This window comes from Pseudomonas sp. EA_15y_Pfl1_P101 (assembly GCF_963970835.1).
In the GTDB taxonomy this organism is placed as follows: Bacteria; Pseudomonadota; Gammaproteobacteria; order Pseudomonadales; family Pseudomonadaceae; genus Aquipseudomonas; species Aquipseudomonas tritici.
In genome coordinates, this window is sequence record NZ_CAXAPA010000008.1 from 230,687 (window position 1) to 286,781 (window position 56,095).

General features: G+C 60.8%; 57 protein-coding genes and 3 pseudogenes (2 of these 60 cut by a window edge). 32 read left to right on the top strand and 28 right to left on the bottom strand.

Annotated elements, in window-relative coordinates; translation table 11 throughout:
- Both ppa and AACY36_RS14980 read left to right on the top strand, forming a co-directional pair.
- Positions 1-383, top strand: partial view of an inorganic diphosphatase gene (gene ppa, locus AACY36_RS14975; RefSeq protein ID WP_049711351.1) — the 3' portion only. The gene continues 145 nt to the left of window position 1, outside the view; 383 of the gene's 528 nt are visible here — the last part of the coding sequence; its start codon lies beyond the left edge, outside the window; its stop codon occupies positions 381-383.
- 214 nt (positions 384-597) lie between these two features.
- Positions 598-1,374, top strand: coding sequence for a LexA family transcriptional regulator (locus AACY36_RS14980; RefSeq protein WP_339416946.1), 777 nt, complete (start codon positions 598-600; stop codon positions 1,372-1,374).
- A gap of 302 nt (positions 1,375-1,676) precedes the next feature.
- Here AACY36_RS14980 and AACY36_RS14985 read toward each other — a convergent pair.
- Positions 1,677-1,906: pseudogene (locus AACY36_RS14985) on the bottom strand (hypothetical protein).
- A gap of 32 nt (positions 1,907-1,938) precedes the next feature.
- On the opposite strand from AACY36_RS14985, the gene darT reads away from it, so the two are divergent.
- Positions 1,939-2,550 (top strand): type II toxin-antitoxin system toxin DNA ADP-ribosyl transferase DarT, encoded by a 612-nt coding sequence (gene darT, locus AACY36_RS14990; RefSeq protein ID WP_339437002.1) that lies wholly within the window; start codon positions 1,939-1,941, stop codon positions 2,548-2,550.
- Positions 2,547-3,635: a type II toxin-antitoxin system antitoxin DNA ADP-ribosyl glycohydrolase DarG gene (darG, locus tag AACY36_RS14995; protein ID WP_339497268.1), complete on the top strand. Its 1,089-nt coding sequence runs from the start codon at positions 2,547-2,549 to the stop codon at positions 3,633-3,635. The genes darT and darG overlap by 4 nt, the downstream gene beginning before the upstream one ends.
- Positions 3,636-3,742: 107 nt before the next feature.
- On the opposite strand, the gene AACY36_RS15000 is transcribed toward darG, so the two are convergent.
- The 8 genes from AACY36_RS15000 to AACY36_RS15035 all read right to left on the bottom strand — a co-directional run bounded on the left by AACY36_RS15000 (position 3,743) and on the right by AACY36_RS15035 (position 9,770).
- Positions 3,743-4,900, bottom strand: coding sequence for a glutathionylspermidine synthase family protein (locus tag AACY36_RS15000; protein WP_339416959.1), 1,158 nt, complete (start codon positions 4,898-4,900; stop codon positions 3,743-3,745).
- Positions 4,901-4,912: 12 nt separating this feature from the next.
- On the bottom strand, positions 4,913-5,623 hold the full coding sequence (locus AACY36_RS15005; RefSeq protein ID WP_339471656.1) for a DUF1190 domain-containing protein: 711 nt from the start codon (positions 5,621-5,623) through the stop codon (positions 4,913-4,915).
- An 18-nt stretch (positions 5,624-5,641) separates the two neighbouring features.
- Complete coding sequence (locus tag AACY36_RS15010) at positions 5,642-6,070, bottom strand: DUF350 domain-containing protein (protein WP_065873700.1); 429 nt, start codon at positions 6,068-6,070, stop codon at positions 5,642-5,644.
- A gap of 16 nt (positions 6,071-6,086) precedes the next feature.
- Positions 6,087-6,761, bottom strand: coding sequence for a DUF2491 family protein (locus AACY36_RS15015; RefSeq protein WP_339416962.1), 675 nt, complete (start codon positions 6,759-6,761; stop codon positions 6,087-6,089).
- Complete coding sequence (locus AACY36_RS15020) at positions 6,748-7,782, bottom strand: ion channel (RefSeq protein ID WP_339416963.1); 1,035 nt, start codon at positions 7,780-7,782, stop codon at positions 6,748-6,750. The genes AACY36_RS15015 and AACY36_RS15020 overlap by 14 nt, the downstream gene beginning before the upstream one ends.
- 72 nt (positions 7,783-7,854) lie before the next feature.
- Positions 7,855-8,415: a rhomboid family intramembrane serine protease gene (locus AACY36_RS15025; RefSeq protein WP_339416965.1), complete on the bottom strand. Its 561-nt coding sequence runs from the start codon at positions 8,413-8,415 to the stop codon at positions 7,855-7,857.
- A gap of 57 nt (positions 8,416-8,472) precedes the next feature.
- On the bottom strand, positions 8,473-9,171 hold the full coding sequence (locus AACY36_RS15030; RefSeq protein WP_339416966.1) for a PspA/IM30 family protein: 699 nt from the start codon (positions 9,169-9,171) through the stop codon (positions 8,473-8,475).
- Between the two features lie 17 nt (positions 9,172-9,188).
- Positions 9,189-9,770: a YjfI family protein gene (locus AACY36_RS15035; protein WP_339417052.1), complete on the bottom strand. Its 582-nt coding sequence runs from the start codon at positions 9,768-9,770 to the stop codon at positions 9,189-9,191.
- Between the two features lie 614 nt (positions 9,771-10,384).
- Here AACY36_RS15035 and AACY36_RS15040 point away from each other — a divergent pair.
- The 7 genes from AACY36_RS15040 (at position 10,385) to ycaC (ending at position 18,192) form a co-directional block, all read left to right on the top strand.
- Positions 10,385-11,716, top strand: coding sequence for an amino acid permease (locus tag AACY36_RS15040; RefSeq protein WP_339416968.1), 1,332 nt, complete (start codon positions 10,385-10,387; stop codon positions 11,714-11,716).
- Positions 11,700-12,971, top strand: coding sequence for an aspartate aminotransferase family protein (locus AACY36_RS15045; RefSeq protein WP_339436983.1), 1,272 nt, complete (start codon positions 11,700-11,702; stop codon positions 12,969-12,971). The genes AACY36_RS15040 and AACY36_RS15045 overlap by 17 nt, the downstream gene beginning before the upstream one ends.
- Positions 12,972-13,046: 75 nt before the next feature.
- Positions 13,047-13,775: a TetR/AcrR family transcriptional regulator C-terminal domain-containing protein gene (locus tag AACY36_RS15050; protein WP_339416972.1), complete on the top strand. Its 729-nt coding sequence runs from the start codon at positions 13,047-13,049 to the stop codon at positions 13,773-13,775.
- A 119-nt stretch (positions 13,776-13,894) separates the two neighbouring features.
- Positions 13,895-15,892, top strand: coding sequence for an acetoacetate--CoA ligase (locus AACY36_RS15055; protein ID WP_339416973.1), 1,998 nt, complete (start codon positions 13,895-13,897; stop codon positions 15,890-15,892).
- Positions 15,889-17,067: a thiolase domain-containing protein gene (locus tag AACY36_RS15060; RefSeq protein WP_339416974.1), complete on the top strand. Its 1,179-nt coding sequence runs from the start codon at positions 15,889-15,891 to the stop codon at positions 17,065-17,067. The genes AACY36_RS15055 and AACY36_RS15060 overlap by 4 nt, the downstream gene beginning before the upstream one ends.
- Before the next feature lies 1 nt (position 17,068).
- On the top strand, positions 17,069-17,455 hold the full coding sequence (locus tag AACY36_RS15065; protein WP_339416976.1) for a Zn-ribbon domain-containing OB-fold protein: 387 nt from the start codon (positions 17,069-17,071) through the stop codon (positions 17,453-17,455).
- 104 nt (positions 17,456-17,559) lie between these two features.
- Positions 17,560-18,192 (top strand): isochorismate family cysteine hydrolase YcaC, encoded by a 633-nt coding sequence (ycaC, locus tag AACY36_RS15070; protein ID WP_049711340.1) that lies wholly within the window; start codon positions 17,560-17,562, stop codon positions 18,190-18,192.
- Between the two features lie 96 nt (positions 18,193-18,288).
- Here ycaC and AACY36_RS15075 read toward each other — a convergent pair whose 3' ends face one another.
- The gene (locus AACY36_RS15075; protein ID WP_339416977.1) at positions 18,289-19,320 is read right to left on the bottom strand and encodes a PDDEXK nuclease domain-containing protein; all 1,032 of its coding nucleotides are present in this window, start codon (positions 19,318-19,320) and stop codon (positions 18,289-18,291) included.
- Between the two features lie 120 nt (positions 19,321-19,440).
- Here AACY36_RS15075 and AACY36_RS15080 point away from each other — a divergent pair.
- The 6 genes and pseudogenes from AACY36_RS15080 to AACY36_RS15105 form a co-directional block, all read left to right on the top strand.
- Positions 19,441-19,578: pseudogene (locus AACY36_RS15080) on the top strand (NAD(P)H-dependent oxidoreductase); the annotation flags it as partial.
- Positions 19,517-19,894: a MerR family transcriptional regulator gene (locus AACY36_RS15085; RefSeq protein ID WP_339416978.1), complete on the top strand. Its 378-nt coding sequence runs from the start codon at positions 19,517-19,519 to the stop codon at positions 19,892-19,894. The pseudogene AACY36_RS15080 and the gene AACY36_RS15085, both read left to right, overlap by 62 nt.
- 125 nt (positions 19,895-20,019) lie before the next feature.
- Positions 20,020-20,262: an exodeoxyribonuclease VII small subunit gene (locus AACY36_RS15090; RefSeq protein ID WP_003176346.1), complete on the top strand. Its 243-nt coding sequence runs from the start codon at positions 20,020-20,022 to the stop codon at positions 20,260-20,262.
- Entirely contained in the window at positions 20,259-21,146 is an 888-nt protein-coding gene (gene ispA / locus AACY36_RS15095) for a (2E,6E)-farnesyl diphosphate synthase (RefSeq protein WP_339416980.1), read from the top strand. The genes AACY36_RS15090 and ispA overlap by 4 nt, the downstream gene beginning before the upstream one ends.
- Positions 21,147-21,257: 111 nt before the next feature.
- Complete coding sequence (gene dxs, locus AACY36_RS15100) at positions 21,258-23,156, top strand: 1-deoxy-D-xylulose-5-phosphate synthase (RefSeq protein ID WP_339416981.1); 1,899 nt, start codon at positions 21,258-21,260, stop codon at positions 23,154-23,156.
- Between the two features lie 95 nt (positions 23,157-23,251).
- On the top strand, positions 23,252-25,147 hold the full coding sequence (locus AACY36_RS15105) for a TonB-dependent receptor domain-containing protein (protein WP_339427967.1): 1,896 nt from the start codon (positions 23,252-23,254) through the stop codon (positions 25,145-25,147).
- 11 nt (positions 25,148-25,158) lie between these two features.
- Here AACY36_RS15105 and AACY36_RS15110 read toward each other — a convergent pair.
- The 10 genes and pseudogenes from AACY36_RS15110 to nrdR all read right to left on the bottom strand — a co-directional run.
- Positions 25,159-25,944: pseudogene (locus tag AACY36_RS15110) on the bottom strand (cobalamin-binding protein); the annotation flags it as partial.
- Positions 25,941-26,360, bottom strand: a complete 420-nt coding sequence (locus AACY36_RS15115) for an MFS transporter (RefSeq protein WP_339416984.1) — start codon at positions 26,358-26,360, stop codon at positions 25,941-25,943. The pseudogene AACY36_RS15110 and the gene AACY36_RS15115, both read right to left, overlap by 4 nt.
- A complete protein-coding gene (gene ribA, locus AACY36_RS15120; protein WP_339416985.1) occupies positions 26,357-26,974 on the bottom strand; it encodes a GTP cyclohydrolase II in 618 nt (205 codons plus the stop codon). The genes AACY36_RS15115 and ribA overlap by 4 nt, the downstream gene beginning before the upstream one ends.
- Positions 26,975-27,122: 148 nt before the next feature.
- Positions 27,123-28,085: a thiamine-phosphate kinase gene (gene thiL, locus AACY36_RS15125; RefSeq protein ID WP_339497271.1), complete on the bottom strand. Its 963-nt coding sequence runs from the start codon at positions 28,083-28,085 to the stop codon at positions 27,123-27,125.
- A gap of 18 nt (positions 28,086-28,103) precedes the next feature.
- Positions 28,104-28,604: a transcription antitermination factor NusB gene (gene nusB / locus AACY36_RS15130; RefSeq protein ID WP_065873720.1), complete on the bottom strand. Its 501-nt coding sequence runs from the start codon at positions 28,602-28,604 to the stop codon at positions 28,104-28,106.
- Positions 28,601-29,077: a 6,7-dimethyl-8-ribityllumazine synthase gene (gene ribH, locus AACY36_RS15135; RefSeq protein WP_003194576.1), complete on the bottom strand. Its 477-nt coding sequence runs from the start codon at positions 29,075-29,077 to the stop codon at positions 28,601-28,603. The genes nusB and ribH overlap by 4 nt, the downstream gene beginning before the upstream one ends.
- A gap of 90 nt (positions 29,078-29,167) precedes the next feature.
- On the bottom strand, positions 29,168-30,259 hold the full coding sequence (ribBA, locus tag AACY36_RS15140; RefSeq protein ID WP_339427966.1) for a bifunctional 3,4-dihydroxy-2-butanone-4-phosphate synthase/GTP cyclohydrolase II: 1,092 nt from the start codon (positions 30,257-30,259) through the stop codon (positions 29,168-29,170).
- Between the two features lie 15 nt (positions 30,260-30,274).
- Positions 30,275-30,937: a riboflavin synthase gene (locus AACY36_RS15145; protein ID WP_339416990.1), complete on the bottom strand. Its 663-nt coding sequence runs from the start codon at positions 30,935-30,937 to the stop codon at positions 30,275-30,277.
- A gap of 46 nt (positions 30,938-30,983) precedes the next feature.
- A complete protein-coding gene (gene ribD, locus AACY36_RS15150) occupies positions 30,984-32,120 on the bottom strand; it encodes a bifunctional diaminohydroxyphosphoribosylaminopyrimidine deaminase/5-amino-6-(5-phosphoribosylamino)uracil reductase RibD (protein WP_339416991.1) in 1,137 nt (378 codons plus the stop codon).
- Complete coding sequence (gene nrdR, locus AACY36_RS15155) at positions 32,117-32,587, bottom strand: transcriptional regulator NrdR (RefSeq protein WP_049713467.1); 471 nt, start codon at positions 32,585-32,587, stop codon at positions 32,117-32,119. The genes ribD and nrdR overlap by 4 nt, the downstream gene beginning before the upstream one ends.
- 140 nt (positions 32,588-32,727) lie before the next feature.
- Here nrdR and AACY36_RS15160 point away from each other — a divergent pair, with 140 nt between their 5' ends.
- Genes AACY36_RS15160 through trxA form a run of 3 tightly spaced genes read left to right on the top strand, consistent with a single transcriptional unit; the run spans position 32,728 to position 34,766 of the window.
- Positions 32,728-33,183: a YbaY family lipoprotein gene (locus tag AACY36_RS15160; protein ID WP_339436991.1), complete on the top strand. Its 456-nt coding sequence runs from the start codon at positions 32,728-32,730 to the stop codon at positions 33,181-33,183.
- Positions 33,180-33,836, top strand: coding sequence for a class I SAM-dependent methyltransferase (locus tag AACY36_RS15165; RefSeq protein WP_339497273.1), 657 nt, complete (start codon positions 33,180-33,182; stop codon positions 33,834-33,836). The genes AACY36_RS15160 and AACY36_RS15165 overlap by 4 nt, the downstream gene beginning before the upstream one ends.
- A gap of 57 nt (positions 33,837-33,893) precedes the next feature.
- On the top strand, positions 33,894-34,766 hold the full coding sequence (trxA, locus tag AACY36_RS15170; protein WP_339416994.1) for a thioredoxin: 873 nt from the start codon (positions 33,894-33,896) through the stop codon (positions 34,764-34,766).
- Here the strand turns inward: trxA and AACY36_RS15175 are convergent.
- The gene (locus AACY36_RS15175) at positions 34,763-35,104 is read right to left on the bottom strand and encodes a hypothetical protein (protein WP_339416995.1); all 342 of its coding nucleotides are present in this window, start codon (positions 35,102-35,104) and stop codon (positions 34,763-34,765) included. The two genes, trxA and AACY36_RS15175, sit on opposite strands and share 4 nt — an antisense overlap.
- Before the next feature lie 136 nt (positions 35,105-35,240).
- On the opposite strand from AACY36_RS15175, the gene AACY36_RS15180 reads away from it, so the two are divergent.
- The 5 genes from AACY36_RS15180 to AACY36_RS15200 all read left to right on the top strand — a co-directional run bounded on the left by AACY36_RS15180 (position 35,241) and on the right by AACY36_RS15200 (position 39,351).
- Positions 35,241-35,828, top strand: coding sequence for a DUF2796 domain-containing protein (locus AACY36_RS15180; RefSeq protein WP_339416996.1), 588 nt, complete (start codon positions 35,241-35,243; stop codon positions 35,826-35,828).
- Positions 35,829-35,976: 148 nt separating this feature from the next.
- Complete coding sequence (locus AACY36_RS15185) at positions 35,977-36,687, top strand: ABC transporter ATP-binding protein (RefSeq protein ID WP_339416997.1); 711 nt, start codon at positions 35,977-35,979, stop codon at positions 36,685-36,687.
- A 1-nt stretch (position 36,688) separates the two neighbouring features.
- Entirely contained in the window at positions 36,689-37,954 is a 1,266-nt protein-coding gene (locus AACY36_RS15190) for an ABC transporter permease (RefSeq protein WP_339416998.1), read from the top strand.
- Between the two features lie 91 nt (positions 37,955-38,045).
- Entirely contained in the window at positions 38,046-38,558 is a 513-nt protein-coding gene (locus AACY36_RS15195; protein ID WP_339416999.1) for a DUF3299 domain-containing protein, read from the top strand.
- Positions 38,559-38,652: 94 nt separating this feature from the next.
- The gene (locus AACY36_RS15200; protein ID WP_339497274.1) at positions 38,653-39,351 is read left to right on the top strand and encodes an OmpW/AlkL family protein; all 699 of its coding nucleotides are present in this window, start codon (positions 38,653-38,655) and stop codon (positions 39,349-39,351) included.
- Positions 39,352-39,428: 77 nt separating this feature from the next.
- On the opposite strand, the gene AACY36_RS15205 is transcribed toward AACY36_RS15200, so the two are convergent.
- Entirely contained in the window at positions 39,429-40,313 is an 885-nt protein-coding gene (locus tag AACY36_RS15205; RefSeq protein WP_339417053.1) for a sugar nucleotide-binding protein, read from the bottom strand.
- A gap of 142 nt (positions 40,314-40,455) precedes the next feature.
- Here AACY36_RS15205 and AACY36_RS15210 point away from each other — a divergent pair, with 142 nt between their 5' ends.
- Positions 40,456-44,706, top strand: a complete 4,251-nt coding sequence (locus AACY36_RS15210) for a DEAD/DEAH box helicase (protein ID WP_339417001.1) — start codon at positions 40,456-40,458, stop codon at positions 44,704-44,706.
- 41 nt (positions 44,707-44,747) lie between these two features.
- On the opposite strand, the gene AACY36_RS15215 is transcribed toward AACY36_RS15210, so the two are convergent.
- Entirely contained in the window at positions 44,748-46,853 is a 2,106-nt protein-coding gene (locus AACY36_RS15215; RefSeq protein WP_339417002.1) for a mechanosensitive ion channel family protein, read from the bottom strand.
- 177 nt (positions 46,854-47,030) lie between these two features.
- Here AACY36_RS15215 and AACY36_RS15220 point away from each other — a divergent pair, with 177 nt between their 5' ends.
- The 4 genes from AACY36_RS15220 to AACY36_RS15235 are packed head-to-tail and all read left to right on the top strand — an operon-like array spanning position 47,031 to position 50,413.
- Entirely contained in the window at positions 47,031-47,435 is a 405-nt protein-coding gene (locus AACY36_RS15220) for a DUF72 domain-containing protein (RefSeq protein WP_339436993.1), read from the top strand.
- Entirely contained in the window at positions 47,432-48,208 is a 777-nt protein-coding gene (locus AACY36_RS15225) for an endonuclease/exonuclease/phosphatase family protein (protein WP_339417004.1), read from the top strand. Before AACY36_RS15220 ends, AACY36_RS15225 begins: the two co-directional genes overlap by 4 nt.
- Positions 48,205-49,467: a cardiolipin synthase ClsB gene (clsB, locus tag AACY36_RS15230; RefSeq protein WP_339417007.1), complete on the top strand. Its 1,263-nt coding sequence runs from the start codon at positions 48,205-48,207 to the stop codon at positions 49,465-49,467. Before AACY36_RS15225 ends, clsB begins: the two co-directional genes overlap by 4 nt.
- The gene (locus AACY36_RS15235; protein WP_339417009.1) at positions 49,457-50,413 is read left to right on the top strand and encodes a lysylphosphatidylglycerol synthase domain-containing protein; all 957 of its coding nucleotides are present in this window, start codon (positions 49,457-49,459) and stop codon (positions 50,411-50,413) included. The genes clsB and AACY36_RS15235 overlap by 11 nt, the downstream gene beginning before the upstream one ends.
- Positions 50,414-50,540: 127 nt before the next feature.
- On the opposite strand, the gene AACY36_RS15240 is transcribed toward AACY36_RS15235, so the two are convergent.
- From AACY36_RS15240 to AACY36_RS15250, 3 genes are all read right to left on the bottom strand, one after another.
- Positions 50,541-51,296, bottom strand: coding sequence for an alpha/beta hydrolase family protein (locus AACY36_RS15240; protein ID WP_339417011.1), 756 nt, complete (start codon positions 51,294-51,296; stop codon positions 50,541-50,543).
- Entirely contained in the window at positions 51,286-52,395 is a 1,110-nt protein-coding gene (locus tag AACY36_RS15245; protein ID WP_339417013.1) for a DUF3182 family protein, read from the bottom strand. The genes AACY36_RS15240 and AACY36_RS15245 overlap by 11 nt, the downstream gene beginning before the upstream one ends.
- A gap of 171 nt (positions 52,396-52,566) precedes the next feature.
- Positions 52,567-53,526 carry a GlxA family transcriptional regulator gene (locus tag AACY36_RS15250; RefSeq protein WP_339417014.1) on the bottom strand — a complete coding sequence of 320 codons (960 nt, stop codon included), beginning with the start codon at positions 53,524-53,526 and terminating at the stop codon, positions 52,567-52,569.
- 96 nt (positions 53,527-53,622) lie between these two features.
- On the opposite strand from AACY36_RS15250, the gene AACY36_RS15255 reads away from it, so the two are divergent.
- Positions 53,623-54,186: a cysteine hydrolase family protein gene (locus AACY36_RS15255; protein ID WP_339417016.1), complete on the top strand. Its 564-nt coding sequence runs from the start codon at positions 53,623-53,625 to the stop codon at positions 54,184-54,186.
- Between the two features lie 21 nt (positions 54,187-54,207).
- Here the strand turns inward: AACY36_RS15255 and tam are convergent, their stop codons facing one another.
- Positions 54,208-54,969 (bottom strand): trans-aconitate 2-methyltransferase, encoded by a 762-nt coding sequence (gene tam, locus AACY36_RS15260; RefSeq protein ID WP_339417017.1) that lies wholly within the window; start codon positions 54,967-54,969, stop codon positions 54,208-54,210.
- Between the two features lie 100 nt (positions 54,970-55,069).
- On the opposite strand from tam, the gene AACY36_RS15265 reads away from it, so the two are divergent.
- Positions 55,070-55,978 (top strand): LysR family transcriptional regulator, encoded by a 909-nt coding sequence (locus tag AACY36_RS15265; RefSeq protein ID WP_339417019.1) that lies wholly within the window; start codon positions 55,070-55,072, stop codon positions 55,976-55,978.
- A gap of 19 nt (positions 55,979-55,997) precedes the next feature.
- On the opposite strand, the gene AACY36_RS15270 is transcribed toward AACY36_RS15265, so the two are convergent.
- On the bottom strand, positions 55,998-56,095 hold the final stretch of the coding sequence (locus AACY36_RS15270; RefSeq protein WP_339417021.1) for a hypothetical protein. It continues 727 nt past the right edge of the window; the window shows 98 of its 825 coding nt (coding positions 728-825); the start codon falls outside the window, past its right edge — the gene reads right to left on this strand; it ends in the stop codon at positions 55,998-56,000.

The following is a 56,095-nucleotide window of genomic DNA, read 5'->3' on the forward strand; positions in this document are numbered from 1 at the left end:
CGATGTTCTACCCGGCCAACTACGGTTTCATCCCGAACACCCTGGCTGACGACGGTGACCCCCTCGACGTGCTGGTTGTAACCCCTTACCCGGTTACCCCAGGCTCGGTTATCCGCGCACGCCCAGTCGGCATCCTGAACATGACCGACGACGGCGGCGGCGACGCCAAAGTAATCGCAGTGCCACACGACAAGCTGTCCCAGCTGTACGTGGACGTGAAGGAATACACCGACCTGCCGCCCCTGTTGCTGGAGCAGATCAAACACTTCTTCGAGAACTACAAAGACCTCGAAAAAGGCAAATGGGTGAAGATCGACGGTTGGGGCGACGCAGAAGCCGCTCGTGCCGAAATCATGAAGTCGGTCGCGGCCTACAAAGGCTGACACCTGCTCCTCATTGCCTCGGCAATTGAAAAAGCCCCGATCATTCGGGGCTTTTTTTGTGGGAAAAATTAAACGACAAGTTCAACTCTTTATAAGTAATGTTTAACTAGCGAGCGAATCCGAAGTATTGAGCTACAACTAAGCAAAAACCTACAGGCGCAACTCAACGCATGGTTTATTTGATCTGTAAATCCCGCCAGTAAACTCTGCGTTTATGAATACATCAGGTGATCGTTTAAAAGCGCTACTGCGGGAAGTTCATCTTTCCGCCTCCGACTTCGCCAAGAACCGTGGTGTCACGCCTCAACACGTGAACAACTGGTTCAAGCGCGGTGTACCCATGGGCCGACTCAACGAGATCGCAGAACTGCTGTGCATCTCCAGCCGTTGGTTGCGCACCGGCGAGGGCCCCAAACACCCACCGGCCAACTTCCTGCTGGAAGGCCCGGACACCCGAAAAGGACTGCCCTCGACCCGCGAAGGAAGCGGCAAATACCTCACAGGCCCCGCCTGCCCTCCAGAAAAAATCGACGTGGAGATCGACCTCCACCCCTCATTCACCTCCACCGAACGCATCCGCGTCTCCCTGCACACCCTCCAAACCCTCACCGTAAACCCCGACCGCGCCCTGGGCGCCTACATGGTCGACAACAGCATGATCGACATCATCCAACAAGGCGCCACCCTCGCCATCGACCGAGGCCGCACGCAACTCATCGACGGCGAAATCTACGCCGTTGAACACGACGGCATGCTGCGCATCAAATACCTCTACAACCGACCTGGCGGTGGTTTGCGCATGCGTAGCCACAATGCCAGTGAACACCCGGACGAATACCTCACGCACGAGCAACGCTTTGAACAGAACTTCCAGATTCTGGGGTGGGTGTTCTGGTGGTCCACTCTGAACAACCGCCGGCCCCCAGTGCCGCTGGATGAACACCTCTTGGGCTGGGAAGGCTCTAAATCGGAGCCGGAGGTGGGCATTTGAAATGAATGTGGGTATCATGCGCCGCACATTTGGCAGGGGGTGGCTTTGCGCTATCCACCCTGCTCGGCGATGCGGAGGATTTCCCGCGGATGCCCCTACTATTCAGCCTGACGCAATGTGGGCTGAGCGATTTGAAGGCTGGTGAGGTTTGTCAAAAACAAGCTGAAGCAGTCCCCGAGAAGCCGGCCACAAGCCGGCTTTTTAATGCCTGTAAAAATCACAAACCAATTGTCCAACAGCTGTTGGACAACTGGATAAGCAAAGGCGGGCCTCCTAGCGACCTGACCGATTATCAAGCCGCATCAGTTGGGCTGCATACACTCCACCGCCCGATCCGCCACCATCTTCGCCATCTCCACCAAGTGCATCACCGCTCTATGCGGCGCACCCAGCGGTTCACCAAGCGCCTGCGACGTGGCCACTGCAGTAACTCAGCCACACGCACCCAGGCATCCTCAAAGCTCAGTTCTTCATTAACGGTAAATGGGTGAGTCGCGCCCGATGATGGCGAATCTGAAACAACGTTATCCATAGCAAAACTCCAATCGATAATTTGGAGCTGCACTGATCTGGCGGATCGTTCATCGCGACAATCTGCCCTGGATTCTGGACAACGGCCTGCACTGCGCCAGCGCCGAGTTGCAGGCACCGCAGTACGTGAACATCGGCAACGTTGACTTAATCGACAAGCGCCGCACGCGCTGCGTACCCATTGCACCTGCAGGTGTCTTGTCCGACTACGTACCCTTCTATTTCACCCCCTTCTCTGTGATGATGAAAAACATTCACTCCGGGTGGAGCGTTCAGCAGCGCAACAACGAAGAGATCGTAATTCTGGTCTCAAGCCTGCACCGCGTGGCCGAGCTTGGCTTACCGTTCGTCTTCACAAACGCACATGCGTACCCGGATTGGACAGACTATTACAGCGATCTGGCGAGTCTCCATGAGATCGATTGGTCTATCCTTCAAAGACGCGACTTCAAACGCGATCCAGATGACCCTCGAAAGATGGAGCGCTATCAGGCAGAAGCGCTGATTCACCACCACCTACCGATTACAGGACTCCTTGGCATCATGTGTTACACCGATGCAACGAAAAAACGTATAGAGCAGGACGTTGCCGCTAGAGGTCTGACGTTGTCTGTTCATGCGCGTCCGGGATGGTATTTCCAATGATCAGACTCACCCAGGGCAACCTTCTGGAAGCCAACACCGAAGCCCTCGTCAACACGGTGAATACCGTAGGTGTGATGGGTAAAGGTATTGCGCTGATGTTCAAAGAGCGGTTTGCGGAGAACTATCGCTTGTACGCGGCCGCCTGCAAGGCTGGTGAGGTGGAGACCGGTAAAGTTCACGTAACCGCTGTCAACGAATTGGAAGGTCCAAAATGGATCGTTAACTTTCCGACCAAACGTCACTGGCGATCACCGTCGCAGATGGCATGGATAACCGAAGGCCTGCACGACTTACGTCGTTTTTTGATCGAAAACCATGTGAAATCTGTAGCGGTTCCGCCGCTGGGTGCAGGTAACGGAGGTCTCAAATGGCCGGAAGTACGTGAGCAGATTATTGACGTCTTAAGCGATCTGGATGTTGATGTGTTGGTATTCGAGCCTTCCAATCAATACCTGAATGTCGCGAAGCGCACCGGCGTGGAGAAACTCACGCCGGCCCGCGCACTCATTGCGGAACTGGTTCGGCGTTACTGGGTTTTAGGTATGGAATGTAGCCTGCTTGAGATTCAGAAACTGGCCTGGTTTCTGGAACGCGCTATCGAGAAGCGGCCAGATCTTAAGAACCCACTGGACCTTCAGTTTGTTGCTCATAAATACGGGCCGTATGCCAATCGATTAGAGCATCTGCTTAACAACCTGGATGGTAGTTATCTGCATTGCGATAAGCGCATCGGTGATGCGGAAAACAGTGATGTGATCTGGTTCGACCAAGACCGCAAAGCCTTTCTACAAACCTATCTTAAAACAGAAGCCAAGGAATACTCCGAAGCCCTGGAGTGCACTGCCGAATTGATTGACGGCTTTGAGTCCCCGTTTGGTATGGAACTGCTGGCGACAGTCGATTGGTTGCTGAGTCGGAAAAATATCCCCCCTACCATCTCTGCTGTGCGCGAGGCATTGAAAAATTGGGAGGGTGGAGTCGGTGCTGGTGCTCGTAAAAACAAGCTGTTCGACGATCAAGCGCTTGAGATCGCACTGAAACGGCTTACGCACAACCACTCCAATGCTCAGATGGCTACCTGCTGAGCCGCGCAATCTTCGAGATGCTCAGAATCCTGCCCGCTGGCGCGGGCATTTACCCAATTATTGAGTCGTGTCCAGTCAATACTGACTGAGGAGCTCGGCGGATTTTCTCAATCCAATATCAAATGCGGCAAAAACCGACTCGAATCCTTGGTAATCAAACTATTATCCTCGCGCACCCCAATCCCCGCCGCCTGATCACCAATCACCCAAGACCCAATCAACGTATAGCTGTCCCCAAACTTCGGCAGCGGCGCAAACTCTTGAAGAATGAACGGCGCATCCGTATAGGGGCCATCCTCCTTCACAATCAGCCCGTCCGCCGTTTGCAGCTCGATGTTGGCCCCTTCCCGCGAGAAGAACGGCTTGCGCACCCAGCCCTTTGGCACGGCTTTACCCGGGTCGGTATCCAGGTGGGACGCCAGCAAATTCGGATGCCCTTTATTGAATTCCCACAACAGCGGCAGGATGCCTTTGTTGGAAATAATGGACTTCCAGGCCGGCTCGAAAAACTGCGTATCACTCTGGGCAATCGCCGAGCCGAAGGGCTCGTGGAAGATGAATTCCCAGGCGTGCAGTTTGAACAGGTGGGGGATCCAGCGGTCCTCGAGGTCGACGAAGCGGCCTTCGGCTGTCAGGCCGATGTCTTCGATGTCGATGTGGCGTGATTCGATGCCGACTTTTTCCGCGACGAGGCGCAGGTAGTCGGTGGTGCCTTTGTCTTCGATCGAGTCTTTCATCGAGGCGAAGTAGAAAGGTTGGTTGATCTGCAATTGGGCGAAGGCCTGGTGCAGTTTGGTGTCGATGCTGTTGAACTGATCGGCGTGCTTGGGCAGCAGGCCGCGTTCGATGCATTGTTCCAGCCAGCCCCACTGGAACGCCGCCGCTTCGTACAGGCTGGTGGGGGTGTCGTAGTTGAGTTCAAGCAGCTTGGCGGGCCCAGTGCCGTTGTAGGAGAAGTCCATGCGCCCGTACAGGTGCGGGTGACCTTCGAGCCATGAGGTTCGAATCATGTCGTAGAACGGCGCGGGGATGCTCAGGCGGTCCAGCAGTTCCTCGCTGTGGACCACGCGGGCCACGAGGTCCATGCACATGTCATGGATCTCGGTGGTCGGGTCTTCGAGGTCTTGCTCGATTTGCTTGAGCGTGAACTGGTAGTACGCGCGCTCGTCCCAGTAGGGTTCGTCGTCGATGGTGTGGAACAGGAAGCCGAGGCTGTCGGCGGTCTGTTTCCAGTCATGACGCTCTGCGCAATGGATCTTCTTCATGGCCCGGTTTCCTTAACTGCTCGACCCGCCGCCGCCCCAGCCGCTGCGTGCGCTGGCCTTGCTGCCGAAGCCGCCACGGGAGGTGGCCGACGATACGGCACTGGACGCGCTGGAGGAGCGCAGCGTGTTCGAGTAATTGCTGCTGCCGTACCGTGCCTGATTCGAGCGGCCGAATGTCGCCCCGCTGGAGGCTCGCTGACTCAGCGTCGAGGAACCATAACTGCCGCGATCGTCGCGGTAGCGATACACCGGCTCAGAGCGGTAGCTGTTGCGGTTGTTGCTCAGCATGTTGCCGATCAGCAACCCCGTCAGCAGGCTGCTGGTGGAGAAGCCTGAGCCGCCGCTCGCTTGCGATTCGCCCGCTTGCGCCTTGGCCGCGTCAACCTGGGATTGCGTGACCTGGCCTTCGGCGGTCAGTTCGAAACCGCCCAGCTTGGGGATGAACTTGCCGGTGGAGTCTTGCTGGCACCAGTCGGCGACAAAGTCGGCGTCGCAGTCGGCCTGGCTGTCGTACACCGGAGCAATGCGGCGGTGCTCGACCATGGCCTTCATGTAGGCGTCCGAGCAGACGTCCACCGGTAGCTTTTCATCGGCGCACTGCTGAACAGACTGGAAGTTGTACTTCTTCTGCAACTCGTAGGTTTTTTCCGTCGGCCCACAGCCGGATATCGCCATGGCGACCGACGCTGCCAGCGAAAGCTGGACGTACTTGCTTCGTTTCATCGGGAGCTCCGTGCGCAATCAGTTCTGGGAAGGCGTCATGCAGGCGGCATTCAACATGCCGACGCTGATGGCCACGGCTGCCACGTAGATACCGGCCGCGAGTTCACCTTTTTTGATGCGTTCGGAAGTGCCTTTGAGTACCAGGCTGGTCACCAGAAACGCCAACAGTTGGACGAGGGCGGCGATCACGGCCCAAACGACAAAGTCGAGGAGGCTGATCGAGAAGGCAATCACATTGCTGGCCGGAATCGCGAAACCGATGATGGCACCGCCCAGCGCGACCGCAGCCGACACGTTGCCCGCACGGATCAGTTCGAATTCCTTGTGCGGGGTGACGCGGGTGTAGATGAACTGGAACAGCGCGAACAGCACGGCGGCACCCAGGATGTAGGTGACAAACCCGAACACGGCGGGTTTATTCAGCGAGATGGACAGAGCTTCTAGCATGGATTTCTTCCTTTTTTCAGAGCGTATTCAGGTCGGTTGTGTACAGTGAAATGCCCAGCGAGGTGCTCAGGCTGACGGTGCCTTCAGCGTCTTCTTCAACGGAAAACAGCAGGAACTCCCGGCGATCGGTCAGGCCGGTATCGCGGGCGTACAACATCGAACGGTGCTCGACGGTGTAGGCACTCTCCGGATTGATCACCTGCTCGCTCATTGCCACTAATTCTGTCTGGCCCTCTTCGCTGCCCCACACGCGGCTGTATTCGACGCCGTTGTGCGTGTAGGTCGCCAGCCCGATCAGGCTCTGTGGACCTGCCAGCCGACGCAGTTCCGCCTCACTGCTGAGGGTGACGTAACTCAGGTAGTTGAACAGGATCACCGACTCGACCTGCCCGGCGATGTCACCCGTGGTGTGCACCTGCAGCCAGTAATCGTCGTCGTTCATGTAATAGCGCGACAGCCAGGTCGACTGCCCGAGGTCCACGGTGCCGTTGCTCCAGATTTCCTGGGAACCGGGGATGACCACGCTGGTTTTATCATCGAGCAACAATCGCAGGGTTGCGTCGAAGATCACGCCTTTACCCGGCGCCAGGCCCAGCGGGCCAGTGGTCGGCAGGGCTACGCTGGCTGTGCGGTTCGACGCGGTATTCGCGTTCGGGGCCTCAAGCCCCATCAACTGTTTAAGCCATCCCATTGGAGATTTCCTTGAGGCGTGTAGAGGCGATGTAAAAAAGTTCGCCGCCTTCAACGCGCGTGGCGCTGGGCGGGTTGATCGACGGTTGTTGGGCACCTTTGGCGCGGTAGCCGATGAGGGTGGCGTTGTGGTGTTCCTTCATCTGCGTGTACAGGTCGCCAAACGTTGCTTCAAAGGCCTCGGGCAATTTCATCAGGTATTGGGTGGCGCCTTGGCCCACGCACAGCAGCTCATTAATGACCACTGACGAGCCCGGGTCCTGAGAGGCGCGCACCAACATCTCGATCGCCATACTGGAGGTGCATTCCAGGCTCGGGGCGTAGGAGCTGGCAAGTGCGGCAATTTCACTTTCGTTGAAGTGCGCGACCACATGCCCCACAGGATTCAATTGATTCACCGCCAGCACAGTGGCCAGCGTCAAGTCGTCAGACGAAGTTCGCACCAGCACACGCTCGGCACCGGGCACGCCTGCACGCAGCAGTAACGCGGTGGAGGACAGGCTTTCGCCGCGGATGAATGCCGCTTTGCCGGGCATCGGGTTTTCTTCGAGGGTGCAATCGCAGATGACGATCAGGTTGTCGCTCGAGGTTTCGTCTTGCAGCAACAACTCAATGACCCGCTCGCTGGATGCGCCTTCCCAGCCAATAAGCACCGTATGGTCGACCTTGCCCGTGAAATCGCCTTTACCCTTCATGCCTTTTCTCCATGCATCGATGACACTGCTGGTGGTTTTGCCGATGGCTGCCGTCAACAGCGCAATGCCCCCGAGCATGACCCAGGAGGCCACGAAAATTCGTCCCGCCGAGGTCTGCGGCGCGAGATCGCCGTAGCCGACGGTGAGTGTGGTGGTGAGATAGAAGTAAATGAACGTGGCGGGAGCGGTGAGGTGCTGTTCGCCCAGAAACACCAGGCCCAGATAAGCCGTGCTCAGGTGGACGCCCAGGGCAATGACCAGACCTGCCCAGCCGAAGCGGTGAAAGAGGGAGGACGCGTACAGGCGCAGCAATAAAAAAATCGACATGTTGTCCCTGATTCCCTGGGTACTTGATTCCGGATGAGATCAGCGCCTGGGCGTCTGGAGGCTCAAGTGCGTTCACCGCGCATTAAACCTGCTGCGCGGCGCAGAGAGAAGTACTTTGGCTGCAATAAATCCAGCGAACGCACCAAACAGGTGACCTTCGAAGGACACACCCTGACGCGGCAGGAAGCCAAAGATCAGCCCGCCATACAGCAGAGCGACAACGCCGGCGGTTATCAGGTTGCTCCAGCTCCGATGAAACCAGGCGCGAGACAGGAGGTAGGCCCACAACCCGAATACCCAGCCGCTGGCACCCACGTGGACGCCTGCAAAACCGAACAGCCAGACCAACAAGCCGCCCAGCAGGATAATGATCGCGCTGACGCTGATGAACCGATTGAACCCTTCGAGGATGACCAGGGTGCCCAGTATCAAAAAGGCGATCAGGTTCGCACTCAGGTGAGCAAAGGACGCGTGCAAAAAGGGTGAGGTGAGAATGCCCGGCAGCCCGTACAGCGTTCTTGGGACCAGGCCGTATGCCATCAGGCTGTAACCGGTGGCTGCATTGAGTAGTTGCAGCGCGACCATCAAGAGGGCGAGGCCTGCGATTGTCTTGAAACCCTTCAGGGCATCCATCCTGACCTCGATATAAAAAAGGAAGGGCAGACCATGCCCTTCCTGTTACCGCGTTGCTTAGTCGGCCGACTTTTGCTTCAGACGTTCCAGAATCGCATTGGCGCTGCCTTCGTTCGGCGTGATGCCGGCGTCGCGCAATTTACGCTCCAGATCGGTACCCGTCGAGGCGTCAGCCAGTTCGTCCTGGGCTTGCAGCTCAGCGGCGCGTTGCTGCTGCTTGGCTTGCAAGCGATTCAGCGTACCGACGGCGGTTTCCAGCTTGCCGTTGGCACCGCCACTGGCGATGGACGCGCTGACCTGGGCCTTCTGTACGCTGTCGCGCGCCTTGGCCATGTCCACTTGCTGACGCAGGCTTTTAATCCGGCTTTCAGCCTTGGTGATGTCCTTGCGCATGCTTTCAGCGTACCCACCGAACTCGGCGGCCTGCTTTTGCTCGACATCCAGTTCGTTGGTCAGGGTCGAAATGGCCTCGGCCACTTCCAGCGCCAGGTCTTCACGGTTGGCCTGGATAGCGGCCATCGCCTTGGACTCCAGATCCTTGATCTTGGCGTTGTACTCGCCGACGCGATCATTCGCCAGTTTGTGCTTGGCCATGATGCTGACCAGCTCACGCTTGGCGTTAGCCAGCGCGCTGTCGGCGTCGCGAATTTCCTGGTCGAGGATGCGCAGGGCTTGTTGATCGACAATCGATTCGCCGACTTCGTTGGCACCGCCACGCAGCGCGGTGAACAATTTGCTCCAGATGGACTGAGTCATTGGATATTCCCTACTGATTAGTTGAAGAAGCGTTCAAAGGCTTCGCTCGCGCGCTGCACGTTATCGACGAGGGTTTTTACCTCGGTCACGATGTTCGTCAAGCTGGAGTCGGAGCTCAACGCGCCGAACATGTTGTAAATAACTTGCCCGTTCGGCATGGACTCGATGCCGATCGAGGACAGCGGGAACATCTCCCGGCTGCGCAGCACGGCGTCATTGAAGGCAGGTACATCGTTGATGGACTCGACGTCGACCAGAACGGTGTCGACGATGATCTGCTCGCCGACCACCGCGATGTAAATCGGCAGGCCACCGAAGTCGTTCATTTCCAGCTTGATGCTGGACTCGGAACCTTGAACCAGAGAAAGCGTAATGTCGTTGGAAACCACGTCGTCCAGGGCCTGAAGTGCACTGAAGAGGCGATTGATGTTCCAGTTGGTACCTGCGCTCATGTAATTCTCCGACATGAATGAGCCAGCCAGAATCGGCTGGCGAAGCTGTTTCTCCATCTGCTTGAGCAGGCTTCGATTTTCGGGAAGCACCCAAGTCTCGTGTTTCACATAACCGGCGGCCGCCAGGCCCGCGCGCATCTGCTTCATATAAAAGCTCGACGGCTTTTTCGCAGGCGATTTCAAGCGCTCTCCCTTGCGGCTTGCTGAATCTGTATCGGGCCCAGCCGGCGGGCTCGATGGAGAGCTGCTTTTCATGGTACTGACCTCGTTGTGAAAAACTCACGCGTGAGAAACACTACAGGCAATTTCGACCATGCTCAAGAGCTCACGCGTGAGATTTTTGCGTTACGTTTTCCGGTCATCAAAAAGCGTCGACGAGCGATAGGCGCTCCCTAGGAAACGTCCTGCACGTAACAAAGATCAGCCCTGCTGGCCTTTGAAGATCACACCCCACTCACTCCCGTGTTCCCCCCACCCACCTGTGTTCCCAGGTGACACCCTGCAACCTTACCCCCATCGCATAAACATCAGATGAAACGTCCTACACGCATATCTAAATGAACCGTTTAAACGCCAATTCCCCGACTCCCCTCGCCGCTGGCCCAAAACCTGCTTATTGCACACCGTACAATAAAACCGGCCCAAGCCGGGCTCACCCTCAACCACTGCTGCGTAATGCAGCCTGGGGAATGCTGATGTCTACAACACCGCTTCACTCTTCCAACCATGGCTTGGCGCGATCGCTCAAGGAGCGCCACGTCATGTTGATCGCTATCGGCGGCATTATCGGGGCCGGGTTGTTTTTGGGGTCGGGCAAGGCGATTGCCACGGCGGGGCCGGCGCTGTTGCTGGCGTATGCGTTGTGTGGAGGGATGGTTTATCTGATTGCGCGGGCGCTGGGGGAGTTGTCGTTGTATCGACCCAGCAGTGGGTCGTTTGCGACGTACGCGGAGGAATTTTTGGGGCCGCGGGTGGCGTTTATCACGGGGTGGTCGTATTGGATGATCTGGATTCTGGTCGGGGTGCTGGAGGTGACCGGGATTGGTTTGTTGATGAAGTATTGGTACCCGGAGTTGCCGCAGTGGATTCCCGCGTTGGTCACTGTCGGCGTGTTGATGGTGATCAATCTATTTGCAGTGAAGACGTTTGGTGAGGTGGAGTTCTGGCTGGCGTTGATCAAGGTGTTGACGATTGTCGGGCTGATTGGGGCGGGGTTGGTGATTTTGTTGTTTGGGCTGGAGACGTCTGCGCAGACGACACCCTCAGTCGCGAATCTCTGGCAGCACGGTGGGTTTTTTCCGAATGGCTGGCATGGCTTCTGGTTCGCGGTGCCTGTGGCCGCGTTTACCTTTGCCGGGGTCGAGGTGATTGGTTTGGTGGCGGCGGAAACAGCCGAGCCGCAGCGCACCTTGCCACGAGCGATCAATAGCATCCTGTGGCGCATGGCGATTTTTTACCTGGGGTCGACCGCTGTGATCATGGCGCTGTACCCGTGGAACCAGATCGACACCTCGCAAAGCCCGTTTGTGATGGTGTTCGACAGTATTGGGCTGGGTGTGGCGGCCGGATTCATCAATTTCGTGGTGATCAGCGCGCTGGCGTCCTCGTGTAATACCGGACTGTTTGCCACCAGCCGCATGTTGTTTGCACTGTCACATATCCGGCAGGCGCCGCGTCAGTTGCAGGTGTTGAGCCCGCAACGGGTGCCGGCCCGTTGCTTGATGGTGTCGACCGCCATTTTGCTAGTGGGGGTGCTGCTGAATTATTTGATCCCGGAGAGCATTTTCAGCCTGTTGATCACGGGAATCCTGGGCCTGTTGATTTGGGTGTGGATGGTGATCATCACCGCGCATATGGCCTATCGCCGTAAGGTGCAGCGCAGCGAGCTGGCAGAAGTGGATTACCGCCTGCCCTGGCCCAAGGTCAGCAGTGTGCTGGTGCTGGGTTACCTGGGCGTGCTGACGGTGTTGGTGATTCGCGACCCGGAAACGCGCGCGGCGTTTTACGTAGCGGCGGCGTGGTTTGGCTTATTGATGCTGGTGTATCCGAAACGTACTGCGTCGAAGGGGGTGAGTGATGCCTGGCAAGCTTGAGTTGGAGCGTTGCATTCAACGGTACATCCGGGCCAATCCAAAGAGTGCGCGCCAGTTGGAGTGGGCCGCGCAGGTGATGCCCGGCGGCAACACGCGCTCGGTGCTGTTTTATGAGCCGTTTCCGTTGGTGATGACAGGCGCCAGCGGGTGTTTTCTCGATGATCTGGATGGGCACCGCTACGTCGATTTTCTCGCGGAATACACGGCAGCGCTGTATGGACACTCCCATCCGGTGATCACCCATGCGCTGACAAAGGCGATGGCGAATGGGCTGAACCTGAGCGCCCATACGGAAGGGGAGGCGCGGCTGGCGACGCTGATTGTGGAGCGCTTCGGCTGCATCGAGCAGGTGCGGTTTACCAACTCCGGCACCGAGGCGAATCTGCTCGCGCTGGCGGCGGCGAAGGCCTACACCGGGCGCAGCGGAGTCATCGCGTTCAACGGCGGTTATCACGGCGGTGTGTTGAGTTTTGCCGGGACAAGCACGGCGATGAATGTGCCGCATCGGGTCTACTTGGCCGACTACAACGACCTGGACAGCGTCGAGCGTTTGTTGCATGAGCATGTCGACATTGCGGCCATCCTGGTGGAGCCGATGCTGGGTGCGGGCGGGTGTATCTGTGCCGCGCCGGGTTTTCTCGAAGGGTTGCGCAAAAGGAGCCACGCCCATGGTACGCTGCTGATCTTCGATGAAGTGATGACCTCGCGCCTGGCCCCCGGCGGCCTGCAGGAAAAGCTCGGCATCACCCCGGACCTGATCACGCTGGGCAAATACCTCGGCGGTGGTATGCCGTGCGGCGTGCTCGGTGGGCGGCGGGACATCCTCGCGCAGTTTGACCCGCGCCATGGATGCCTGTCCCATGCGGGCACGTTCAATAACAATGTGCTGACCATGGCGGCGGGCATCGCCGGACTGGAGCAGGTGTACACGCGCGAAGCAGCGTTGGAACTGAATGCCCGTGGCGACAGGTTGCGCGGCCAGCTCAATGAGGTGCTGGCGCCCATGCCGATGCAATTTACCGGGCAAGGATCGGTGATGAATCTGCATCCCACGGGCTTACCGATTCTTCGTCCTTCAGATGTTCCAACGGAGCGAAACGACCTGCGCGACCTGTTCTTTTTTCACCTGCTCGAATGTGGGATCTACAGCGCGCGGCGCGGGTTGTTTGCGCTGAGTTTGCCGCTGACTGACCGCGAGCTGAGCCGACTGGTCACGGCCACGCAAGCGTTCGTCGAGCGCTACGGAGGGGATTGACGGCTATTGCGCAAGAGCGACAGCGAATCGGTGAACCGCTATCCTTTCGCCGTCGCTCAACCGGAACCCACAATAATGACCAGCAAAACCGCAAACCCACGAGGCAGGCGTAAAAAAACCGCTGGCGAAGATGCAAAGAGCCCACTGAACAAAGACGCGATCATCACCGCAGCCCTGACGTTGATCGATCGCGAAGGCCTGGACAAATGCAGCCTGCGCAACCTGGCCAGCAGCCTGGGTGTGTACCCGACGGCCATCTATTGGTACGTCTCATCACGCGAATTGTTGTTGAGCGAAGTGCTGGCCAAAGTCTTGGAGCACGTTGCGCCAGAGCCTCAGGAGCGCTGGCAGGACTACCTGCGTGCGGCGATGGTCAACTGCCATGATGCCGTGCACCAGCATCCGAACATCGCGCCGTTGTTGGGCTCGCAATTGGTGTCCAACGCCAGCACCGACTTCACGTTGGTCGAGGGTGTGTTGGCAGCACTGCAACAAGCGGGTTTCAGCGGCCCTTCCCTGGCCGCCGCCTACAATACGTTTATCGCTGCTCTTGCCGGTTTCACGACGCTGGAGTACGCACCATTGCCGGATAACACCGAGGCATGGCAATGCCAAGTGCAGGAGAAGCTGAGGGCCGTCGACGCAGAACAGCACCCCACTCTCGCGCAGAATATGGACCAACTGAGCAATCGCGGTTTCAGCCTGCGCTGGCAAAATGGCGTGCACGCCGCGCTGGATGAGAGCTTCACGTTCTACGTCGACACCCTCCTCTGCGGCCTGGAAACCCTGGCTGCCCGCCGCTGAAAATTCGCACAGCAAAACCAGACACGCCACTAATTGTACGACGTACAATTTATCGCTACAGTCCGCCACGCAAGAGCACCCCATGACCCGAATAACAACAACGTCAGAGGTCTTTTATCGTGGCGACTGCATTCAACGACGTGGCCCAGGGGCAACTGCTCTGGCAGCCCTCCCCTGAGCTTCTTCAACACGCCCGCCTCACTCATTACCTCAATTGGCTGAAGCACGAACGCACGCTCAGATTCGCCGATTATCACGGGCTATGGCAGTGGTCCGTCGATAATCCGGAGGCGTTCTGGCAATCGATCTGGGATCATTTTCACATTCAGGCCAGCAGCCCTCACCAGGCAGTGCTGGGTGACCGTGCGATGCCCGGTGCGCAGTGGTTTCCCGGCGCGCGACTGAATTTTGCCGAACACATTCTGCGCAATGAACGCGAAGGCGACGCGCTGCTCTTCCAGAGTGAAACGGTTGCCTTGCAAGGCCTGCCGTGGAGTGACTTCGCCCGTCAGGTTCGCATCCTGGCGACCTACCTACGGGAAGTGGGGGTGGTGCCGGGTGATCGAGTGGTGGCTTATTTGCCAAATGTTCCCGAGGCGATGATTGCGCTGTGTGCATGTGCAGCCATCGGCGCGGTCTGGGCCAGTTGCTCGCCGGATTTCGGTGCGGAGGGCGTGCTGGACCGGGTGCGGCAATTGTCGCCAAAGGTGCTATTGGCGGTGGACGGTTATCGCTATGGCGGTAAGGCGTTTGATCGACGCGAACAGGTCCGGCACATTGCCCGCGAGCTGGGCAGTATCGAGCACGTCATCGTGCTGCCAGCGCTGTTTCCCGATGAACCGCTGACGTTTGCGAACGCCATCGACTGGCGCGCCTTGCTCCTGCGTCCTACCGTGCCCGCAGCCGATTTCCACTGCGAACAATTGCCCTTCGATCATCCGTTATGGGTGCTGTTTTCTTCCGGCACGACTGGCTTGCCCAAAGCCATCGTACACAGCCATGGCGGGATACTTCTGGAGCAGCTGAAGGCACTGCATCTACACCTGGATTTTCGCCCCGGTGATGCAGCATTCATCTTCACCACCACCGGCTGGATGATGTGGAACACCTTGTTCAGCGCCCTGCTCTGCGGAGTACGGCCAGTGCTCTATGACGGCCATCCGACCTGGCCGAACATCGATACGCTGTGGCAGATCGTGCAGGACAGCCGCGCCAGCTTTTTCGGCACCAGCCCCACCTATATCGAGTTGATGAAACGCTACGACGTAGTGCCCCGTGAGCGCTTTGAACTGGGCGCGCTGCGCACCGTGATGCCGGTGGGCTCGCCGGTTTCGCCGCAATGCAATGCCTGGTTTTACCGCAACCTCAAAACGGACATCTGGGTGACCACAGGCAGCGGGGGCACGGACATTTGTACGGGGCTGGTAAGCGGCGTGCCGACACTGCCGGTGTATGCCGGTGAGATCCAGGCGCGCGCCCTGGGTGTGGCGGTTTATGCGTTTGATGAAAAGGGTCAGGCGGTGGTTGAACAGGTTGGCGAGCTGGTGGTGACGTCGCCCATGCCGTCAATGCCGGTGTACTTTTGGGATGACACTGGGGGCGAGCGCTACCGCGAAAGCTATTTCCACCCCTGGCCAGGGGTGTGGCGCCATGGGGATTTTTTCTTGCTCAATGCCCGCGGCGGTTGCCAGGTGCTGGGGCGTTCGGACGCCACGCTGAACCGCTTTGGGGTGCGGATCGGTACGGCAGAAATCTACCGGGCATTGGAGCCCATCGCAGAAATCGACGATGCGCTGATCGTGAATCTGGACCTGCCCGAAGGCGGTTTTTTCATGCCGCTGTTTGTAGAACTGCGTCATGGCGCTGTGCTGGACGACGCCTTGCAGCAGCGCGTGCGTGAATGCCTGCGCCAGGCGTGCACGCCCCGGCATGTACCGGACCAGATCCTCGCGGTGCCGCAGATTCCCCTGACGCTGACCGGTAAAAAAATGGAAGTGCCGGTGCGCCGAATCCTGATGGGACACGACCAGCAAAACGTCGCCAACCTCAGCGCCATGCGCGATCCGCAGGCGCTGGCGTTTTTCATCGAGTACGCCCGCCGGAGTCGTCAACCATGAAGAGCAAAGCCTTTATCGTCGGTGCCTACGAACACCCCACACGGCATGCGGTGGACCGCTCCCTCGCGCAATTGCACGCGGACGTGGCCCGCGGCGCCCTGGCAGATGCGGGGCTGAGCCTCAGCGATGTGGACGGCTACTTTTGCGCCGGCGACGTACCCGGTTGGGATGCACCGGGCGTGGGGCCTTTTTCCATGGTCGAGTACCTGGGCATTCATCCTCGGCACTTGGAGACCACAGAAAGCTGGGGTTCGTCCTACCTGCATCACGTCGCCCAGGCTACGCGTGCGATTGCCGACGGGCGCTGCACCGTTGCCCTGATCACCCAAGCCGGACGCCCGCGTGCCAGGCGCCAACGGCCGGACGCCAACCACCTCGATCAGCCCCAAACCACCTGCGAGGGCCCCTTTGAAATGCCCTACGGCGCCGCCGTGACCAACCTGTACGCGATGTGCGCGATGCGCCATCAGTACGAGCACGGTACCACCGCCGAGCAACTGGCCTGGATCAAAGTCGCAGCGTCGCACCATGCCCAGCACAACCCCTTGGCGATGTTGCGCAACATAGTGACGGTGGACGATGTGCTGAACTCACCGCTGATCGCCGCCCCATTGCGACGCTTGGATTGTTGTGTGATCAGCGACGGCGGTGGCGCGTTGGTGGTGGTTCATCCGGCCATTGCGCGGGCACTCAAGCGGCCGCTGATTACACCCATCGGTGCAGGTTACTCAATCAGTCATCTGAACGGCGGCTACTTCGACCTGCTGGCTTCGGGCGCGGTGAAGTCTGGCGCCGATGCATTCGCCGAGGCACGGCTCAAACCCAGTGACATCCGTTACGCCTCGCTGTACGACAGCTTCACCATCACCGTATTGATCCAGCTGGAAAACCTCGGCTTCTGCGCCCCCGGCGAGGGCGGCGCTTTCGTTGCCGACGGTAAATTGATCAGCGGCATGGGCCCGTTGGCGATCAATACCGACGGTGGTGGGCTGTGCAACAACCACCCCGGCAATCGCGGCGGCATGGCCAGGCTGATAGAGGCCGTGCGTCAGTTACGTGGCGAGGCACACCCCGCGGTGCAACGGCCTGACTGCGCGCTGGCCCTGGCCCACGGCACCGGTGGATTGCTGGGCTCAAGGCATGGCAGCGCTAGTCTCATTCTGGAGCGACTCTGATATGCACCTGACATCACCGCACATCACCCCCGAAAGCGCGCCGTTCTGGGAAGCGGCCAACCGGGAGCAACTGCTGCTGCGCCGCTGCCTCGACACTGGCAAGGCCTTTTTCTACCCCCGCGACCACAGCCCTTTTACCGGCAGTGCGGCCACCGACTGGATCGTCGCCAGCGGCAACGCCACCTTGTACAGCTTCAGCTACAGCGGGCGAGACGATGAAGCGTATTGCATCGCCTACGTAACGCTCGACGAGGGACCGACAATGTTGTCCGTCATCGAGTGCGAGGACAGGCAACAGCTGCATATCGGGCAACGGCTTGAGGTGACCTTCGCGCCGACGCCCGATGGGCAAAAAATACCCATTTTTAAATTGTCCCTTAGGGGTTGACAGTCAGACACACCGCAGCTGATTTATCACCCGTCAACCACCCATTAATCTGTGCCCATGTTGAACGCAACGCAAAACCCACTTAAACAAAAAAGGATTCAACCATGAGCACGCCAACCTACAACCGCTTGAACAAAGACGACGCCGTAGTGCTGCTGGTCGACCACCAGACTGGCCTGATCTCCCTGGTGCAAGACTTCTCCCCTAACGAGTTCAAGAACAACGTGCTCGCCTTGGCGGACCTGGCCAAGTTCTTCAACCTGCCGACCATCCTCACCACCAGCTTCGAGCAAGGCCCCAACGGCCCGCTGGTGCCGGAGCTGAAAGAAATGTTCCCGGACGCGCCGTACATCGCTCGCCCTGGCCAGATCAATGCGTGGGACAACGAAGACTTCGTCAAGGCGATCAAGGCTACCGGCCGCAAGCAGATCATCATTGCCGGCGTGGTCACGGATGTGTGCGTCGCGTTCCCAACCTTGTCAGCACTGGCGGAAGGCTTTGATGTGTTTGTGGTGACTGATGCCTCGGGCACGTTCAACACCACAGTGCAGCAGGCGGCGTGGAGCCGGATGACCCAAGCCGGTGCGCAGATGATGAACTGGTTCTCGGTGGCCTGTGAGCTGCATCGCGACTGGCGCAACGATATCGAAGGCCTGGGCAATCTGTTGTCCCAGCGTATTCCGAACTACCGCAACTTGATGAATGGTTACTCGGCGCTGACGGCGCGTAAGGACTAAGCCAACCGTTTCACTCAACACAAGCCTGCCCTGAAAAGCAGGCTCTTTTTATTCGCTAACACAACGTCCCCACGCGTATTTGGCCTATCACGCACTCTAATCCGCCAGCTCGCGCTCGATCTGCTCAATGCTAGGCAAAACCGTCTGCAGCTCCGCGGGCAGCGACTCAACCAGTTGATATTCAGCCACACCCATCGGTCGGTTGTTGTCGCGCAATGCATATTCGGCGACGACTTCGTTCTTGCTCTTGCACAGCAGCAGGCCAATCGTTGGTCCGTCTTGCGGGTGTTTGAGCTGGGCATCGACGGCCGCAAGATAAAAGCTCAACTGCCCCAGATGCTCGGGTTTGAACTTGCCCGCTTTCAGTTCGATCACCACGTAGCAGCGCAGCTTCAGGTGATAGAACAACAGGTCAACAAAGAATTCATCGCCCCCAACGTCGAGCAGCACTTGCTGGCCGACGAACGCAAAACCCGCGCCCAGCTCCAACAGAAAGTCAGTGACGTGTTTGATCAAGGCGTTTTCTATGTCGCGCTCCTGCGCGTCCAAGCCCAGGCTGAGGAAATCAAAACGGTAAGGGTCTTTCAGCGATTCGCGCGCTAAATCGGATTGAGGTTTGGGCAGATGGCTGTCGAAATTGCTGACGGCCTTGCCACTGCGCTCCAGCAATCGGCTTTCGATCTGCATGACCAACGTGTTGCGCGACCAGTTGTGTGCTATCGCCTGGGCGATGTACCAGCGGCGGGTTTCGGGGCCGGGTAGTTTGTCCAGCAACACCACATTATGACCCCAGGGCAATTGTGCAGCAGCCTGTTGCACAAATTCCGAGCTTGGCCATGCCTGCGCGAAAGCACGCATGTATTTAAGATTACGCGGTGAAAAACCCTTCATTTTGGGAAAGGCCGCACGCAAATCCTGGGCAAGACGATCAATGACTTTACTGCCCCAGCCCTGCTCAGCCTGACGGGTCAAAATGTCCTGGCCGATCTGCCAGTAGAGCAGCACGAGTTCTCGGTTTACCGCCAGCGTTGCGCGCTGTTGCGCCGAATGGATGCGGCCTTTCAGGTCAGTCAGCCAGTCGCTGTAACCCGCAGGCGGTTGGGTCAAGCCGATAGCGGTTTCGCTCATGCCGTTGCACTCTTGTGTTTTAAGGCAGGCTAGTCAGGGGCATGTGCTGTCACAAGGGGCCAGGAACGGTTCAGGAAGGGCCTTTCAACGGTTACAGAAACGCCCTGCTGGCCATTGCAGGTACTGGGCTCTACTGCAGCGCAGCGGGCCAGGTGGCTGAAACAAACCGGCGCTTTATTGGGAAAAGGGAATTTTCATGTACATCGGCAAAGCCGCGCAGTTGTCGGGCACGACCATCAAGGCAATTCGTCACTATGAGGCGATCGGGCTATTACCTGCGCCGCAGCGTCAGGGCCAGTACCGGGTCTATTCGCAGCAAAGCGTTCAGTTGCTGATGTTTATCAAGTGCGCGCAGCAACTGGGCTTCAAGCTCAAGGAGTTGCAGGACATTCTCCGAGGCCATCAAGGCGATGCGTTGCCCTGGGACCGAGCGGACCAGGCTATCGCTGGCAAAAAACAGGAACTGGCCGTGCACATTGCCGAATTGCAGAAGATGCGCATGGGATTGCTGGCATTTGAGGCACAGCTGAAGGATGCACAAGGACAGTGTTTGTCAGTAGCGCAGAGAACCTGACGGCTCATGAGCCGAATAATATGGCTAATCGGCTCACACACCACGGCATCCTCCCCCGCTCATTTGCCCAGAATCCCCATGTCTGCTAGTGTCGCGCCGGTTTACCGTCTACCGGAATAGCCGCCATGGCCCGCAAAAAAGTTGCACTCGATTTCGAACAATCCCTCGCCGACCTGCAAACCCTGGTCGAGCGTCTGGAGAACGGCGAATTGTCGCTGGAAGACTCGTTGACAGCGTTTGAGCAAGGCATCGGCCTGACCCGTGACTGCCAGAGTGCTTTGGCACAGGCGGAACAGAAGGTCCAAGTACTGCTGGAACGTGACGGGGAGTTGGCCGAAGAGCCTTTCGATGCGGAACAGCCCGAATGATCGACGCGTATCAGGCCAGTAGCCAAGCCCGGGTCAATGCGGCGTTGGAACCCTTGTTTGTTGCGCCAAGCCCCGAACTCAAGCGTCTTTACGAAGCCATGCGCTACAGCGTGATGAATGGCGGCAAGCGCGTGCGCCCCTTGCTGGCCTATGCGGCCTGTGAAGCCTTGGGCGCGCCGGCCGAACAGGCGAATGGCGCGGCGTGTGCGGTGGAGTTGATTCACGCCTATTCGTTGGTGCATGACGATTTGCCGGCGATGGACGACGACGATTTGCGTCGCGGCCAGCCGACCACCCACAAAGCGTTTGATGAAGCCTGCGCGATCCTCGCCGGTGACGGCCTGCAAAGCCTGGCGTTCAGCGCACTGCTGGACCCGGCGCTGAGCAGCGTCAACGCCGACATCCGTCTGCGTATGGTGACCGCCCTGGCCGTGGCTGCAGGCCCCTCCGGTATGGTCGGCGGCCAAGCTATCGACCTCGGTTCGGTAGGCCAGAAGCTTGATCAACACGCCTTGGAATACATGCACCGGCACAAGACCGGCGCCTTGATCGAAGCCGCCGTGCACTTGGGCGCCCTGGCCAGTGGGCGGGCCGAAGCCCCTCAATTGGCGGCGCTGAAGACCTACGCGCTGGCCGTCGGCCTGGCGTTCCAGGTGCAGGACGACATTCTCGACGTAGAAAGTGACACCGCCACCCTGGGCAAACGCCAAGGCGCTGATATCGCACGGGACAAACCGACGTATCCTGCGCTGCTCGGGCTGGAATCGGCCAAGGTTTATGCCTTGGAACTGCGCGACCAAGCCCTGGACGCCCTGCGACCTTTCGACGCGGCGGCCGAGCCACTGCGTGACTTGGCGCGGTATATCGTCGAACGCCGGCACTGATTACAGCGGCCATTTCAGCCGCATATCGGCCAAGTTCGGCGCTCTGCGTGGGCAGTTTGCGATGCTTGAGGTAAACTGCCGCCTCTTCTTATACCTATAACGATTCGCCTGATGCCCACGACGTTTCAAGAGATTCCCCGCAAGCGCCCGTCCACGCCCCTGCTCGACCGTGCTGCCACGCCGGACGGCCTGCGTCGGTTGGGTGAAGCCGAGCTGGAAACCCTGGCCGATGAGTTGCGCCTGGAATTGCTCTACACGGTCGGCCAGACCGGTGGGCATTTTGGTGCTGGCCTGGGCGTCATCGAGCTGACCATCGCCCTGCATTACGTGTTCGACACCCCGGACGACCGGCTGGTGTGGGACGTGGGCCATCAGGCGTATCCGCATAAAATCCTTACGGGCCGCCGCGAGCAAATGGGCACCCTGCGCCAGAAGGACGGCGTTGCTGCCTTCCCGCGTCGCTCCGAGAGCGAGTACGACACCTTTGGCGTCGGCCATTCCAGCACCTCCATCAGTGCAGCGCTGGGCATGGCGATTGCCGCCCGTCTGCAAGGCAGCGATCGCAAGGCGATTGCCGTGATTGGTGATGGCGCGCTGACTGCCGGCATGGCCTTCGAAGCGCTGAACCATGCGCCTGAAGTGGACGCCAACATGCTGGTGATCCTCAACGACAACGACATGTCGATCTCGCGCAATGTCGGGGGCCTGTCCAACTACCTGGCAAAAATCCTCTCCAGCCGCACCTACGCCAGCATGCGCGAAGGCAGCAAGAAGGTGCTCTCGCGTCTTCCCGGCGCGTGGGAAATTGCCCGGCGCACCGAAGAATATGCCAAGGGCATGCTGGTTCCCGGCACCCTGTTCGAAGAGCTGGGCTGGAACTACATCGGCCCTATCGACGGCCACGACCTGCCGACCCTGATCGCCACGCTGCGCAACATGCGTGACCTCAAGGGCCCGCAGTTCCTGCACATCGTCACCAAGAAAGGCAAAGGCTTTGCCCCGGCAGAAGTCGACCCGATCGGCTATCACGCAATCACCAAGCTGGAACCGCTGGACGCCCCCGCCGCTGCGCCGAAAAAAGCCAGCGGGCCTAAGTATTCCGGTGTGTTTGGCGAATGGCTGTGCGACATGGCCGCCGCCGACCCGCGCCTGGTGGGCATTACACCGGCGATGAAGGAAGGCTCCGACCTGGTGGCGTTCAGCGAACGGTTCCCGCTGCGTTACTTTGACGTGGCGATTGCCGAGCAGCACGCAGTGACATTCGCCGCCGGCATGGCCTGTGAAGGCGCCAAGCCGGTGGTCGCTATCTACTCGACGTTCCTGCAACGCGGTTATGACCAACTGGTGCATGACGTGGCGGTGCAGAACCTCGACGTGCTGTTTGCCATCGACCGCGCCGGCTTGGTCGGCGAAGACGGCCCGACCCACGCGGGCAGCTTCGACTTGTCCTACTTGCGTTGCATCCCCGGCATGCTGGTGATGACGCCGAGCGACGAAAACGAATTGCGCAAGATGCTCAGCACCGGCCATCTGTACAACGGCCCGGCGGCCGTGCGTTACCCGCGCGGCAATGGCCCGAATGCCGTGATCGAAAAGGACCTGGAGCCGATCGAGATCGGCAAAGGCATCGTGCGCCGCCAGGGCAGCAAGACCGCGTTCCTGGTGTTCGGCGTGCAGCTGGCCGAGGCCCTGAAAGTCGCCGAGAAGATCGACGCGACCGTGGTCGACATGCGTTTCGTCAAACCACTGGATGAAGCCTTGGTGCGCGAGATCGCCGGTAGCCACGAGCTGCTGGTGACGGTTGAAGAAAACGCCATCATGGGCGGCGCCGGTGCGGCGATCAGCGAATGCCTGGCGCGGGAAAACATCCTCAAGTCGGTGCTGCACCTGGGCTTACCGGATGTATACGTTGAGCATGCCAAGCCGGCGCAGATGCTGGCGGAGTGTGGGCTGGATGAGGCCGGGATCGAGGCTTCGGTGCGCGAGCGCATGGCGCTATTGGGCCTCTAACCCAATCTCCAGGCTGATACCGAGACTAGAATATGGGAGCGAGCAAGCCGCTCCCAGATTGGTTTTGTGTCAATTTTGATAGCCATGGACCGCCCATGAGTCACCTTCGCCTCGCCCTGCCCTTGCTGCTTCTAGCCTCCCCGGACCTGCTCGCAGACACCCGCGACGACGCCCTGAAACTCCCCAACGTCGTCATCAGCGCCAACCGACAGGTGCAGGCGCGCAACGACAGCAGCGCCGCCAACAGCGTGTTTACCCGCGACGACATCGAGCGCCTGCAACCCACCAGCCTGACCGACCTGCTCAGCCGCGTTCCTGGCGTGCAAATAGCGCCTACCGGTGGCCGCGGCAGCCTGCCCGGCATCTATATTCGTGGCACCAAATCCGCCCAGAGCCTGGTGCTGGTGGACGGTCAGCGCATCGCCAATAGCACCTCCGGTGACAGCGGCTTGCAGTACCTGAACGTCGACCAGATTGAACGGGTGGAAGTGCTGCGCGGTTCACGCTCGGTGATCTACGGCAGCGATGCAATTGGCGGGGTGATCCAGGTGTTTACCCGGCGTAATACCGGGCAAGGCCTGCAACCACGCCTCAAGTTCGGTTTCGGCAGCAACCAGACCTGGGAGCGCAGCCTTGGCCTGTCCGGCGGAGATGAGCACACCCGTTTCAACCTCGGCGCGAGCCTGGATGAAACCTCGGGTATCAACTCGACGCACACGTCATTCCCAAGCGATGGCGACCACGACGCCTACCGCAACCAGTCACTCAGCCTGAACCTGAGCCATTCTTTCAGCGATGAGCTTGAGGCCGGGTTCAACCTGTTGGATAACCGTGGCAAATCGGAGTACGACAACAGTTTCGGCCGCTACGACGTCGCCACCGGGCAAACGCTTGGGCAAAAGCCCTACACCGACTACACCGTCAGCAGCGCCAGCGGCTATGTCGACGCCAGGCTCAACGAGCGCTGGCAGTCGCGCCTGGAGCTGGGCCACAGCGAGAACCGGGACACCAAGCGCGATACCCTCAGCGATGACTTCAGCGTGTTCAACACGTACCGCGACTCGGTCAACTGGCAGAACGACCTGACGCTGAATGACCAGAACAGCCTGATTCTCGGCGGCGACTGGTACGAAGACCGGTTCCACGGCTCCACCACCTTTACCGAAAACAGCCGCCGGAACCGTGCAGCTTTTGTGCAACATCGGTTCCACGGCGAATGGTTTTCCACCGAGTTGGGGATACGGCGCGACCAGAACCAGCAATTTGGCGGGCAGAACAGCTGGAGCGGCACCGTCACCGTGCCGGTCAACCCCGACAACGACGTGCTGCTGAGCTACAGCGAAGGCTTTCGTGCGCCGACCTTCAACGACCTGTATTACCCGGATACGAAGTACAGCAACCCCAACCTGCAGCCCGAAACCTCGAAAAGCTACGCGCTGCAATGGCGCAGCCAGTTGAGCGACAGCACGCGCCTGGAAGCCTCGCTGTACCGCACCGACTTGAGCGATGCGATCATTCTCGACAGTAACAGCAAGCCCCAAAACGTGGCGTCGGCGCGCATCGATGGCGTTGAGGCCGCGCTGAAGCAAGAGCTGTTTGGGTGGCAGGGCAACCTGGGGCTTGCGGTCATCGACCCGCGCGACCGTGACAGCGGCCACACCCTGGCCCGCCGGGCGCGGCGTACGTTGAGCCTGGATCTGGATCGGCAGTTCGACAAACTGGGCGTAGGTGCCAGTTGGCAGGCCATCAGCAGCAGCTATGACGATGAAGACAACACACACCGCCTTGGCGGGTATGCCTTGCTGGGGTTACGCGGCAGTTGGACGTTGAATCGGGAAGTGGCGTTGTCGGTGAAGGTCGATAATCTGTTGAACAAGTCTTATGCACGGGCGCGTTACAGCTATAACGACCCGGGGTTCTTGAACAATCAGGATTACCGTGAAGAAGGCCGGGCTTGGATGATTGGGGTGACTTGGACACCCGAGATCTGAGTTGGCTGTGACAGGTCAGGTGCAATCACCTGGCACAACCTCGCCACCGCCTCCAACATCTGCCCACTGGGCCGCTCCAGGCCTTTGTCCGGCACCACCCGCACCCGCGTCGCCATCGCCGGCCAGACCCTCCAGGCCTCCTTCTGCGCCTGATCCCCCACCAGAATCAGCTCGGGATCACGCTGCAACACCGACTCGATATTCACCTGCGGCGCGGGCAGCGTGAGGTCGTCAAACACATTGCGCGCGCCGCACACACCCAAGGCATCGCTGATGATCTGCCCGCCGCCCACGGTGTACAGCGGCGGGTTCCATACTTGGTAGAACACTCGCAACGGTTTGGCCCGCTGATAACGCTGACGCAGTTCAGCCAGGCGCTGGCGCAACTGTGCAGCCAACTGCCGACCGGCTTCAGGCCGACCTAATTGTTCGGCGATGGCCTGCACTTGGGTGGTGAGTTGCTCAAGGCTGTGGGGTTCGGAGACGTACACCGGAATGTTCAGGCGCTGCAACTGCTCACGCTGGGCCGGGCCGACACTGCCGGGCCACAGCAGGATCAGGTCGGGCTTTAGGCTGAGCAGGCGTTCCATGTCGAGTTGGCCATAACGCCCCACCGACGGTACTTGCGCCAAGGCTGCCGGGCGATCGCCGCCGTCGAGCACGCCCACCAGCAGGTCGGCAGCGCCCAGTTCAGCGACGATTTCAGACAGCGATGGCGCCAGGCTGATCACGCGTTCGGCAGCCAACGCCTGGGCACTCGATGCCAGCAGCAGGAACGCCAGCCAGTGACGCCTCATCCCAATTGACGGGGGATGCGGTAGAGGTAAAACAGCACGAGTGTCGATAGCACCAGCAAGAACAGCGGCACTGCTTCAAGGCCGACAAACACCGCCAACGCACCGATCCAGGCTGGCACGGAGGCAATCAGCAACGCCGTGCGCCGACGCGCCGCCAACGTAATCCAGGCAGCCGGTTCTTCGGGGGTATCGAGGGCTTTGGAGGTCGCGATCAACGCATGTTTATAGCCGTTGAAGTAGCGCAGACTGAGGAACATCGAAGCCACGCCGGCAATAAAGAACGGCATGGCCAGCACCGGCAGCAAGGACTGCGCCTTGCCAAATACCAGGTTGATCACGAACAAAGGGAGCAGCGCCAGCGCCAGGTACTGCCACCAATTGAAGGACAGTCGCCGTTTCACCTGGCCACGAGTCACGCGCGGTCGACCTCGCCCTGGTGCTCGTTGCCCATCATGTGATCGAGCTTGCTGGCCTTGGTGGCCAGGTAGAGCTTGTTATGCGGGTTGTGCCCGGTGTGCAACGGCACACGCTCGGCAACGGTGATGCCCATTTCGGTCAGGGCTTTGACCTTGCGCGGGTTATTGGTCATCAGCCGCAGGGACTTGACGCCCAGATACTCCAACATCGGCAGGCAGATCGCGTAGTCACGCTGATCAGCGGCGAAGCCCAGGCGCTCGTTGGCCTCCACGGTATCGGCACCGCCATCTTGCAGCTCGTAGGCGCGGATCTTGTTCAACAGGCCAATGCCGCGGCCTTCCTGACGCAAGTACAGCAGCACGCCACGGCCTTCACGCGCGATGGCTCGCATAGCCGCTTCGAGTTGCGAGCCGCAGTCGCAACGCTGGCTGAACAGTGCATCGCCGGTCAGGCACTCGGAGTGCAAACGCCCAAGCACCGGCGCGCCATCCGCGATATCGCCCAGGCTAAGCACAACGTGCTCGCGCCCGGTGGCTTCTTCAAGAAAGCCGTTCATGGTGAACGTGGCAAAAGGGGTAGGCAGCTTGGAAGCGGCGACGAAAACGACGGGCACCGTGTGCTCCTGATTTCAGTTTTTACAGAGGCGGCCATTGTAACAGCACGTTCCTACAGACGCTTAAGCTGAATTATCGCTGATAAAGATCAATCGGTTTGATTGGCCTTTGTTCAGGTTCTATGCAGCGCCACTGGCCAAGACCTATTCACGCGTCGCGAAAATGCTGATAACCCCGAATGGCCGGGGTGATGTTCTGCCCGTTGTCGTCGAGCAGCGTCACGCCCTGCCCCGCCCCGACCCGGCCGATCACATGGATCGGCCAGCCATTGGCCTGCAACGGCGCCAATTCGGCGGGTGGCAGGGTGAACGCCAGCACGTAGTCGTCGCCCCCGCTCAGGGCCGCCACGCGCGCCTCATGATCGCCGACAAACGCCAGCAGCGCCTGGGACAATGGCAACCGCTGACGCTCAATCAGCAGGCTGACCTTTGATGCCGTGGCGATATGCCCGCAATCGGCGAGGAGCCCGTCGGAAATATCCATCGCAGACGTGGCCTTGCCGCGCAGCGCCAGCCCCAGGACCAACTGCGGCTGCGGCGACCAGTAATGGGCCAGCAGCGGGTCGGCGATGGTCGCATCGGCGCTGCGTTGGCCCAACACCAGCGCCAAGGCGCCAGCCGCATTGCCCAGCTCGCCGCCGACACACAGCAGGTCACCCGGCTGCGCACCGCTGCGGGTCAAGGCTTGCCCGGCCGGCACACGACCAAACACGGTCAGGGTCAGGCTGAGGGGCCCGCGCGTGGTATCGCCGCCCACCAAGCCCACGCCGCAGCGTTGCGCCATGCGGTTCAAACCCAGGGCATAGCGTTGCAGCCAATCGGCATCAACCGTCGGCGTGGTAAGGGCAAGGGTAAACGCGAGAGGGTTGGCGCCCATGGCAGCCAGGTCGCTCACCGCCACCGCCAACGAGCGTTGGCCGAGCAGGAAGGGGTCGCAGGGGTCCGAAAAGTGCACCCCGGCCACCAATGTATCGGTAGAAATTGCCAGTTGCTCCCCGGCAGGGAGCGCCAGCAAGGCGCAGTCGTCGCCGATCCCCAAGGCAATGCCTTCGCCGCCTTGCGCACAAGGCGCGGCGGCGAAGTAGTTGCGGATCAGCTCAAACTCGCCCATTCAGGACTCAAGCGCCGGTTAGCGCTTGTACGCCTTCACTTCAGCTTCACGCAGGCGCGGGGCCAGCTTGTCGAGCACGCCGTTGACGAACTTGTGACCGTCGGTCGAACCGTAGACTTTCGCCAGTTCGATGCCTTCGTTGATCACTACGCGGTACGGCACATCGACGCGATACAGCAGTTCCCAGGTGGACAGGCGCATCACGCACAGTTCAACCGGGTCCAGCTCTTCGATGGTCAGGTCCAGGCAAGGTGCCAGGGCCGTGTCGATCTCGCTCAGGTGTGCATACACACCGTGCAGGATGTCGTGGAAGTACGGCAGGTCGGCGAAGGTGAAATCGTTATCGACGCGAAACTGCGCTTCGATTTCGTTCAACGAGGCGCCCGCCATCTGACGCTGATACAGCGCCTGGGTGGCCAGTTGACGAGCAGCGCGACGCTTCTCGTTCTTGGACGGCTTACCGGCGTCGGCTGGACGCTCGTCGCGTGGGTTGAAACGATCGCTCTCGTCGGAAATCACTTGGCCTCCAACTGCGACAGCAGGCTGACCATTTCCAGGGCGGACAGGGCAGCTTCAGCGCCTTTGTTACCGGCCTTGGTGCCGGAACGCTCGATGGCTTGTTCGATGGAATCAACGGTCAGTACGCCGAAGGCGACCGGCACGCCGAACTCCATGGACACCTGAGCCAGGCCCTTGGTGCATTCGCCAGCCACGTATTCGAAGTGCGGAGTACCGCCACGAATGACCGCGCCCAGGGCGATGATGGCCGCGTATTCACCCTGTTGAGCAACTTTTTGCGCAACCAGTGGAATTTCGAAGGCGCCAGGGGCACGGATAAGGGTGATGTCGCTTTCGCTCACACCGTGGCGAACCAGGGCGTCCACGGCACCGCTAACCAGGCTTTCAACCACGAAGCTGTTGAAGCGGCCAACTACCAGGGCGTAGCGGCCTTTGGGGGCGATGAAGGTACCTTCGATGGTCTTCAGGGTCATTCGACAAATCTCTTAAAGAGCCGGGACGCGTGTATGACGCGTCCCTTAGTGATATTTGAACCGCGAACAAGGGGCGACAATCGCCGGCCTTTATTCGGAGGGCACGTATTCTACTACTTCCAGGTCGAAACCGGATATCGCATTAAATTTCATGGGTGCACTCATCAAGCGCATTTTACGCACGCCCAGGTCACGCAGGATCTGCGAACCGGCACCGACGATGCTATAGGTGGTCGGTTTTTTCACCGGCACGTTGTCAGCCGTTTCGCGGATATGCGCCAGCAACACATCGCCGTCCACCGGATTGCCCAGCAGCAACACCACGCCGCTACCCGCCTCGGAGACCGCAGCCATGGCGGCGCGCAGACTCCAACGACCCGGTTGCTTGACCATCAGCAGGTCACGCAGCGGGTCCATATTGTGCACGCGCACCAAGGTCGGTTCGTCTGCGCAAATGGCACCCAGGGTCAGGGCCATGTGCACGTCGCCTTCCACTGAATCACGGTAGGTCACCAAATTGAATTGGCCCAGTTCGCTGTCCAGTGGCTGCTCGGCAATCCGCTGAACGGTACGTTCGTGGATCATCCGGTAGTGAATCAGGTCGGCAATAGTGCCGACCTTGATGTTGTGTTCGGCGGCAAAGGCTTCCAGTTCAACACGGCGAGCCATGGTGCCGTCGTCGTTCATCACTTCGCAGATCACCCCGCTCGGTTCGAAACCGGCCATGCGCGCCAGGTCGCAGGCCGCTTCAGTATGACCGGCGCGAGCCAGGGTGCCGCCCGGCTGGGCCATCAGCGGGAAGATGTGGCCTGGGCTGACGATGTCTTCGGCCTTGGCGTCTTTCGCGGCGGCCGCCTGTACGGTGCGTGCACGGTCAGCAGCAGAGATACCGGTGGTGACGCCGGTGGTGGCTTCAATCGATACGGTGAACTTGGTGCCAAAACCCGAACCGTTGCGCGGCGCCATCAACGGCAGCTTGAGCAACTCGCAGCGCTCACGGCTCATGGGCATGCAGATCAGCCCACGGGCGTGCTTGGCCATGAAATTGATGTGCTCAGCCTGGCAGGCCTCGGCGGCCATGATGATGTCGCCTTCGTTCTCGCGGTCTTCGTCATCCATCAGGATGACCATCTTGCCTTGGCGGATGTCTTCAACCAGTTCTTCGATGCTATTGAGCGCCACGTGGCACCCCCTTGGTCAGGATTTCAGGTAGCCATTAGCGGCCAGAAAACTTTCGGTGATGTTACTGGCAGCAGGCTCTGCGGCCTTGTCGCCCAGCAATAGGCGCTCCAGATAACGGGCAAGCAAGTCGACTTCAAGGTTCACCCGGCGACCCGGCTGGTACGACGCCATGATGGTTTCGCTCAGGGTGTGGGGAATAATGGTCAGTTCAAATTCGGCGCCGTTCACGGCGTTCACGGTCAGGCTGGTGCCATCGACGGTGATCGAGCCTTTGTGGGCAATGTACTTGGCCAACGCTTTGGGCGCGCGGATGCGGAATTCCACGGCCCGCGCGTTTTCGCTGCGCGCCACGACTTCGCCGACGCCGTCGACGTGGCCGCTGACCAGGTGGCCGCCGAGGCGGGTGGTCGGCGTCAGGGCTTTTTCCAGGTTGACAGGGCTGCCGGCCTTAAGGTCATTCATCGCGGTGCAGTCCAGGGTTTCCCGGCTGACATCGGCGGCGAAGCCGTTGCCCGGCAGCTCGATGACGGTCAGGCACACGCCACTGACGGCGATACTGTCGCCCAGTTTGACGTCGCCCAGGTCGAGCTTGCCGGTTTCAACCAGCAGGCGTACATCGCCGCCTTTGGGGGTCATTGCACGGATGCTGCCGATGGATTCGATAATGCCGGTGAACATTTCGTTCTCCTGAAAACGGGGCTGACGCTCAAGCGCAGGCCGGGAATTATACGCTCGCTGCGGGGAGCGGGATGGCAGTGACTCGCCAGTCGTCGCCAACAGCGCGCATTTCAGTGATCTTGAGTTGGGGGGCGTCGGCGAGTTTCTCAAGCGGCCAGTCCAGCAAAGGCCGGGCGGCGGAGCCGAGAAACTTGCCGGCGACGAAAATCACGTACTCATCCACCAGGCCTTGCTGGGCGAACGCGCCCGCCAGGCTTGGGCCGGCTTCTACCAGCACGTCATTGACGCCGCGGGCAGCCAGCGCAACCAGTGCTGAGCGCAGGTCGACCTGGCCCTCGACGCCCGGCACCACCAGGCACTCGGGGCCACGGGGGAACTGGTTTTCCGCCGTCACGCACGTGATGACCAACGCCGGGCCGGCCTTGAAGAACGGCGCATTGAGCGACACGCGCAAGCGGCCATCGATCAGCACGCGCAACGGCGGGCGCGACATCGCCAGGGCAGTCGTGGCCTCGTCCAGGCCGAGCTCGGCGGCGCGCACGGTCAGGCGCGCACCGTCCGCCAACACCGTGTCGGCGCCAGTCAGCACCACGCTGGCCTCGGCGCGCAGGCGCTGTACCGCGGCGCGGGCGGCGGGGCCGGTGATCCATTGGCTTTCGCCGCTGGCCATCGCGGTGCGACCGTCCAGGCTCATCGCCAATTTGACCCGCACGAAAGGCAGGCCGTGTTCCATACGCTTGAGGAAACCCTTGTTGAGGGCCCTGGCTTCACCCTCCAACACACCGCTGCGCACCTCGATCCCGGCCTGGGCCAGGCGCTGCATGCCGCGCCCGGCGACTTCCGGGTTAGGGTCCTGCATCGCCGCAACCACCCGCGCCAACCCGGCGCTCAGCAACGCATCGGCGCACGGCGGGGTGTGACCATAGTGGCTGCAAGGTTCAAGGGTTACGTAGGCCGTGGCACCGCGAGCCTTGTCACCGGCTGCGCGCAGGGCATGCACTTCGGCATGGGGCTCGCCGGTACGCACATGCCAGCCTTCGCCGACAACCTGCCCATCACGCACAATCACGCAACCTACCCGCGGGTTGGGGTGGGTGGTGTACAAGCCATTGCGTGCAAGTTCCAGGGCGCGGACCATGTAATGGGCGTCGAGCACAGCCTGTTCAGCAGAAGGTGGGTTCATTCTTTGGCAGGCTCACGGGCCAGGCGGTCGATCTCTTCACGGAACTCATTGAGGTCCTGGAAACGTCGATACACCGAGGCGAAACGGATATAGGCAACTTCGTCGAGCTTTTGCAGCTCGCCCATTACCAGTTCTCCAACTACCAGGCTCTTGACCTCGCGCTCGCCGGTCGCCCGCAGCTTGTGCTTGATGTGCACCAGCGCCGCTTCCAGCCGCTCGACACTCACCGGTCGTTTTTCCAGGGCGCGCTGCATACCGGCGCGTAATTTATCTTCGTCGAAAGGCTGGCGGCTGCCGTCGGACTTGATCAGACGTGGCAATACCAGTTCGGCGGTTTCGAAGGTGGTGAAACGCTCACCGCAGCCAGAGGCCAGGCATTCGCGCCGGCGACGCACTTGATCGCCCTCGGCGACCAGACGCGAGTCAATGACCTTGGTGTCGTTGGCACCGCAGAAGGGACAGTGCATGGTTGGCAGGCAACAAATAAAGGGAGGACCATGGTAGCGCATCCCCGTGGCAAGACAAGCCATAGCCTTTACGGTATATAGGCTGACTATTATGTTTCATATCTTTTAAGCCACGGATTTTGTCCTTTCTGGAGCCGTACATGCAGTTACGACCACTTGTTTTGCTTACCCTCTTCAGTTTCCTGGTCGCCTGCAGCAGCGAAGCCCCAAAGCCGGCCGCACCTCAACCGACGCCAGCGCAAGAGAAAAAAGTCCCAGGGATTGAAGACATGGGCCCCCTGCCTGCCTATCAGCGGGAAATCAGCGGCAGCCTGACCAACGTACCCGCGGGTGCCGAAGTCGAGATGGCCTTGTTGGTCATCGACGACCGTTCGCGCCCGCAGCAACTGCTCGCCAGCAGTGTATTGAGCGGCAACGGCAAGCCCTTGGCCTTCCGCCTGCGCTACAACCCCGAAGCCTTCCCAGCCGGTGCGCGGGTTGAACTGCGTGGTCGCGCCAGCCAGTCCGGCGAGCTGATCCTGCACCTGCCCGCCGTGCTGATCACCCGGGCAATCACCCAGACCACCGGCCCCCTGCAACTCGTCAAGGCACCATGACGCCACCGCTGGACCTGCAAGCGGCGCTGAGCGAACTGATCGGCGACGCGCAACTGGTGCCCTGCCCGCTGCCGGGTACCGAGCTGTCTTTGTGGCTGCTGGACGCAGACAACATGGACCGCGCCTTCAGCCCCGAAGAAACCCGGCGCATCCTGCATGAACCGCCTTACTGGAGTTTTTGCTGGGCCAGTGGTTTGGCGCTGGCACGGTATCTGGCGGCGACTCCTGAATGGGTCGCCGGCAAGCGCGTGCTGGATTTTGGCGCGGGTTCCGGTGTGGCCGGGATTGCGGCGGCTAAAGCGGGCGCGCTGGAAGTAGTCGCCTGCGACCTGGACCCGCTGGCCTTGACATCCTGCCGGGCGAATGCCGAGCTTAATGGTGTGGAACTGGGTTATTCGGCGGACTTTTTCGCCGAATCAGACCGCTTCGACCTGATCCTGGTGGCTGACGTGCTCTACGACCGGGCGAACCTGCCGCTGTTGGACCAGTTCCTGACCCGTGGCCGCGAAGCGTTGGTGGCGGATTCGCGGGTGCGGGACTTCCAGCACCCGGATTATCAACGGCTGGAGATTCTGGATGCGCTGACGTTGCCAGACTTGGCGGAGCCTTGGGAGTTTCGCAAGGTGAGCCTGTACCATTCGCGGCGCACTTGAGACCTTCGCGAGCAAGCCCTTATAGTTGCCCCATTCCCGCTTTATTCGAGACGCCCCATGAGTGAGCCCACGCCATACATCTTCGACGTTACTACTGCCACCTTCGACCAGGCAGTGATCCAGAACTCCTTCGAAAAACCCGTGCTGGTGGATTTCTGGGCCGAGTGGTGCGCGCCGTGCAAGGCGTTGATGCCGATGCTCGCGAAAGTTGCCGAGAGTTATCAGGGCGAGTTGCTGCTGGCCAAGGTTGATTGCGAGGCCGAGCAGGACATCGTCGCGCGTTTTGGCATTCAAAGCCTGCCGACGGTGGTGCTGTTCAAGGATGGCCAGCCGGTGGACGGTTTTGCCGGGGCGCAGCCGGAGTCGGCGGTGCGGGCGCTGTTGGAGCCGCATGTGCAGATGCCGCCGCCAGCTGCGGCGGACCCGTTGGAGCAGGCCCAGGCGCTGTTTGCCGAAGGTCGCATCAGTGATGCCGAAGCCCTGCTGGTCGCGCTGCTGGGCGAGGACAACACCAACGCCGCCGCACTGATCCTGTATGCACGCTGCCTGGCCGAGCGCGGTGAGTTGGGCGAAGCCCAGGCCGTGCTGGACGCCGTGAAAAGCGACGACCACAAAGCCGCCCTCGCCGGGGCCAAGGCGCAGATCACTTTCCTGCGCCAGGCTGCCGACCTGCCGGACGCCGCCGACTTGAAAAGCCGCCTGGCGCAAAACCCGCAGGACGACGAAGCGGCCTATCAACTGGCAATCCAGCAACTGGCGCGCCAGCAGTACGATGCGGCGCTGGAAGGTTTGCTCAAGCTGTTCATCCGCAACCGCAGCTACAACGAAGGCCTGCCGCACAAGACCTTGCTGCAGGTGTTCGAACTGCTGGGCAATGATCACCCGCTGGTGACCGTGTACCGCCGCAAGCTGTTTGCCGCGTTGTATTAATCGCCGACCCAACTGTACAGCGGCGTATCACCGCCGCTGGCCACTTTCACCTTGGCGCTATGGCGCAGGCGCACCAACAGGCGCTTGCCCGCCGAGGCGTCCCCCGCCAAGCCTTCCAACTGGTCGAGCAGTTCGAGGCCACTGAGTTGCCCGGCCTCGCGCAACAGATCCTGAGCGTTCTGCCACAGGTCATCGTTCTGTTTTATCGGCACAACTGGCGGCGTACTCTCTACTGGGGCGGCCTGCAATTGCGCGCCCAGGCGTGCCCAATCAGCGTCGTCCAGCTCCAGGGTCAAGTCCACCGGCAGGTCGCCGACGGTTCCACGAATTCGCAACATCGTCGTTACTCCTGCACATTTTCCGACAGGCATGCTCCCATGCGGCTTGCGCAACGCCAAGCAGCCGGTCAAACTCCCGGCCCTATTGTTATAAGATCACATAACAAAACTTTTATCTTCGCTCAGGAGTTTCACCATGCGCCGTCTGTTGCTTGCTTTGCCGTTTGCCCTGCTGCCACTGGCGGTCGCTTATGCTCACGACGATCACGACCATGAACACGGCAGCCTCGGCGCCCATGAGCACGGCGTTGGTCGCCTCAACGCGGTGCTCGACGGCCAAGCCCTTGAACTTGAGCTGGACAGCCCGGCGATGAACCTGGTGGGTTTCGAACACGTGGCCACCAGCGCGGCGGACAAAGCTAAAGTCGCCGCTGCACGTAAACAGCTGGAAAACCCTGTCGCCCTGTTCAACTTGCCCAAGGCCGCCGGCTGCGTCGTCGGCAACCAGGAACTCAATAGCCCGTTGTTCGGCGACAAGCCCGAAGCCGACCATGATCATGATGATGACGCCAAAGACGGCGCCCACGAGCACCATCACGACCACAGCGAGATCCACGCCCACTACCAGTTCACCTGCGCCACGCCGACAGCCTTGAGCAATCTCGACCTGAGCCAAGTGTTCAAGACCTTCCCCGCCACCCAGAAAATTCAGGTACAACTGATCGGCCCGAGCGGCCAGCAAGGTGTTGAAGCGACGGCCACAGCAGCCACCCTGAAGTTCTGATTTGAAAATACGGTCAATGTGGGAGCTGGCTTGCCTGCGAACGGATGCCTCGGTATGTCTGGAACAACCGAGTCGCCCGCATCACAGGCAAGCCAGCGCCTACAAGGGATCGGCGCCATTTTCTACAACCAGGCAATACTGATTTAACATGACCCATGCATTGATCGAACTGTCTGACCTGGGCTTTAACTGGCCCGGGCAGCCACAGTTGCTGGACATCCCCGCTTTCCGCCTGGAAGCAGGAGAAACCCTGTTTCTGAAGGGCCCGAGTGGCAGTGGCAAAACCACGCTACTGGGCCTGCTCGGGGGCGTACAGAAACCCAGCCAGGGCAGCATCCGCCTGCTCGGCCAGGAGCTGACCGAACTGTCGGCCGGCGCCCGCGACCGCTTCCGTGTCGACCACACCGGCTACATCTTCCAGCAGTTCAACCTGCTGCCGTTCCTGTCGGTGCGCGAGAACGTCGAGTTGCCCTGCCACTTCTCCAAGCTGCGCGCGCAACGGGCGAAACAACGTCACGGCAGTGTCGACCGCGCCGCCGCGACCTTGCTGGCGCACCTGGGGTTGAAAGACAAAGACCTGCTGGAGCGCCGCGCCGACTCGCTGTCCATCGGCCAGCAACAACGGGTGGCCGCCGCTCGCGCGCTGATCGGTCAACCCGAGTTGGTGATCGCCGACGAGCCCACCTCGGCACTGGACTACGACGCCCGCGAAGCTTTCCTTCAGCTGTTGTTCGCTGAATGCCGCGAAGCCGGCGCCAGCCTGTTGTTTGTCAGCCATGACCAAAGTCTGGCCGCGCTGTTCGACCGCCACCTGTCGCTGGCCGAACTCAATCGCGCCGCCACGCCCGCAGAGGTTTGAGATGTATCTGTTCCGTCTAGCCATGGCCAGCCTGGCTAACCGCCGCTTTACGGCGATCCTCACCGCATTCGCCATCGCCCTGTCTGTGTGCCTGCTGCTGGCCGTGGAACGCGTCCGTGTCGAGGCGCGCAACAGTTTCGCCAGCACCATCAGCGGCACCGACCTGATCGTCGGCGCCCGCTCCGGCTCGGTGAACCTGCTGCTGTATTCGGTGTTTCGCATCGGCAATGCCACTAACAACATCCGTTGGGACAGCTACGAACACTTCGCCGCCAGCCCTCAGGTGAAATGGGCGATCCCGATTTCCTTGGGGGATTCCCACCGTGGCTACCGCGTGATGGGCACCAACGAGTCCTACTTCGAGCACTACCAATACGGTCGCAAGCAACACCTCGAACTGGCCAGCGGCCGCGCCTTCGCCACCGACCCGTTCGAAGTGGTGCTCGGCGCCGAAGTGGCTGACGCACTGCACTACAAACTCGGCGACAAACTGGTGCTGGCCCATGGCGTCGCGGTGGTCAGCCTGGTCAAGCACGATGACAAACCCTTCACCGTGGTCGGCATCCTCAAGCGCACCGGCACGCCGGTGGACCGCACGTTGCACATCAGCCTCGGCGGCATGGAGGCGATCCATATCGACTGGCACAACGGTGTGCCGGCTCAAGGCAAAGGCCGCATCAGCGCCGATCAAGCGCGCAACATGGACCTCACGCCGCAGGCCATTACCGCGTTCATGCTCGGGCTGAACAACAAGATTTCCACGTTCGCCCTGCAACGGGAGATCAACGAATTCCGTGGCGAGCCGATGCTGGCGATCCTGCCGGGCGTGGCGCTGCAAGAACTGTGGAGCATGATGGGCACCGCTGAAAAAGCGCTGTTCGTGATCTCGCTGTTCGTGGTGCTGACCGGCTTGATCGGCATGCTCACGGCGATCCTCACCAGCCTCAACGAGCGCCGTCGCGAAATGGCGATCCTGCGCTCAGTGGGCGCACGGCCGTGGCATATTGCAACCTTGCTGATCGTGGAAGCCTTCGCCCTGGCGCTGTCCGGCGTGATCGCAGGCGTGGGCCTGCTGTACGTGTGCATCGCCGCCTCGCGCGGTTACCTGCAGGCCAATTACGGCCTGGACCTGCCCATGTCGTGGCCCAGCGAATATGAATGGACGCTGCTCGCCGGTATCCTGGCCGCCGCGCTGTTGATGGGCAGCGTGCCCGCGTGGCGCGCCTATCGACAATCACTGGCCGACGGCCTGTCGATTAGGCTGTAGAACAGCCGCTGCAAGTTTCAAGCGTTAAGCTGCAAGCGAATCGGCTTTAACTTAAAGCTTGCGGCTTCTAGCTACCTACTGAGGAGTTTTCATGCGTCGCGCCCTCGCTGCACTGTTTTTGCTGGTGGCCCTGCCCGCCTGGGCCGCCGAGCCCAAGGAACTGACTTGGTCGGAGCTGATCCCGCCGGATGCCATGCCCGAAGTGCCCAATATGCAGCCGCTGCACAACCTGTCCGGCATGGCGGATGCACTGGAGTCGGCGCCGGCGGCCAAGCAGGAAATGCCCCACGCGCCTGTGGTGCAAAGCCTTGATGGCAAGCACATCCGCCTGCCCGGTTATATCGTGCCGTTGGAAGTCGGCGAAAACGGCCGCACCACTGAATTCTTGCTGGTGCCGTATTTCGGCGCGTGCATCCACGTTCCGCCACCGCCGTCGAACCAGATCGTGCACGTTAAAAGTGAAGTCGGCGTGAAGCTCGATGAACTGTATCAACCGTACTGGATCGAAGGCGCGATGCGGGTCAAACCGTCCACCAGCGAACTGGCCGACGCCGGTTACCAGATGGATGCCGAGAAGATTTACATCTACGAGCTGCCGGAGTAACGCTGATCGCGCTTTCGTTGAGCTGAGTCAAAAGATCGAGCGGAACGATCTTTACCATTGGACGTACAACTTTTAACGTCCTTTTGGAGCTCCCATGAACAAGTCTCTGCTCGGCGCGTCCCTCTTCGCGCTCGCCCTCGTTGCCCCTGTCGCACACGCTCACGAAGCGGGCGACATTCTGGTTCGCGCCGGTGCAATCACCGTGAATCCGAAGGCTGACAGCAGCACCGTCAAAGTTGACCAGGGCCCATTGGCCGGCACCAACCTGGGCGGCAAGGCGACCATGAGCAGCGATACCCAACTGGGCTTGAACTTTGCCTACATGCTGACCAACCACGTGGGTATCGAACTGCTGGCCGCCACACCGTTCGAGCACGACGTGAAGATCAAAGGCACCGCCCTGGGCGCCCCCAACGGCAAGCTTGGTACCCTGAAACACCTGCCGCCAACCCTGAGCGTCGTGTACTACCCGCTGGATAACAAATCGGCCTTCCAACCTTACGTAGGCGCCGGTATCAACTACACCTGGATCTACGACGAGCACGTCGGCAGCCGTGCCCAAGGCGCAGGTTTCAGCAACTTCAAGGCTGAAAACTCCTGGGGCTGGGCCGCACAGATCGGCGCGGACTACATGATCAACGACAAGTGGATGATCAACGCCCAGGCGCGCTACATCGACATCAGCACCAAGGCCACCGTGGAAAACAACGCCGTGGCACCTGGCACGCGTGCCAAGGTCAATGTGGACGTTGACCCAATGGTTTACATGGTGGGTATTGGCTACAAGTTCTAATCCCGACCTAAGCAACACTGCATAACCAAATGTGGGAGCGGCGCACCGCCGCTCCCACATTTTGGTTTTGCGTGTATTCAGTTGTGCCGGTAGAAGCGATCCAGCAACGCCGGCAGCCCCGCCCGCCATGCCCGTGGCTTGATGCCAAAGGTATGGAGGATTTTCTTGCAGGCGAGCACCGCGTGTTGCGGTTCTTCACTTGCATCCGGCCGGGCCGCATGGGCCTGGGCGGTGGGGGATTCGATCGCCAACGGATGAAAATTGCGCGCTTCAGTGAGAATCGCCTGGCCCAGCGCCAACGGCGTGGTCGCCTCATGGCCGGCGTAGTGGTAAGTGCCCCACAACGGCGCCGCGCAATCGAGTTGCTTGAGCACCGAAATGATCACCCGCGCCGCATCGTCCACTGGCGTCGGGTTGCCGCGCCGGTCGTCAGCCATCAGTAATTCATCGGTTTTTTCGGCCCGGGCCAGGAAGCGCCCGAGGGTGCCGTCGACGCTGTCATCCAGCAGCCAACCAAACCGCAGCAACACATGTTGCGGGCAAGTGGCGCGCACGCTTTGTTCGATACGCCACAACGCCTGGCCGCGCAGGCCCAGGGGCACCGGCTCGTCTTTTTCGCTGTAAGCGGTGGCGCGAGAGCCATCGAACACGCGGTAGCTGGACGGTTGCAGCAAGGTGATGTTGTGGTGCTGGCACAGCTCGGCCAGACGCTCGATAGCGAACTCTTGGGAGGCCAGGCGGGTTTCGCTGACCGCTTCGGCCTGGAACCAGTCGAAATAGTAGGCGAGGTTGATCAACGCATCGGGACGGGTGTCGTCGAGCAATTGGGTGAGGCTCGCGGCATCCCAGCCGTCTTGGGGCGGTTTGGGTGCGAGGAAACCAATGTCTTCCTCTGCACCGAGGCGAATCAGCGCCTGCCCGAGGGCATTCCCGCCGCCCAGTAACATAAGGCGCATTCGCATAGATTGAGCAGGCCCGGTCTGGTTGGAACGAAGGTTATTCATGTATTTGTCAGAATCGTTGCATTTTGCGGGTTCGTAGCGCAACCGTCACGGACAAACTGCGCGATTGCAACTTGTTGGAGCGGGCGGTATCAATCACTCCATGAACCTTCCTGAATCCACCGACAGCGCGTTGCACGGCTTCCACCCCGCCGTCAGCGCCTGGTTCCGCAGCACCTTCCCTTCGGTGACAAGCGCCCAGGCCCAGGCATGGCCGCTGATCCGCCAGCGCCAATCGACGCTGATCGCCGCGCCCACCGGCTCCGGCAAGACGCTCACAGCCTTTTTGGCGGTGCTGGATGACTTGGTCCAGCAAGGCTTGGCGCACGGCGGGCAACTGCCGGACGAAACCCTGGTGGTCTACGTGTCGCCGCTGAAGGCGCTGTCCAATGACATCCAGATCAACCTGCAGAATCCGCTTGCCGGAATCACTCAGCACTTGCAGAGCCAGGGCCTGCCGCCGCTGGTGATCCGCACCGCCGTGCGCACGGGCGACACCCCGCAAAAAGACCGCGTGCAGATGCGCAAGCGCCCGCCGCACATTCTGGTGACCACTCCGGAATCGCTCTACGTGCTGCTGGGGTCGGACTCCGGGCGGCAAATGCTCGCCCGCACGCGCACGGTGATCGTCGATGAAATCCACGCTATCGCGGCCGGCAAACGTGGCAGCCACTTGGCGTTGAGCCTGGAGCGCCTGCAAGGTCTGTGCGCCGAACCACTGACACGCATTGGCTTGTCGGCCACGCAAAAGCCCATCGACGCGGTGTCACGTTTTCTCGTGGGCACCGGCCGCCACTGCGCGATTGTGGATATCGGCCACGCCCGCCCCCGCGACCTGGATATCGAAGTACCGCCAGTGCCGCTCTCGGCAGTAATGGCCAACGATGTGTGGGAACGGGTCTACGACCGCCTCGCCGAATTGGCCCGCGAGCACCGCACCACGCTGGTGTTCGTCAACACCCGCCGCCTGGCAGAACGCCTGGCCCGGCATTTGAGCGAACGCCTGGGCAAAAGCGCCGTGGCCGCGCACCACGGCAGCCTGGCCAAGGAAATGCGCCTGGACGCCGAACAACGACTCAAGGCCGGTGAGCTGCAAGTGCTGATCGCCACCGCGTCCCTGGAGCTGGGGATTGATATCGGCGACGTGGATTTGGTCTGTCAGATCGGCTCGCCCGGCTCCATCAACGGCTTTCTGCAAAGAGTGGGACGCTCCGGCCACCAGGTCGGCGGCACGCCCAAAGGGCGCTTGTTCGCCACCACACGCGACGACTTGATCGAATGCGCCGCGCTGCTCGATTGCGTACGCCGGGGTGAGCTGGACACCTTGCACATACCGGTCGCGCCGTTGGACGTGCTGGCCCAACAGATCATCGCCGAGGTCAGCGCCCAGGAATGGTCGGAGCAGGCATTGCTCGACCTGATCCGCCGCGCCGCGCCCTATGCCGAGCTGGATGAACGCCATTACCAAGCGCTGCTGCAGATGCTCAGCGACGGCTACAACGGTCGCCAGGGCATCCGTAGCGCCTACCTGCACCGCGACGCCCTGAGCCGCACCTTGCGCGGTCGGCGCGGCGCCAGACTCACTGCCGTGACCAGCGGCGGCACCATCCCCGACAATGCCGACTACAGCGTGTTGCTCGAACCCCAAAGCCTGAACATCGGCAGCGTCAACGAAGACTTTGCGGTGGAAAGCATCGCCGGGGATATCTTCCAGCTCGGCAATACGTCCTACCGAATCCTGCGGGTCGACGCCGGCAAGGTGCGCGTCGAGGATGCCCATGGCCAGCCGCCGACCATTCCGTTCTGGCTCGGCGAAGCGCCCGGGCGCAGCAACGAATTGTCGGCGGCGGTGGCGCGTTTGCAGGGCCAATTGGACGCGCTGCTCAGCGCCACGTCCGGCAACCTGCAAGCCGCGCAAGACTGGCTCACCGAAACCCTCGGCCTGAACCGCGCCAGCGCCGAACAAATCCTCGATTACCTGGCGCGCACACGCTTGGCCCTGAGCGCCCTGCCGTCCCAGGACACGTTGATCATGGAGCGTTTCTTCGACGCGTCTGGCGGCACCCAACTGATCATCCACACGCCGTTCGGCAGCCGCGTCAACCGCGCCTGGGGCCTGGCCTTGCGCAAGCGTTTTTGCCGCACCTTCAATTTCGAATTGCAGGCCGCCGCCAGCGAAAATGCGATCGTGCTGTCGCTGTCCACCAGCCACAGTTTCGAGCTGGACGCGGTGTGGCGCTACCTCAACAGCCACAGCGCCGAACATATCCTGATCCAGGCCGTGCTGGAGGCGCCGCTCTTCGGCGTGCGCTGGCGCTGGAATGCCGGTGTGGCGCTGGCATTGCCGCGCTTTACCGGCGGGCGCAAGGTGGCGCCGCAGATCCAGCGCATGAAAAGCGAAGACCTGATCGCCAGTGTGTTTCCCGACCAGATCGCCTGCCTGGAAAACCTCGCCGGCGAGCGCGAAGTGCCTGAACACCCGCTGGTCGAGCAAACCCTCGACGACTGCCTTCACGAAGCCATGGACAGCGACGCCTGGCTGGCCCTGCTGCGGCGCATGGAGCACGGCGACGTGCGCCTGATCAGCCGCGACTTGCCAGCGCCCTCGCCGATGGCCGCCGAAATCCTCAGTGCGCGGCCCTACACCTTTCTTGACGATGCGCCACTGGAAGAGCGCCGAACCCAGGCCGTGCTCAACCGACGCTGGAGCGACCCGCAAAGTACCGACGACCTAGGGGCGCTGGATGCTGACGCTATTGCTGGCGTGCGCGAAGAAGCCTGGCCGGCGCCCAACGGGCTGGATGAAATGCACGAGGCGTTGATGAGTCTGGCGTGTATCGCCGCCAGCGAAGTCACGCCGCAATGGGCGCAATGGTTGCACGCCTTGGCCAAGAGCGGCCGCGCCTTTCAATTGCACAATGACCTGTGGGTCGCCGTTGAACGCTTGAGTTGCTTGCAGGCAATCTTCCCCAACGACTTGCCGCTGTTACCTGGTTTCGATGAGCCCTGGACCTTTGATGAGGCCGTGGTGGAAGTGCTGCGCGCACGCCTCGGTGGGTTCGGCCCGCTGAGCCTGAGCGAGATCGCCGCGCCCCTGGCCTTGCGAGAATCTGATGGGGTCCAGGCGCTGGCCCGCCTGGAGCAGGAAGGCTATGTATTACGCGGCCATTTCAGCCCCGCTGCCACTGAGGAGCAATGGTGCGAACGCCACCTGCTGGCGCGTATTCATCGCTATACGGTCAAGCGCTTGCGCCGGGAAATCGAGCCGGTGGCACTGCAGGATTTCATGCGTTTTCTGTTCGATTGGCAGCACCTGTCCGACGGCACACGCGGTCAGGGCAGCGCGATGTTGCCGCAGATCGTTGCGCAGTTTGAAGGGTATGCCGCCGCCACATCCGCCTGGGACAGCGACCTGCTCAGCGCACGGCTCAAGGATTACTCCTCCACCTGGCTCGATGACCTGTGCCGCAGCGGCAAACTGGTGTGGACGCGCTTGAGCAACAAACCCGGCGCCATGGCATTACGCAGTACGCCAGTGGTGTTGCTGCCCCGCAGCCAGGTGGGACTGTGGAGCGGACTGACCGAACTCACCGACGCCACCACGCTGTCACCCAAGGCGCAGAAGGTGCATCAAGCCCTGCGCGACCACGGCGCGCTGTTTTTTGATGAGCTGGTGCACGAGGCCCACTTGCTGCGCAGCGAACTGGAAAGCGCCTTGCAGGAACTGGTCGGCGCCGGGCTGGTAAACGCCGACAGCTTCGCCGGCCTGCGCGCCCTGACCACGCCCGCCAGCAAACGCCAGGCGCGCAGCAGTCGGCGTGGGCGCGGCGCGTTTATCGGCGGCATGGACGACGCCGGGCGCTGGGCCTTGGTGCGGCGTTCACCCACCGCCGCCGGCGCGCATTCGGCCGAGACGCTGGAGCATGTGGCAATGACCTTGCTGCGCCGCTATGGCGTGGTGTTCTGGCGCTTGCTCGAGCGTGAGGCGGATTGGCTACCAAGCTGGCGCGAGTTGCTGCGCACTTTTCATCGGCTGGAAGCACGCGGGGAGATTCGCGGGGGGCGATTTGTCAGTGGGTTGGCGGGGGAACAGTTTGCGTTGCCGGAGGCGATCCCGTTGCTGCGTGAAGTGCGACGTCGGGCCCATGACGGCAGTTTGATTGTTGTGTGTGGGCCTGATCCGCTGAACCTGGTGGGCACGTTGTTGCCGGGCACCAAGGTGCCGGCCTTGAGTGGTAATCGAATTGTGTATCGGGACGGGTTGCCGGCGGCGGTGATGGTCGCGGGCAAGCAGCAGGTGTTGTTGGAGGTGGATCAGGTGGCGGTGCAGAATAAACTGATTAAGCGTCCGTAACTTAGCAGCTGTCGAGCGCCAGCTGCTACGGGTTGTGAAGGTCACTGAGTCCGAGGCGGCTCCGTGACCACCACCGAAGCCGGCACCTCTGCATCAGGTTCATCCGCCAGCAGCGCACGCTTGGGCAACAAAATCTGCTGTGGATAAGTCTGCGCGAAGTGCACCTCGTCACAATTATCCACACGCTTTTTCAGCCGCTGGTTAAACGCGCGACTCACCGCGTATTGCCCGCCCGAGACCGTGCGGAACTGCGCCGTCAGCACCACGCCGTTGAGGTCCATCTTGTCGACACCAAACACCTCCAGCGGGCCTTGCAGGTTGTACTTGAGGAACACATCGTCGCGAATCGATTGCCCGGCCTCGCGGATCAATTCCAGCGCCTTGTCCACGTCCGTGTCGTAGGTGAACTGCACTGAGAAGAATGCATAGGCAAACTGCCGCGACTGGTTGGTAACCGCCTTGATCTGCCCGAACGGCACCGAATGCACAAACCCCTTGCCGTCGCGCAGGCGCAGGGTGCGGATGGTCAGGCCTTCGACAGTGCCGGCGTGGCCGGAGTCGAGCACCACCCAGTCGCCGATGGACAGGGTGTCTTCAATGATGATGAACAGCCCGGTGATCACATCCTGCACCAACTGCTGGGAACCAAAACCGATAGCCAGGCCGACCACGCCGGCACCGGCCAGCAGCGGTGCGACGTTGATGCCGAGGTTGGCCATGGTGGTGATTGCGCAAATCACCACCAGGATGATTTTCACCGCGTTGCGCACCAGCGGCAGGATGGTTTTCACCCGGGTACTGGGCTGGCGGCTCGAGCGATCGTTGACCGGCGGTTTCAGCGCTTCCTGAATCGCCGTATCCAGGACCACCCAGAACAACCCGGTCATCAGCAGGATCAAGCCAATGCTGCTGAGGGAATCGCTGATCGCCCGACCGATCGAGTTGCGCTCGGCGAATTCAAACAGCGAGACACCCCAGATACGCCCAAGGACTTCAATAAACCCGAGCGCCATCGCAATGCGCAAGATCGCGTGCAGCACGCTGAGGAAACGCTCCTTGTAAGCACTGCTGCGCTGGATCGCCACTTGGCTGCGCGACTTGAACAGGTGTTGCAGCACAGTGCTCAGGAACACCGTGCCGATTAGCAAAATGGTGGTGAGCAGCGCGCAGCGCAGGGCTTTCTGGTTATCGTCCCCGGCGCCGATCAGGTTTATCGCCGAAACCAGCACCATCAGCAGGATCGGCCAGTACCAGAGCCCGGAAAATATCCGCAGCGATTGTTGCAACGCCGGGTGTTTAAGGCGCTGGGTCAGCGCCTGATTACGGATCAAGTGCGCGACCGGGCGACGCAGGCGAATCACCAGCATGCCGAAGGTTACCGCCGCAAACAGGCCGGTAAACATCGCAATGCCGCTGGTGATATTGCCGCCGAACTGGCGGGCGATCTGCGGGCTGGTCAGCGCATCGCTGAGGGCGGCGAGGAACCCGATCATGAACATCGGCTTTGGGCAGTAATCGCGGATGATCTGCACGGCCGTGCGTTTATGCCCGACGTCAAACATAACGATCACGCACAACAGGATGGACGTGGAGAAGATGCCGCTACTGGTCGCATAGGCAAAACACAACGCCAGCGCCCGGCCGATGGAGGTCGGCAAAAAGTGACTGACGTAAAGCGTCAGCGGCAGACAGATCACGGCCGGGATCGTGTAGGGCACTAAATAACCGAGTACGCCTTGCAAGCGTCCGCGCCGATGGACAAAGGGACGTTGGCTGACACGCCTGACCAGCCTGCGCCCCAGTAAGGTCAACAGCGCGAAGGCGCCGATCCAGACGCCGGACAACAGCAGGAAGTCCCCGGCCACGCTCCATGGCGAGCGGTCCGAGGGACGGTTGACCAGGCGCCCCACCTCATTGGCCGCACGGTCGGCGCGCAGGCGCCAAGCGTCAAGGAGGTTCTGGTTGAGATCAAGCTTGTCCTGCACATCAACGATGCTGGAGCTGATGGCCCCGAGCAGGCCGCCCTCGACCAGAATTTCCGGCTTGGCCGGCGTTTCGGCTTCAGGCGCGGCCGCCGCGGCGTGCACTGCGCCGCTGCCGCAAAACAGCAGCGCGCCGAGCAGTAATGCAGTCTTTGAATTCAGCAAAACACCGGGCTCCTTGAGGTAGGTCTGTAACGAGCTGACGGGTTTTGGCGCTGATCGTTCCCGTCTAAAACGCAATGCGCTGGGGCGTGCCGTCCGTAAGGCGCTGGAAACTTTCTCGCAAATCCCACAGTCATCCCTCCATGGAGGTCATTCGACCCATTAACCACGGGAGCAACCATGTCCGCGATTCATATCGGCATTTCCGGCTGGCGCTACACGCCTTGGCGGGGGGGCTTCTACCCCGAGGGCCTGACCCAGAAACGTGAGTTGCAGTTTGCGTCACGGGCGGTCAACAGCATTGAGATCAATGGTTCGTTCTACGCGCTGCAAACGTCGCAGCGCTACGCCCAATGGTACGCCGATACGCCAGACCGAATCGAGTGCTGGCGCCACGGCAAACAACCGTCAGACGCCCACCTGATGGACCCGAAACGCAAGCCGCGCGACGTGTTCTGCTTCTTCGACAACGACATCAAGGTGCGCGCGCCCTTCGATACGCGCCAATTGCTACAGCGCTTCGAGCTGGATAAAGCAATGACCACTGAGCCCGGCAAACTACCAGAATTGGGGGTGCTGCCATGACTCATCCGGAATTGATTCCCGTGACGCCCACCGCCGCCATCACGCGCTTCACCGTGCTGACGGTCAATATCCACAAGGGTTTCACTGCCTTGAATCGACGCTTCATCTTGCCCGAGCTGCGTGAAGCAGTACGCAGCGTGGGCGCCGACATGGTGTTCCTGCAAGAAATTCACGGCACCCATGAGCGCCACCCCCAGCGCTTCAGCGACTGGCCGAACATGCCGCAGTACGAGTTCCTCGCTGACAGCATCTGGCCGCAGTTTGCTTACGGGCGCAATGCGGTCTACCCCCACGGCGATCACGGCAATGCGTTGCTGTCGAAATTCCAGATCGTGCGCTACGACAACCTCGATATCTCGCAAAGCGGCCATGAAAACCGTGGCCTTTTGCATTGCGTGATGCGCCTGCCGGGCACCGGCCAAGAGGTGCATGCGATCTGCATTCACTTGGGGCTGCGCGAAGTGCACCGCCAGCAGCAATTGCGCTTGATCGAACAGCGCATCAGCGAAATTCCTGCCGACGCGCCGCTGCTGGTTGCCGGTGATTTCAACGATTGGCGCCAAAAGGCCGACCTGAGCCAGAGCGGCCTAAAAGAAGTATTCATCGAAACCCAGGGCAAACCCGCGCGCACCTTCCCGGCGCGCTTGCCTCTGCTGCCGCTGGACCGGATTTATGTGCGCAATTTGAAGGTGCATAACCCCCGAGTACTGACGACACGGCCCTGGTCCCATCTATCAGACCATGTCCCCCTGTCAGTGGAGATTGAGCTATGAACGTCGCCGTAGAACATATTTCCACCGACCAGCCGCCGGACCAAGCCAAGGCACGTGACCTGGATTACGGCTGGCAGAGTGGCAACCAGGTCCAATTGCTGGAGAACGGCGAAGCGTACTTCCCTGAGGTGTTCACTGCACTGCGCGAAGCCCGGCGCGAGATTCTGCTGGAGACCTTCATTCTCTTCGAAGACAAAGTGGGCCATGAGCTGCATGGCATCCTGATCGAGGCGGCGCGCCGTGGGGTCAACGTAGTGGTCAGCCTGGATGGCTTTGGCTGCGGCGAACTGAGCCCGTCGTTTCTCGGCGAGCTGGCCGCGGCCGGCGTTGCGGTGCAGATGTTCGACCCCGCGCCAAAGACCCTGGGCATTCGCACCAATTGGTTTCGCCGCCTGCACCGCAAGATCGTGGTAGTGGACGCGGAGGTGGCCTTCATCGGCGGAATCAATTTCTCCGCCGACCACCTGGACGATTACGGTCCCGAGGCCAAGCAAGATTACGCGGTGAAGGTGATCGGCCCGGCGGTAGCGGACTTGCATCATTTCGCCTTGGCCCAAAGCGGCCGCCAAGTACGCACGCGACGCGGTTGGCGACGACGCCAGCAGCGGCCGCAGATCTGGTCGACCGATAAGGGCGATGGCCAGGTGCGCCTGATTTACCGCGACAACGCGCAGCATCGCGATGACATCGAAGAAGCGTATATCCACGCCTTGAGCAAAGCCCAGACACGCGCGGTGATCGCCAACGCCTACTTCTTCCCCGGCTACCGCCTGCTGCGGGAAATCCGCAACGCCGCGCGCCGTGGCGTGCACGTGCAATTGATCATGCAGGGCCAGCCCGATGTACTGCTGGCCAAGCTGGCGGCGCGCATGCTCTACGACTATTTGCTCAAGGACGGCGTGGTGATCCACGAGTATTGCCAGCGCCCACTGCACGGCAAAGTCGCACTGGTGGATGACGAATGGAGCACGGTGGGGTCGAGCAATCTGGACCCATTGAGCTTGTCGCTGAACCTGGAAGCCAACGTGTTGATTCGCGACCGTGCGTTCAATCAACAGCTGTATGAACGACTGGAAGCCCTGGCAAAAAACCACTGCCAGACCATGCCGGAAAAACGCAAGCCGCGCCTGTGGCTGTGGCGTTTGACCGTGGGTTTCCTGGTGTTCCATGTGATGCGCCACTTTCCTGCACTCACCGGCTGGTTGCCCGCGCACAAGCCGCGTTTGAAACCTTTTGAGGCTCAGCGCCATGACGTCTGAAACCAAAGGCTCGCAGTTCAAACGCTGGAAGAAGCCGCTGACCATCGTCTTCTTCTTGCTGCTGATTGCGCTGTTCACCCTGCTCGCGCGGCGCATCGATTGGAGCGAAGTGGTTCAGACCCTGGGCGACTTCAAAGTGCGCACGCTGGTGATCGCCAGCGCACTGACGTTATGCAGCTTTCTGGTCTACGCCAGCTTTGACCTGATCGGCCGAACGTACATTCGCCAGCCCCTGGGGTGGAAGCAAATCCTGCCAGTGGGGATCATCAGCTATGCCTTCAACCTCAACTTGAGCGCCTGGGTGGGCGGCATCGCCATGCGCTATCGACTGTATTCGCGCTTGGGGGTGAGCACAGGCAATATCGCCAAGATCCTCGGTCTGAGCCTGGCGACCAATTGGTTTGGCTATATGGCGATAGCCGGCGTGGTTTTCAGCAGCGGCCTCGTCACGATGCCACCAGGCTGGAAGGTCAGCACCACGGCATTGCAAGGCATTGGCGCGTTGTTGGTACTGGCCAGCCTGGGTTACCTGGTGGCCTGCCAGTTTTCGAAAAAGCGTGCGTGGACGATTCGCGGCATGGAAATCAACCTGCCGTCGCTGCGTATGGCGTGTTTGCAACTGATGTTGGGCGCGTTGAACTGGTCGCTGATGGCGGCGGTGATTTTCACGTTGCTGCCGGCCAAACTGGATTATCCGCTGGTGTTGGGGGTGTTGCTGATCAGCGCGATTGCTGGCGTGCTCACCCACATCCCGGCTGGGCTTGGGGTGCTGGAGGCGGTGTTTATCGCGCTGTTGCAGCATGAAGCGTCGCGGGGCAGTTTGCTGGCGGGGTTGATTGCGTATCGGGCGATCTACTTCATCTTGCCGCTGCTGATCGCTCTGGTGATGTACCTTGGCGTAGAGGCCAAGGCCAAGGCGTTGGGGGTGAAGAAAGCACCGGCTTAAGACTGTAGTGACTGGTCGACCGCCTTCGCGAGCAAGCCCGCTCCCCCGTTTAATCGTGTACATCCTTTGGAATGCAGTCGAATGTGAGAGCGGGCTTGCTCGCGAAGGCGGCCTAAAGAGCACCCGATTATTGAGACTGGATAATGCTCAACCGCTCACCCACCACCATCTCGGTAATCCAGTCCACCAGGATTGAGGTGTACGCCTGCTGAGACACCGGGTCGCTGAGCGAGTGGTCGGCACCATCGATGATGCGATGAGTCAGGGAATGGGTCTGCTGGCACGCCGCGCGGTAACTCATGATGGTGGCGTGGGGCACGTGGGCATCGGTTTGCGACTCAACGATCAGCACATCACCGGTAAACGCAGAACAAGCGTGCAAGGCGCGATTGGTTTCGGCGTGGACCCGCGTGCTGCGGTAATCCATCAGGTCGGCCTTATCCAGATCACGCTTGGGTTTGAGCCATTCCTGGTCGCGGTACAGCGCCGGCACGCGCAGCGCCAGCCAGCGCACCGGGCGCAGTGAGGTGAGAATTGCCGCGAGGTAGCCGCCGTAACTGGTGCCCACCACCGCCACCGCCGAGGTGTCGATGGCCGGGTGGGACAGCAGTCGATCATAGGCCGCCAGCAGGTCGCGCAGGTTGTCTTCGCGGGTGACGCGAGACAGCGGAATGCCAGTGGCGGCATGGCCGCGCAGGTCGAAGGTGAGGCACACACAGCCCAAGCCGGCGATGCCTTTGGCTCGTTCAAGATCACGCTCTTGGCTACCGCCCCAGCCGTGCACAAACAACACGCCAGGTACTTTGGATTTGGGGCTCAGGAAGGTGCCGCTCATCTGTTCGTCGTCGATGTCGATCGCAATGCTTTCGCTTCTAGCCGTCATAAGATTTAACCGTCACGTACTTGAGAAGAAAGGCGCTGTTTTGCGCCGGGCCGCGATACACCTCAATGGCATCAGCCGGCAAGGGTTGGTCCGCGTAGGTTTCCACAGAGGACACACGGATAGCACGCAGGCCGGGGTTGTTGATAAAACTCTGCAACGCTGCGACTTCCGCGCTGCTGGCCCCGCCCATGCGCCAGGATTGTTCGAGCACGCCGCTGCGGCGTTGGCCGTCGCTGTCCAGGCCCTGAGCGATGTCGTAGTTGCGCCGCGATGCGTAGAAGCCGGGATAGGCTTCATCGGCGGCCGCGTCGAACACCTGTGCTTGTTCGATGGCTTCGCGAACGTCGTCGGGCAGTTCGAGTTGCAGCAGGGTTTCGTAGCCACCCGGCACCGCCAACAGGTCGGAGCCGCCGTAGACGTCTTCGCCCTGCCCGTCTTTCGTCAGGGATTGCTCGCCGCAGTAGCTGAACACGTGATCGCCGATGAAGCTTTGGCCGACGCTGTGGGTGATCACGTCCTGCAGGTCTTGCTCCAACACCACACCATCGCTGAAGAGCTTCGCGGCCTCAGGTCGAGCCAGCACGGCTTCGAACTCATCGAGACTGTGGATAACTTCCTGGCCTCGGCCGGCGCAGGCCTGCACGGGTTTCAGGCGAATGGGTCCGCTGTAGAGCAAGCGCGTGGCAGCGGGCCGGGCGTCTTCCAGCGCGAAGACGCTCAAACCATCCAGCACGACGTTTCGCACACGTTCGCAGAATAGCGCTGACCAACCTTCGGGCGCTTTGGCTTCAGGCCCGAGCAGACCATGGCTGATGGCTTTGGTGCAGATGAAATCGTGGTCGACGTAACCGCCCCACACATCCTCCGGCCCCTTGATATTGAGCGCACGCACCTGGGCTGCACCGACCAGGGTTTGCGTGGGCAGCAGGTAAAGTGATCGTCCCGTATGCAGAGCAGGGTCGTAGCTGCCACCGAATTTTAGCCCGAGAATCTGCGCCAGCCAGCGCGCCAGGGCGCGGTTGGTTTCGATCTCATGAAGAGGGGCGCCTTCACGTGTGGAGTGAGCGACCACCAGCTTCTTGCGTTGAGTCGGGGTCATGCGTCCCCCTTGGCCTTGCCGCCATGTGTGTGCAAGAGAGGTTGCAGGGATCAGGCCAAGGCGCTTTCGGGGCGGATGGTTGTGAAATCAAGCAGTTGCCGAAAAACCGATGGCAGTTGGCCTGCTCCATTCTGCACGACAGCGCGTCGGCGTCGCGGCGTTCTGCACGATTCAGACGCCAAAACGGTTGCGGTAATCGCTGGGCGCCAGGCCGGTGATCTTCTTGAAGGTGGCGCGGAAGGCGCTGGGGTCCTGATAGCCCACGGTCCACGCGATGTGATCAATGGTGCCGTTGGTAAACTCGAGCATCTGCCGAGCCTTGCCCACGCGCAGATGCTGACAGTATTCGGTGGGTTTCAAACCGGTGGCGTTGCGAAAGCGCCGTAGGAATGTGCGCTCCTCCAAGCCGGCCTCCAGTGCCATCGCCGCCACGGAAACATCCACTGCACCGCTGGCCTGCAACCAGTGCTGAACCTTGAGAATGGCACCGTCACCGTGGCCAAGAATCGGCGCGAAGTTACTGCCGCACTGGCTGGCGCTGTCACTGTGCTCGATCACCAGGAAACGCGCGGTATCCGCCGCAATGCTGGGGCCCATCAAGCGATCGACCAGGCGCAGGCCGAGTTCGGACCAGGCCATTAAGCCAGCGGTGGTAATCAGGTCGCCGTCATCAACGATGGGTTTATCCGCTTCAAGGCGCACGGCCGGGTAACGCGCGGCGAAGGATTTGGCGGAAGACCAATGGGTGGTGGCGCTGCGCCCATCGAGCAATCCGCTGCGCGCGAGCATGATCGAACCCATGCAGACGCCGCCCAGTACGGTACCTGCCGCATGTTGCCGGCGAAGCCATTCCAGTAGCGCAGGCGGCGCTTGTTCTTCGGTGAACTCACCAATCGACGGGGGCACCAGTACGGCCATCATGGGTTGATCAGGGCCGGGGTGGCTATCGAATACGCGCACCGTTTCACCGGTAGCCTCCACCTGCCAATGGCTGATCCGCAAGAGCGGCAACTGTGCGCACTGGTGCTCGGCGGCGATGCGGTTGGCGACGCCGAACAGGTCAGTCAGGCCGTGCACGGCCGCCATCTGCGCCCCCTGGTAGATCAACACGCCCAGCTCAACAACGACCATTGTCAGTTTTCCCCCTGTTATTGTCGGTGCAGCCAATCCCAAGTGCAGGCGCCAGCTAAGATACTGGGCCCATCAACCCATCACGAGGCAACACACATGGCCAAGCAAGCGCTCATCCTAATCGATATCCAGAACGACTACTTCCCTCAAGGCAAGTGGCCACTCGACGGCGTCGAAGCCGCAGCGGACAAGGCCGTGCAGGTGTTGCAGGCGTTTCGCCAGGCGGGCGATGCGGTGATTCATGTGCGTCATGAGTTCACGTCTGAGGACGCGCCGTTCTTCACACCGGGCTCCGAGGGTGCGCATCTGCATACCAAAGTGCTGAACGAAGACAATGAGCCGGTGGTGCTTAAACATTTTGTGAATTCGTTTCGCGAGACCAACCTGCGCGCGCTGCTGGAACAACGCAGCATCACCGAACTGGTGGTGGTCGGCAGCATGAGCCATATGTGTATCGATGCGGTGGTGCGGGCGGCGGCGGACCTGGGCTACAAGGTCACGGTCATTCATGACGCGTGTGCGACCCGGGACCTGGAGTTCAATGGCCAGGTGATCCCGGCTGCGCAGGTGCATGGGGCGTATATGGCGTCGCTGGCATTCGGGTATGCGGGCGTGGTGTCGGCAAATGAGTATTTGAAGGCGCAAGCGGCGGCGGCATAACCGCCACGTGTCTTGGCGAAGTTAGCGGGTAGCGATAATGAACAGGCGCGGAAAAGGCAGCAGCACGGTGCCATCGGCCAGGGCTGGGTAAGCCTGGGTAATCCGCGCCTGGTACTCCTGCAGGAAGGCAGCCTTTTCGCGATCGGTCAACGGCGCCAGGAAGGGTCTTAGGGCCGAGGCCTTGAACCACTCCACCACCGCAGCGTGATCCGCCAGCGGGTGCTGATAGGTGGTGCGCCACACATCGACGGTGCTGCAATGGTTGCTCAGCAGCTCGTAGTAGTAGCTCGCGGCGTGGCGTTCATTGTGTTTGACCGCGCCGATCTTGGCAGACCACGGGCCATCAGCGGCAACTTCACGGGCAAGTCGGTGGGCAGGCTCATCGAGGTTGTCCGGCGTTTGCACCGCCAGCGTGCCAGCGGGTGTCAGTTGGTGGACCAAGTGCGGGTAAAGCGTGGCGTGGTCAGGCAGCCATTGCAGCGAAGCGTTGGCCAGGATCACATCGAAAGTCTGCGCGGGGTTCCAGGCGCCGATGTCCGCCAGTTCGAAGTTCTGCGCCGGTAGCCGTTGGCGTGCATCGACCAGCATGTCGTCGGAGCTGTCCATGCCGGTAACGTGCGCATGCGGGAAGCGCTCGGCCAGCACCTCGGTAGAGTTGCCGGGGCCGCAGCCCAGGTCGACAGCCGTGCGCACCTCGGTATTCGGAATGGCCGCGACCAGGTCGCGGACGGGACGAGTGCGTTGTTGTTCAAACATCGTGTATTGCTTGGCTGACCAGGTCATCGCGGCTTCCTTCTGTTTGAGGTTGACCACAGCCTAAATCTTGTGAGCCATGAGAACAAATGCCAAGATTGGCACTCTCCCATACCTGAAAAGTATCCATATGCTGGAGCTTCGCCAACTCAAGGCCTTCGTTGCCATCGCCGAAGAAGGTTATATCACCCGCGCTGCCGAACGCTTGGGCATGCAGCAGCCGCCGTTGACACGGATGCTGCAAAGCCTCGAAGCCGAGTTGGGCGTGATGCTGATGGAGCGTTTGCCCCGAGGCGTGCGACCCACTACCGCTGGGCTCGCTTTACTGGACGAAGCCCGTGAACTACTCGCGCAGGCTGAAGGCATTGCCGATGTAGTGCGCCGTGCCGCACGGGGCGAGCGCGGACGGCTGGCAATCGGGTTCACCAGCTCGGCTGCACTGCATCCCTTTGTGCCGAGTGTGTTGCGGTTGTTTCGCGAAACCTATGTCGGCGTCACGGTGGTGTTGGAAGAAGCTGGCACCGGCGAACTGCTGGACGCGTTGGGGCACGAGAAACTGGACGCGGCGTTTATCCGCTCGCCCCTCAGCGGGACTCAATCGCTGCAGGACGACCCCATCCTGGTGGAGCCGATGCTGCTGGCGCTGCCCACTGATCATCCGCTGGCACTCGATGCGGGCTCTCCCCTGCCCTTGAAGGCATTGGCGAGCGAGTCCTTCGTGCTCTATCGCCGCCGCGTTGGGTTGGGTTTGTATGACGCGATTCTGGTGGCGTGCCGCGAAGCGGGGTTCAGCCCGCAGGTGGTGCAGGAAGCCCCGCGCATGACCGCGACACTCAGCCTGGTAGCGGCGGGACTTGGGGTGTCCATCGTGCCAGCGTCGATGCAGCGGTTGCGCGGGGACGGCATCGTGTACCGGGAACTGACGGAGTGTCAGAGCCTGGTGGCGCCACTGCATTTGGCGACGCGGATTGATGACGGATCTGCAGTGTTACGCCGGTTCAAAGAGATGGTGGTGACGGCGGCCGAGGCGGACGCCTGATCACCGATTAGGCGCTGCGTTATTTCATCCGTGTCAACGTGCTCATGTAGGGGTCGCCATTGAGGATGAAGTCCTCACGCAGGCTGCCGTCGGGCATCGGTTCAAGGCTGGTCGGGG

Coding starts and splice junctions, on each gene's coding strand:
- AACY36_RS14980 (WP_339416946.1), top strand. CDS start 598: ATGAATACATCAGGTGATCGTTTAAAAGCGCTACTGCGGGAAGTTCAT.
- darG (WP_339497268.1), top strand. CDS start 2,547: ATGATCAGACTCACCCAGGGCAACCTTCTGGAAGCCAACACCGAAGCC.
- AACY36_RS15000 (WP_339416959.1), bottom strand. CDS start 4,900: ATGAAGAAGATCCATTGCGCAGAGCGTCATGACTGGAAACAGACCGCC.
- AACY36_RS15005 (WP_339471656.1), bottom strand. CDS start 5,623: ATGAAACGAAGCAAGTACGTCCAGCTTTCGCTGGCAGCGTCGGTCGCC.
- AACY36_RS15010 (WP_065873700.1), bottom strand. CDS start 6,070: ATGCTAGAAGCTCTGTCCATCTCGCTGAATAAACCCGCCGTGTTCGGG.
- AACY36_RS15015 (WP_339416962.1), bottom strand. CDS start 6,761: ATGGGATGGCTTAAACAGTTGATGGGGCTTGAGGCCCCGAACGCGAAT.
- AACY36_RS15020 (WP_339416963.1), bottom strand. CDS start 7,782: ATGTCGATTTTTTTATTGCTGCGCCTGTACGCGTCCTCCCTCTTTCAC.
- AACY36_RS15025 (WP_339416965.1), bottom strand. CDS start 8,415: ATGGATGCCCTGAAGGGTTTCAAGACAATCGCAGGCCTCGCCCTCTTG.
- AACY36_RS15030 (WP_339416966.1), bottom strand. CDS start 9,171: ATGACTCAGTCCATCTGGAGCAAATTGTTCACCGCGCTGCGTGGCGGT.
- AACY36_RS15035 (WP_339417052.1), bottom strand. CDS start 9,770: ATGAAGCAGATGCGCGCGGGCCTGGCGGCCGCCGGTTATGTGAAACAC.
- AACY36_RS15040 (WP_339416968.1), top strand. CDS start 10,385: ATGTTGATCGCTATCGGCGGCATTATCGGGGCCGGGTTGTTTTTGGGG.
- AACY36_RS15045 (WP_339436983.1), top strand. CDS start 11,700: ATGCCTGGCAAGCTTGAGTTGGAGCGTTGCATTCAACGGTACATCCGG.
- AACY36_RS15050 (WP_339416972.1), top strand. CDS start 13,047: ATGACCAGCAAAACCGCAAACCCACGAGGCAGGCGTAAAAAAACCGCT.
- AACY36_RS15060 (WP_339416974.1), top strand. CDS start 15,889: ATGAAGAGCAAAGCCTTTATCGTCGGTGCCTACGAACACCCCACACGG.
- AACY36_RS15065 (WP_339416976.1), top strand. CDS start 17,069: ATGCACCTGACATCACCGCACATCACCCCCGAAAGCGCGCCGTTCTGG.
- ycaC (WP_049711340.1), top strand. CDS start 17,560: ATGAGCACGCCAACCTACAACCGCTTGAACAAAGACGACGCCGTAGTG.
- AACY36_RS15075 (WP_339416977.1), bottom strand. CDS start 19,320: ATGAGCGAAACCGCTATCGGCTTGACCCAACCGCCTGCGGGTTACAGC.
- AACY36_RS15085 (WP_339416978.1), top strand. CDS start 19,517: ATGTACATCGGCAAAGCCGCGCAGTTGTCGGGCACGACCATCAAGGCA.
- AACY36_RS15090 (WP_003176346.1), top strand. CDS start 20,020: ATGGCCCGCAAAAAAGTTGCACTCGATTTCGAACAATCCCTCGCCGAC.
- ispA (WP_339416980.1), top strand. CDS start 20,259: ATGATCGACGCGTATCAGGCCAGTAGCCAAGCCCGGGTCAATGCGGCG.
- dxs (WP_339416981.1), top strand. CDS start 21,258: ATGCCCACGACGTTTCAAGAGATTCCCCGCAAGCGCCCGTCCACGCCC.
- AACY36_RS15105 (WP_339427967.1), top strand. CDS start 23,252: ATGAGTCACCTTCGCCTCGCCCTGCCCTTGCTGCTTCTAGCCTCCCCG.
- thiL (WP_339497271.1), bottom strand. CDS start 28,085: ATGGGCGAGTTTGAGCTGATCCGCAACTACTTCGCCGCCGCGCCTTGT.
- ribH (WP_003194576.1), bottom strand. CDS start 29,077: ATGACCCTGAAGACCATCGAAGGTACCTTCATCGCCCCCAAAGGCCGC.
- AACY36_RS15145 (WP_339416990.1), bottom strand. CDS start 30,937: ATGTTCACCGGCATTATCGAATCCATCGGCAGCATCCGTGCAATGACC.
- ribD (WP_339416991.1), bottom strand. CDS start 32,120: ATGAACCCACCTTCTGCTGAACAGGCTGTGCTCGACGCCCATTACATG.
- nrdR (WP_049713467.1), bottom strand. CDS start 32,587: ATGCACTGTCCCTTCTGCGGTGCCAACGACACCAAGGTCATTGACTCG.
- AACY36_RS15160 (WP_339436991.1), top strand. CDS start 32,728: ATGCAGTTACGACCACTTGTTTTGCTTACCCTCTTCAGTTTCCTGGTC.
- AACY36_RS15165 (WP_339497273.1), top strand. CDS start 33,180: ATGACGCCACCGCTGGACCTGCAAGCGGCGCTGAGCGAACTGATCGGC.
- trxA (WP_339416994.1), top strand. CDS start 33,894: ATGAGTGAGCCCACGCCATACATCTTCGACGTTACTACTGCCACCTTC.
- AACY36_RS15175 (WP_339416995.1), bottom strand. CDS start 35,104: ATGTTGCGAATTCGTGGAACCGTCGGCGACCTGCCGGTGGACTTGACC.
- AACY36_RS15180 (WP_339416996.1), top strand. CDS start 35,241: ATGCGCCGTCTGTTGCTTGCTTTGCCGTTTGCCCTGCTGCCACTGGCG.
- AACY36_RS15185 (WP_339416997.1), top strand. CDS start 35,977: ATGACCCATGCATTGATCGAACTGTCTGACCTGGGCTTTAACTGGCCC.
- AACY36_RS15190 (WP_339416998.1), top strand. CDS start 36,689: ATGTATCTGTTCCGTCTAGCCATGGCCAGCCTGGCTAACCGCCGCTTT.
- AACY36_RS15195 (WP_339416999.1), top strand. CDS start 38,046: ATGCGTCGCGCCCTCGCTGCACTGTTTTTGCTGGTGGCCCTGCCCGCC.
- AACY36_RS15200 (WP_339497274.1), top strand. CDS start 38,653: ATGAACAAGTCTCTGCTCGGCGCGTCCCTCTTCGCGCTCGCCCTCGTT.
- AACY36_RS15205 (WP_339417053.1), bottom strand. CDS start 40,313: ATGCGAATGCGCCTTATGTTACTGGGCGGCGGGAATGCCCTCGGGCAG.
- AACY36_RS15210 (WP_339417001.1), top strand. CDS start 40,456: ATGAACCTTCCTGAATCCACCGACAGCGCGTTGCACGGCTTCCACCCC.
- AACY36_RS15220 (WP_339436993.1), top strand. CDS start 47,031: ATGTCCGCGATTCATATCGGCATTTCCGGCTGGCGCTACACGCCTTGG.
- AACY36_RS15225 (WP_339417004.1), top strand. CDS start 47,432: ATGACTCATCCGGAATTGATTCCCGTGACGCCCACCGCCGCCATCACG.
- clsB (WP_339417007.1), top strand. CDS start 48,205: ATGAACGTCGCCGTAGAACATATTTCCACCGACCAGCCGCCGGACCAA.
- AACY36_RS15235 (WP_339417009.1), top strand. CDS start 49,457: ATGACGTCTGAAACCAAAGGCTCGCAGTTCAAACGCTGGAAGAAGCCG.
- AACY36_RS15240 (WP_339417011.1), bottom strand. CDS start 51,296: ATGACGGCTAGAAGCGAAAGCATTGCGATCGACATCGACGACGAACAG.
- AACY36_RS15245 (WP_339417013.1), bottom strand. CDS start 52,395: ATGACCCCGACTCAACGCAAGAAGCTGGTGGTCGCTCACTCCACACGT.
- AACY36_RS15250 (WP_339417014.1), bottom strand. CDS start 53,526: ATGGTCGTTGTTGAGCTGGGCGTGTTGATCTACCAGGGGGCGCAGATG.
- AACY36_RS15255 (WP_339417016.1), top strand. CDS start 53,623: ATGGCCAAGCAAGCGCTCATCCTAATCGATATCCAGAACGACTACTTC.
- tam (WP_339417017.1), bottom strand. CDS start 54,969: ATGACCTGGTCAGCCAAGCAATACACGATGTTTGAACAACAACGCACT.
- AACY36_RS15265 (WP_339417019.1), top strand. CDS start 55,070: ATGCTGGAGCTTCGCCAACTCAAGGCCTTCGTTGCCATCGCCGAAGAA.